Raw genomic sequence first — 57,671 nt, 5'->3', positions numbered from 1 at the left:
CCAACGAGCGTGAGATGGGAGCCGCTGTCAGTTGCGACGGTTTCGTCAGTTCGGTATCGGGACTGTTTGGCTGTACCCCTATCACCTCTTTCTCACAGAATGTAGGATTGGTTGCCATGTCGGGCATTGTCAACCGTTTTACCATCGCCACGGGTGCCCTCATCATGATTCTGGGTGGAATATTCCCCATGATAGGTTATGCACTAACCACGATTCCACAATGTGTTTTGGGCGGTTGCACGCTGATGATGTTTGGCAGCATCCTCTATGCTGGCTTCGGCATGATGGGCCGTTGCGGTTCATCTCATCGCAACATGGTCATTGTCAGTCTGTCGCTAAGCGTCGGACTTGGCTTCACCCAAGCCACAGAGATGTTCAACATCTTCCCTGAGATTGTCCGCACCGTATTCGCCAACAACTGTGTGGCAGTGGTGTTCCTATTGGCAGTCATCCTCAATCTCGTATTGCCTAAAGACAAAGCCGAGGCTTAAACACCCTATATTCTATGCGATTTTCCCCATCCACATGACCGCTTATTGATCATGATGGATGGGGATTTTTTCTCGAATCGGGTGTTAGGATTTAGGAGGAACCTGAGTGTTCTGTTCAGGAAGATGAGCTGTTTGATGTCAAGCGCGCACCACATCTACCACATGACTGCCTGCACCGATGAGATCTGCACGCTCGGAAATACTCTTCTGATAGGCTATGAAATGGGCAAAGGTCTCATCACTCATACGATTGAGTCGTGTACGCATATAATCAGAGGCACCATCAGGCGAGAATATCGTCACTCGTTCCAATCCTGCATTTTCGTCCAATCGATTAATATCCTCCAAACGCACATAGTCATACAGTTCGTCTGCCTGTGCTTGAATGTGGAAATTCTGATCCACTACTCCTCTATCCAATAACCCTCCTATTCTGTCTTCGTCAAAACAATACGACAGAATGCTATATTCGTTCATCAGATAGGCAACAAAGATCAGACCTCCTGGCTTGGTCACGCGCTTGGCTTCATTTAATGCTTTCAATTTCTCATCATCACCAATAAGATGATAGAGCGGACCAAGCAGAAGCGTGACATCTGCCGATGCTGTAGGCACAAACGGCATGTGGCGTGCATCGCCCTGCACAACATCGGCTGTTGGTTCCCGTTTCAAAAACACATCAATATTGCGACGCACCAATTCCACAGCTTTCACCTCATAGCCTTCTGCCATGAGTGCCGAGGTGTAGCGCCCTGTACCTGCACCAATATCAAGCAAACGATAACCGGGTTTAAGAAATCTGCGCAGATGGTACATGGTGGTTTCAAACTCAACAATACCGTGTCTGCGCAGTAAGCGCAAGTCTTCGGGATGTTTGTTATAATGTTTCTCTATATTGGATAATGCCATAATGCTGTTCTATTACGCTTGTCGAATGAAAGCGCAAAATTATGGGATTATTTTGAGACAGCCAACTATTTACGTGTATTTCTTTCCCTGTACTTGCAATTTCTATAACATGACGAGAAAGATCAAGCCAAGACGTCCCATCTGTAATATTCCATTTATAGAATCGACAGATGGGACTATCTTGAACCAGAATCGGTCAGAAAGCTATGGTAAGTAGCGCATGTCAGCTCACCCGTTTCTTGCGTTCGCAATAGCGTTCACACTGTGCACAGATGTCGTAGCCTAACATGGCTCCTAAGAAAAATCCTCTTCTGGAGAAAGATGACACAACGGTTTTGTGACCATCATACGGATAGCATCCAGACATTCACGTTTGCCAAAGAAGAGATTGAGGCGGTCGTTGCCGATGGGCTGGATGATATAATCAATATCCTCGCGCTTCAGCTTCGACACGGCAAAAGTTTCATACTTTTTGTTGAAGGTGAACAACACCATACGGCGCACACCTTTTTTATACTCATAAATATGGTTCATCAGAACCTTCAGATCTATTGGCATGGTGACTGACTGCATTGTGACTGGAGTTTTGGCCAAATCGCTTATAGGATTTGGAGATTGTTATTGACTATAAAAATGGTTTAATGGCTTCGAGCCATGTATCGATGCGAGTTTCTGTTTTGTCGCTTTCGTTAATATCGTCAAGGGCAAGTCCTAAGAACTTTCCATTCTCTACCGCTTCGCTATTGGAGAAAGAATAATCATCGGTTGGAACTCCTTCGAGCAACGTTGCACCTGCAGCTTTCACTACGTCGGCAATTTCTTTCATACCGCTACAGAACGTATCTGAATAAGAATCGCTGTCTCCACAACCAAACAGGGCAACGGTTTTTCCGGTTAAGTCGGCGCTCTTGAGCGTTTCTACACCAGAATACCAGTCATCCCGCATTTCGCCCACTCCCCATGTGGAAGTACCGAGAATGAGGTTATCGTTGGCTACTACGATATCTGAACTGATATTGGCAACATCTAATGCACCCACGCCGAGCTTGGCGGCTATGGTTTCGGCAATTCCCTGGCATGTACCTGTGGAAGAACCATAAATAACAATTGTCGGTTTCATCTTTTCTGATTTACTATTGCTTGTTGTTGAATCTTGATTGATGCTGCGGGGATCAATCTTCATGAGACAGACACACCCGCAAGAAACGTTTCTTGTTTGCGGTTGCAAAGTTAGAGGTTTTGCGCTTATAGTGCAATACCTAAAAATTGTGATTCTATTTATTTGGCTTAACGAAAGCGTGAGATTTCTGCTATCAATCATCATAATACACGCCACAACGAACTTATACAACAGACAATATCACTTCATTTCCTGGATGAGCAAAAAATCTCCTTTTCTTCGTATTTCGCTCGTTTAATCGTACCTCTGCATCACGGATGCGAAGGTACTCACGCTCGGAAAAACTCAAATATAATTTGGTTTTTCGCCTGCTTAATCGTATCTCTGCATCACGGATGCAAAGGTACTCACGCTCGGAAAAACTCAAATATAATTTGGTTTTTCGCTCGCTTAATCGTACCTCTGCATCACGGATGCGAAGGTACTCACGCTCGGAAAAACTCAAATATAATTTGGTTTTTCGCTCGCTTAATCGTACCTTTGTATTTTGACAAAGACAAAAACGACAAAATGCCAGAAAATACCCGACATAAGATATGAACGTATTTACAAAAATCATAGCCAACGCCCTTGCTTTGCCTGAGCAAGGCGTGGACAATACTATACAACTGCTTGAAGAAAACTGTACCGTTCCTTTCATCAGCCGATACAGAAAGGAACGTACTGGCAACATGGATGAAGTGCAGGTGGCAGATATTGCACTCATGCGCGAAAAACTACAAGATGTGGCAAAACGCAAAGAAACTATCGTGACGACAATAGAGGAGCAAGGAAAAATGACTGATGCGCTACGAAAACGTATTGAGGATTGTTGGAACATATCGGAACTGGAGGACATTTATCTGCCCTACAAGCCTAAACGTCGCACAAAAGCTGACATCGCACGTGCACAAGGATTAGAACCGCTCGCCAATACCATCATGCTACAACGGGATCCTAACCCGCAGATGACAGCACAGAAATACGTCAAGGGTGATGTGCAGTCTGCCGACGAGGCATTAGAAGGCGCCAAATTTATTATTGCCGAAACGATAAACGAAAACGAGAAGGTGCGCAAAGAGATACGCAACGTATTTCGCCATAACGCAGTCATCACATCGAAGGTTGTGAAGACCAAAGCAGAAGACGAAGGTGCACAGAAATACAGCGACTACTTCGATTTCTCTGAACCTCTGAAGCGTTGTTCCTCACACCGACTTCTCGCCATGCGTCGCGGAGAGAAGGAGGGATTTCTGCGTATCAGTATTTCCGCTGATGACGATGAATGTAAGAACAGAATCCGCAGAATATATGTACAAGGACGAGGCTATTGCAGTCATTTGGTCGGCGAAGCGGCTGACGATGCCTTCAAACGCCTGCTAAAACCATCAATAGAGACAGAATATGCCCTATCAAGCAAACAAGCTGCCGACAACGAAGCTATCAAAGTTTTTGCCGAAAATCTGCGTCAACTTCTCTTGGCTGCACCATTAGGACAAAAACGCGTGATGGGCGTAGATCCCGGATTCCGTACCGGATGCAAAGTTGTCTGCCTCGATGCCCAAGGCACATTACTCCACTTTGAAGCCATCTATCCCCATGCTCCTAAAAACGACCGTCAAGGGGCTGCTCGTCAAGTACTTGACATGGTGAAGAAATACAAGATAGAGGCTATTGCCGTGGGCAACGGTACTGCAAGTCGTGAGACTTCCACATTCTTGAAAGAGATTGGACTTGATACAGATACCAATATCTTTGTAGTGAGTGAAGATGGAGCATCGGTCTATTCGGCATCAGAAGCGGCACGCGAGGAATTCCCCAACGAGGACGTTACCGTGCGCGGAGCCGTATCGATAGGCCGACGACTGATGGATCCGCTTGCCGAACTTGTGAAGATTGACCCCAAAAGTATTGGCGTGGGACAATATCAGCACGATGTGGATCAAGGAGAACTGAAAAAGAGTCTTGATATGGTGGTGGAATCATGCGTTAATACCGTTGGAGTAAACCTCAACACGGCAAGTCGTCACCTCTTAATGTATGTCAGCGGTCTCAATGCCACAACCGCCAAAAATATCGTGGAATATCGTGAAAAGAACGGGGCCTTCAAATCGCGTGCAGAACTCAAGAAAGTTCCACGCCTCGGTCCTGTAGCCTTCGTGCAATGTGCTGGTTTCCTACGCATCCCTGGAGCTAAAAACCCACTCGACAATAGCGCCGTTCATCCCGAAAGCTACGATATTGTGAAAGCAATGGCAAAGGACAAGGGATGTACTGTGGAACAACTTATTGACAACAAAGAACTACAAAAATCAGTTGACCTCAAGAACTACGTTTCCGACACGACCGGTATGCCCACCCTTACCGACATCATGGCAGAACTTCAACGGCCTGGTCGCGACCCACGTGCAGCCGTAGAAGTATTCGAATTTGACTCACGCGTACATGAGATTAATGACCTGCAAGTGGGAATGCTCTTGCCAGGAATAGTGACCAATATCACCAATTTCGGAGCATTTGTAGATATTGGTGTTCATCATGACGGACTGGTACACATCTCACAACTGGCAGACAGATTTGTGAAAGACCCGAATGATGTGGTGAAACTACACCAACATGTAACAGTAAGAGTGACTGAGGTTGATATAAAACGCCAACGCATATCGTTGTCGATGAGAGGTTTATAAACATTTAAAATAACTATGAAAATTACAGTATTCTGCTCTGCCAACGAGCATATAGACCCCGATTTCTTCAGCATGACAGAAGAGTTGGGAAAATGGATGGTAGCCAACCATCACGACCTCATCTTTGGAGGCACCAACCAAGGACTGATGAACTGCATCGCTAAAGCCGTACACGATGGAGGTGGACGGGTCATCGGCGTTGTACCATCACTTGTAGAAAAAGGTGGACGAACATCCGACTATATCGATGTACATATCCCCACAGATAACCTTGCCGACCGCAAGAGTCTGATGATTGACCAATGTGACGTGGTGGTTGCTCTTCCTGGAGGTGTTGGCTCGCTTGACGAAATCTTCTGTGTAGCAGCTTCAAAATGTATCGGATACCATGCTAAGAAAGTCATCCTTTATAATATGAAAGGATTTTGGAACGCACTCATCGCACTCATGGATGACCTCGACCAAAAAGGAATGATTCGCGGAAACTGGCACAATATGATTGAAGTGGCAGACAATTTCGAACAACTCAAACAATTGCTGAACGCAATAAACGACTGATAACACATGAAATCAATAGGTAGCATCATCAAAGGAAAACCTACCATGACGGAAAGAACAGTCTATTCCATGCTGATGATATGTGGCATTTCCCACTTTCTCAACGATATGATCCAGTCAATCATCCCGTCCATCTATCCTATCATCAAAGACAAATTTGACTTCTCCTTCGCACAGATAGGCATCATCACCTTGGTCTTCCAAATGACTTCGTCCATCCTACAACCTTTTACTGGCTATTATGCCGACAAGCACCCACGCCCCTACGCCCTGTCGATTGGCATGTGCTTCACATTAACAGGGTTGCTGTTGCTGGCATTTGCAGAAAACTATCTTTTAATCCTTCTGGCAGTAAGCGTGGTAGGCTTTGGCTCATCCATATTCCACCCTACTGCATCACGCGTGGCACAGATGGCTTCAGGCGGCAAGAAAAGTTTGGCACAAGCCATCTTTCAGGTAGGAGGAAACGGCGGTTCTGCCATGGGGCCACTCTTAGCCGCCATCATCATCCTGCCTTTTGGTCAACATGCGATTGCCTATTTTGCTATTGCAGCACTAATTGCCGCTATCATCATGATAAGGCTTGGAGCATGGTTTAAAGCGCGACTCGTCTATGCTGTGAAGCATCCGCAAAAGGATACGGGACTGAATACCGACATCTCCAAAAGGGCGAAATACGGAGCACTAACCATCTTGATTCTGCTCGTATTCTCAAAATATTTCTATACTTCCTGTATCACAAGTTACTTCACGTTTTTCCTGATCCACAAGTTCGGCGTCAGCGTACAAACATCACAAATCTGCCTATTCGTTTTCCTGACCGCTTTTGCCATTGGCACATTGGCAGGAGGAATGTTTGGAGACAGATTCGGAAGGAAATACGTGATATGGTTCTCCATCCTCGGTGCAGCACCATTCGCATTAGCCATGCCATTCGCCAATTTCACTTGGACGATAATCTGCGCTTTCCTTTCTGGATTAGTTATTGCATCGGCATTCTCCTCGATTGTGGTTTACGCCACAGATCTGATGCCCGACAAGGTGGGATTGATTGCCGGTATCTTCTTCGGACTGATGTTTGGATTGGGTGGTCTCGGATCTGCCTTCTTTGGATGGTTGGCAGACAAAACAAGCATCGAATTCATTTTCCAGGCAAGTGCCTTCCTACCATTATTGGGCATTATCGCAGGTTTTCTGCCAAACACCCAAAAGATGGGAGGGCATTAGGCCGAAACACGAGAACCACGACTCACCACATGACGACTATCAACAAACTGTCGATTGGTAGTTTATCTGTTCCCGAAGCCATCCCGAACTCATCCCGAACCTTTTTCGATTGGATCCCAGTTGAAAAAGGTTCGTTCTCGATTATTCTTCAAAAGACAAAGCGAAGGATGAACGAGTTTCTTGAATTCATCAGAGTCATCTCGGACTAAGACGACAAAGAAACAAACATCAAGAATGGGTACATATAAGGGGAAAGGCGATAGTACCCGATGCTCTCCAAATACCGAACCGCTTTGGCTTCATCGGAAATGACAAGTCCACGACTTTCCAACAGAGCCACCAAGTCTGCCTCTGCCATATAATATTTCGTGAAGTGCAGTAATCTTTCCATTAGCGTATTTTGAGAGTGAACGTATATAAACAAAGGCAATGAATTGTGCCTGAGCCACTTGCGTTCTACATGATGGATAAGGCATACGTCGATTTCCTTGCCTTGTATCGCTTTCATAAAGCTGGCGCTTATTGGATTAGCCGCCCCAAAGACAATATGAGGTACGAGGTCACAGACCATCGCCATGACTTTGAGGCAAGCACAGGAATCTGCGGTGACTTTACCATAAAGCTGACTACCCACAAGTCGAAGAAACTCTACCCAGAGCCTATCCGAATGGTTACTTGCCATGACTCGGAAACCGACAATGACGTGGAGTTTATCACCAACAACTTTGAGATAAGTGCCCTTGAGGTTGCCAATCTCTACCGCTACAGGTGGGATATCGAGGTTTTCTTCAAGTGGATAAAACAGAACAGCGTAGTGAAGACCTTGTGGGGATACTCAGAGAATGCAGTACGTACTCACCTATGGGTGGCCATCATTGCATATCTGATAGTCGCCAAAATCAAAGCCGACTGTAAAAGTCCATATTCAATCACTGAAGTAGCTACGTTGATAAGAATCTCAGCTCTCGAAAAAATTGATTTGAGAGACCTCATCACTAAGCCAAAGGACTCAATCATTCAAAACCAAAATGTCAAAGAACTCACTTTATTTGATGAATTTTAATAGCAGTGCGAATTAATCGCATCAGTACTAATTAAGAATTAAGAATGATAAAAGTGACTTTTCACGGCTGAAAAGTCACTTTTTTCCATTTTGAACGGTGTTTTTCCGTTTTGTCTTTTCTGTTTCCCTTTTTTTCATTAATTTTGCAGCAGAATTTTGTAAATAACTAAAAAAATAAATTAGGAATGAAGAAAATGGTTCTTTCTGTGATATGGCTTGCGATAGCGGGAGTATTCACAACCATGACAATGTCGGCTTGCTCCGACGACGACGAGAACAACAGCACTAATGGTGGTGGCATTACCATCGAAGGTGTTGACCAGGCGGAGTATTTCCGCAAGAACCTTGGAATCTTTGCCGAAAACGACAGCATCCTCCTTCCAACGCGAATGACTGTCTTGGACGCGCTCACTCCTACCGTCTATAGCTTCTTTGTAGAAGATATGGAGGAGGCAGAGAGGTTGTTCCTTGCTTGGATTCCCGACAAGGCTCTCGATGGCGTGAGCCGCAACGGCAGCACCATAGTCTATGCTCCCCGCGACGCACAGGGAGCGTCACAGGGTACCATCACTTTCCGCGCTGCCCTGCCAACGGAAACGGCTACGCTTGCCGTGGTTGAGTTCAACGGAGTGAACAAGATGAAAGGCATCGACAAGATAAAGTTCCAGCCTGAGTCGGCGATGCCAGACAATTCTTACGCTTATCCCTTGCCTCTGGGTTTAGGTGCTATAGAAAATGGCAATTGGTTTTATCAATATGTGCCAAAAGAAGAGATTTTTACATGGCATGATGATAAGGAAAAAGTGACTTATTACTATACTTACCCCTTAAAAGTACGCTTAAATAAAGTATATAATTATAAAGAAGTTTGGTATTCTCCGTTTTGTTATGTTTGTTTTAGAATTGCAATGGATAATGACCCAAAGTTTAAAGCAGAAGTAATAAAAAGGCTTAGTAAACCTCGAATTGAAGTATTCGTGGGAGGGGGGCCTATATCGTACCCCGGAGGCATACGTACCACTTTCTACTCTTATCTCTGCGGGAGAGATGAATTGGTTTGGGGCAGATTGATTAATAATTTACCTCCATCTGGTGACTATTGGCTTATACGTTGCTATGCTGTTAAGGATGGTGAAACAGTTAGTATTCCACTGATGAATTAACGTGAACTTGATGAAATATATCTTACCAGGGTCATAGGGACAGTACGTAGGTTCGTTATTTGTCGCGAATCAGTGGTACCTGTCCCTATGACCCTAGGCACTATTTTATAGACAACTTGAAATAATGACATTTTAGTATAATCACAAATGAATGGTATCATAACGAGGAATGTTATCCGTGTAGTTTTTATAGTAGCCATCCTTTTTTCTATTGTAGGGTGTTCGGATAACGATGAAAACAACACTACACCCTCATTGACTTCCACTAATGTGGTGGAGGTCGTTTTCTCGCCATCCGGCTTCGGTGACTTGGGCTATAACGACATCATACTCACGGGACTTGAGGAGTCGCGCAAGCGGCTGGGCTTCGACGTCATGATGCATGTGCCCGCATCGGTGGAGGACGGTATCGCCATCTACAACAAATGGGCGCAGAAGACCGCCAAGGACGAGAGACGGCTGTTCATCTTCGCCAGCAACCAGTATGAGAGTGCCTTGCGTAACTCCTCGGTGCGCCCTTCGGACGCCAACAGCTCAGTGCTGCTCTACGAGACCCACGAACCCATCGACGGTGTATATACCTTCCGCATAGGCATGTATGGCGCGGCATATCTCATCGGTGCATACACAGCCCTAACCAATAAGGATGAATCTGACTACAAGGCAGCCGTGCTTGCCGCCAATCCCTTCGACCGTAATGTTGACGGAGCCGCACAGGGATTCCGCGACGGGTTCATTGAGGCAGGAGGTGCGGATGCCACCATATCTTATATCTCCGACAGGGACGGCGACGGCTACAACATGCCCAATGAAGCATACGCCCTCTGCAACCGCCTATACGAATCAGGCCACACCTTCTTCTTCCCCGTGGCAGGCGGCAGCAACAAGGCTGTATATCAGTTCTCGCGCAACCAAGGTGTCTATACTGCGGGTATCGACGGTGACATGTCTGCCTATTCGGGCCTGATGAACTGTTCGCTCGTCAAGAACATCGGCAGTGCCACCAACGACTTCATCGCCCTGTGGCTTGATAAGAAGGAAATACCCCAACACCAGGATTTCCTCTGGGATTCGGGTTATGTCAACGTCATCTATTGTCACGACTGGAAGGAAACTGACGCACAAGGCATAGAAACATTCAAGAACAATATCTTAGGAAAGGAGACAAAGTATGAAAAGAGCAAGTAACTTCTTTAACTCCCAATTAATAATAATCTTCCTCCTCCTCTCCTCCTGCTCCGACGACAACAACATCGCCACCGACAGTCCTGAGGTCATCTCTAACCGCGAGGTGAAAATAGCCGTGGTGCTCAAGAAGGGCGACCGCCAGGAGCGCGTGCAGCGCATACTCGACATGGCACGCGAGAACATCACAATGGCAAGGGGTGGGGTAGTGCCATCCTACGAATACTACGACGAGGACACCACTGCCCTCGCTTCCTTGGCCGTGGAACTCGCTTCGCGCCAGGATATAGCAGCCGTGGTGGGTTGCTATGACGACCAGCACACCAAGACGCTCGCCTACGAGTGCGCCAAGACCGACAAGACCATGTTCACCTTCAACACCTCGCAGGAGTTAGCGCGCATCTTCGGTCAACACGGCAACTACTGGGGACTCTCCGAGAGTGACATCACGCAGTGCGAGATACTGCTCTCGCTCATGGCTGATGGAGGGGTTCAATTTGATGTAGCCCTGCTTGCCTGCGACAACGACTACGGACAGACCTTCGTGGATTGGTTTGCCTTCCAGGCAGCCGAGATGGGACTTAATCCCGTGGGCCTTGCCACATATAAGGACAAGTCGGAAATCCCCGATGCCTATCTCAAGGCGTGCGCCAATAATCCTACCTTGACATTATGCGTGCCAAACAATGCCGAGGAGGCTTCCATCATGTACGAATGTACCAAGATGGACAACTTCTCCCATTTCTCTGTACCTTTCTTCACCGACCGTGCCTACGAACCCGCCATGCTGAAGAACGAGGGACTTGTGGGACTCAACCTTGTGGCTGACCCCGCTTCGGGCTTTGGCGTGGTGTATAAATCTCGCTTCGGCGAGGCTCCCATCCATGGCGATGCCGAGCTGTATGATGCCATCATGCTCACCTGTCTTGCAAGCCGTTATGACGAAGTGCATAATCTCGACAACCTCAACTATGCCGTCGGCACCCTGCTCTACTACCACTCCGACAGTCAGGGCGGATGGATGTCGGGCAACATGAAGCAGGCTTTCGAGACGATTGCCGAGGGCGGTGTACCCGAGGTGAGCGGTGCCGTGGGCAAGCTCGATTTCGATCCCAAGAACTACACGCTCATCACCCATTCCACCTACGACTTCTGGATGGTGTATGAGGGACAGTTCCTCTCGCTCAACTATATGAAGCGTTCCGAGGGCGAGCACTCCTCGTCTCCCATAGTCAGCTGGGAATGGAACAAGACCTACCAGCAGCAGTTCGACGAGCACATGTCCGACATTGGCTATCCTGCCCTCACGGGCAACAAGGCGGTCATCATTGCCGGTTCGGGCGGTTGGGAGAACTACCGTTTCCAGGCCGATGCGCTCGAATACTACCAGATGCTCCGCAATTCGGGCTATAGCGACGACGACATCATACTCATCATGGCTGACGACCTCGCGCAGAACGCCAACAATCCCGAGAAGGGAGTGGTGCGCCGCTCGGTGGATGGAGACAACCTGTATAAGAACGTTGTCGTTGACTACCGCCTTGAGGACATCACCTACAACGACCTTGCCGTCATCTTCTCGGGCAAGCCCGACGTTGCCCATCCCGAAGTGCTCGACAGTGGCGCAGGCGACAACGTGCTCTTCTTCTGGAGTAGTCACGGCATGCCGGCAGGACTTGCCCTTGGCGACATCGACCTAGTGTCGGGTAAGCAGATGGCGCGCATACTACAGAAGATGAGCGACGAGCAGCGGTTCCGCAAGATGATGTGGATAGTTGAGGCATGCTTTTCAGGCGGAGTGGCAAAGGAGTGCGAGGGCATTCCCGGACTGCTCGTGATGACGGCAGCCAATGCCAACGAGTCGTCGAAGGCCGACCTGTGGTATGCCCCCTATAATGTCTATCTTACCAACCGCTTCACATCGTCCATCATCTCCCGTCTGTATTCCGACCCTGCGACATCTCTCCGCGACCTCTACAACGTGGCGTTCACAGGAACTCTCGGTTCGCACGTCACGATATACAATGCCGACAACTACGGAAACCTCTATCAGAACACAATGAGGGAATTCTTGGGGAAGTAGGAATTAGGGATTAGGTCACTTTTAACTTTATTGACCAACGACTTTCAATGGTATTTCGGCGGCAAAGTTACGAAAAAACATTGAAAGTCGTTGGTCAATAAAGCATCACTTCCGATAGTACTAATAACTCATTCCACTTTTATAATCTACTATATAGCCTTGGCACACCCAATACTGTTCTGACTCATCAAGAGATTCAAAAGCTTCATCTACAGGAGGATCACATTCAGAAATCATTATATCTTTATAAGTTTTATTAATGTAGATTTCGGCTGTTTGAATCATGATTTCGTCTCCCCCAAAGTACTTGCCAGCTTCGATAATAATCTTATGGTCACCCGGGTTGAAATTATCACATACATGATCATTAAATTTTGTACTGAGACTCGTCATGATACAGAAACTCTCGAAAGCATAGTTCGTATAGAAGGTTTTATCACCCATTTTCTCAATAAGTTCCTTTCCTGTAATTAACTTTGGAAGGGCAGCGCTATAATATAGTCTTGTTCCATAAGGATAATCAAAAAAGTCACCTTTCTGTACTTTACCCCAAAACCAATTACCAGATTTAACTTCTTCAAGGGTTAAGTGGTGCGGCACGCCATCGAACACCCCAATATTGTCTGGGTTTGCCGACTCGGGCTGGAACTTTATTTTGTCTATGCCCTTAATCTTGCTTACGTCCTTGAACTCCACTACGGCAAACGTAGCAGTCTCAGATGGCAAGGCTGCACGGAATGTGATAGTGCCTTGCTTTGCACCTTGGGCATCGCGCGGAGTATAGACAATGGTGTTACCGTTGCGGACAACAGCCTTGCGAGCCTCTTGTGGAATCCAAGTGAGGAACAATGTCTCAGCTTCCTTCTCGTCTTCCACAAAATAGCTATACACCGTGGGGGTAAGCTTGTCAATGGCTTTCATTCTGAATGGGCTGCCAAGGATGTCATTCTTGGTAAACGCACCAAGAAACTGACGGAAATACTCAACCTGGTCAACACCGTTAATTGTAATACCGTCACCATTATCTTTCTTGTTGTCATCATCGTCAGAACATGCCGACAATGTCGTAATGGTGCATACGCCTACTATCGCAAGCATAATAACTGAAAAAATAGTCTTCTTCATACTCAAAATTATTAATTAATTCAATATTTCGGCTGTAAAGTTACGAAAAAACATTGGAAGTCGTAGGTCAATAAAGCAAAAATTTTGGTCAATAAAGATAAAAGTGACTTTTTCGCAGCACTTTTAACTTTATTGACCGATGGTTTTCTTTATTGATTAGGTGGTTTGCCCGATGTTTTGTAACTTTGCAGCGATATTTTGAATAATTCACTGAACTTTCGCTTTAATTATTAATTATTTTAATTCCATTCTTAATGACAAGCCCTTTCTCTCTATTCTGCTCTACACCTCTAAGGTCATAGATGCGCTCACTGTCTTTTGTATCTACTATAGCAGATTTCAGAGATGTCGGGGTGGCGATGTTCTTGAATTCCTTCCACAGAGAAAAATAACCTTATACATGCGGCTGAATTAGCAATTAATCTTTGTCATCCGTGTGATCCAAACAATCAGGGAAATACTAACGCTATCATCAAGAAATGGAAATCAGTGGAATCAGTAATTCCTATGACTACTTGTCATAATGTAAAGTTGTAGGACGCGTAATACGATGTCGATGTAAACATATTATTCTTATATTTGCTAAAATGATGGGGATGGGGGCTTTTGGGTGGTTTTGGGTGATGGTTTCATTTTATGGCGCCTTTTCTTGCCAAATCAGAGCTCAAGTGCACTTAACTCTGCTCTCTGGCTTTACCAAAACGTGGTGTTAGGCCTACTATTGAGGCCGTGAAGGGTTGTGTTTAGGTGCTTGTAAGTGGATGTTTAGGACGAGTAGAGTGTGTCTTTGGCGGTTGTTGGGCAGTATGGTAGTGAGGTGTTTTTAGAGCCTGTGAGGGACTTTTGATGTGGGAGGGTGGAATGTGCAGAATGGGTGGAAAAGGCTTGATTCGCCGTGAGAATGCCTGGGTGGGGCCGAAAGTGCTGCTATCTGCCTCGGCAGGAGCATGGTGAATGGCAGTATGCTAGTTTGTGGTTGCAGAAGGGTATTCTGCCAGCCATGACGGAGGCAAATCGTCGAGTTGCCGATAGTTTCTCGTCGGCATCTCGATCGACGTTCGTTGCTCTTTCGTTCGTTTTTTGCTTGTTCCTCGTTCGGTCCTCGATAGGTCTTCGATAGACTAACGAATAACCAACGAGAGACGAACGAGAGACGAACGAGGACCTAACGAGAAGTTAACGGGAACCGAACGAGAAGCGATCGGGAAACCGTGGTCTCTCTGTCGGGACCGGATGGTGTGTTGAATTACTTGTTTTGTAAACATAAGTGGCTTTTTAGTTGTAAATTATTTGTTTAACTTTTGATTTGAAGGTTTCTTTCTTGTTTAGGAAATCATCCTCGGCTTGAAATACAAATATACAACATGGCACCCACGGAATGCAAGAGTTTTGGCACGTCACGTATAGGAATTTAATTATATTTAACTATAGTATATATAAATTTACTTAAAATTGTTAAACGCGCACACGGATAGCACGGATGACACGGATTTTTTTGGCATTGGTGCTTCCTAGGCAGTGGTGAAATGTCACACAGAAATCAATCATCGGATTGTTTTCGTTAAGCCATGAGCAGAATAAAGCTCGCTTTAATTATGCCATGGCGAGAAAACAAAGGCGTATGCCAATTTAGACGGAATTTAGACGGATGTTTTGGGGTTGCCTATGGCAAGATGTTTTGGAGTAGCGAAGACAGAGTGAGAGCGCGCTTTCACTATGCTGAGTCACGACAAAACAAACCACAGGTAAATCTTTGGAGGAAATCTTTTTGAAGAAGTTGCTTCGCAAGAAATATTTTTTTGCAATGATATATATGTTGGCACAAATAATCACGAAAAAAAACGAACAACTATTGTAGGTTGCTCATTTTGCGATACTTATTGCAGATGGAGGTATATTCCCCATTGTATATACTGCATCTTCACTTCTTGGGTCAAATGAAAATTTTGCATTATCTATTAGTTTGGTTGTATAATCTTTAGTAGGGATTTTCCCCGATGGTTTAGGGAAAAACCTTTGCGAAACATCGGGAAAATGTTTTCCTTTGCATCGAGAACAAGATAAAACCCTTGCAAAAGGTCTGGTGAAAACCAAAGAGTAATAACAATTAAAATATAGGAGATAAAGGTATGAAGAAGATGATGATAGCCCTGATGAGTCTGCTGACATTCGCAGCTACAGGCAACGCTATGAGTTATGAGCAAGCCCGTAACGAGGCTTTGTTCCTGACCGACAAAATGGCTTACGAACTCAATCTCACAGAAGACCAGTATGAGGCCGTCTATGAAATCAACCTTGACTATCTGATGGGCGTTACAAGTTACGATGATGTTTATGCGCTGGGATGGGAGCGCCGCAATAGCGACTTGGCTTTCGTTCTGTTCGACTGGCAACTGACCGCCTACCGAACTGCTTCATATTTCTATCGTCCACTCTACTGGCATGGAGGATATTGGCACTTCGGCATTTATGCCCGCTATCCACGTCGCGACTTCTTCTATTTCGGGCGTCCAGTATTCTACGCTTCCTATCGAGGCGGGCACTCTTGGCGAATGAACGGAAACCGCAGTTGGTATCAGCCACGCCGCCATGTCTATGCACCCAAACATCATCGCAACCACTTCGGTATGAAGGATGGTTGGGATCGAGGTGACTTCCGTAATAATCACCATAGCATGCGCAATAGTTCTACACGTACCACAGTAAACCGCGACTGGCGACAGAATAACTCACACCATCGCTATATTGACAGGAGAAACGACAACGACCGTAATTGGAACAGCAATCGCGACAACAACAGAAACAACGACCGTGGTTGGAACAGCAATCGCGACAACAACAGAAACAACGACCGTGGTTGGAACAGCAATCGCGACAACAACAGAAACGGACAATCGTTGGGAGGATACCGCAGTCGTGAAAATGACAGAAAAAGCACATTAGGCGGTAGCAACAACAGCCGTCCTACCACCAGTAGCAACCATTCTTTTGGTAGCGGAAACCGTTCATTCGGCAGCGGCGCCACCCGCTCTGTCGGCAACAGCAGTAGCAATAACGGCGGAGGCCGCAGCACGGGCGGAGGCCACAGTTACGGCGGACGTCGATAACATACGCACTTCAGCATTCATCACCCGTTGCACTTCGCGCATCGGACAATGGGCATAGACAGCAAGGATAGCTTTATTGATAATGCCATGACCCACAGCCACCACCCGTTGATCGGGATAGGTGGCTGTTATATATTCTAAGAAATCGACAGCACGCATCATCATCGTTTCCTCACTTTCCACATCATCAGGCCATACCAATCCTTTTAGATCAGGTATGAAACGTCCAGTAAAAGCTCCCCAGTCGCGCTCACGAAGCAGAGGTGTAGTAACAACTGGCAAGTGATGCGGCCGTGCTATGATTTCAGCAGTTTCCACCGCCCGATGTAAATCGCTTGCCACAACAGCATCGATGGGTTCCTCTGCCAACCGCTTGCTGACGGTTTCTGCCTGTTGGATGCCATGATCATTAAGTTTACCTTGGGTCTGCCCTTGCATGATCTGCCGGGCATTATCAACGGTCTCGCCGTGACGGATGAGATAGATGGTAGTCATTCTGCTAATATTCCTACATGAAGAGGTACTACATCTGTACCCATATCAGCCAATGCCTGCGACATGTGGCGCAGTTTCTGAGATATTTTTCCGTATTCCATGGCGTTTTGCTCGAAGGCAGATACTCATAGTCATTATGTCCGACATCATGGCAGGTGTCGAAAAGATTTTCAAGATTGTAAAAACCAATGGCATGTACTGCCGTCTTCTTATTTTGTGCACCAACAATATTAATTCCTGCCAACAGCAGGAACACCAAGGCCACCCATGACTTTCTCATTGTGATTGCAAGTTTTAAATTATGGTGCGAAGTTATATAAAAAGAACGAGATTAGCGAGAGATTTTTTCTCTTTCGGTATATTTTAACACAAATAATGGATAAAATTTGGTTGATTGGCAAAAAGTTTGTACCTTTGCAACCTCAAAGCGAGAATTTGTATTTACAACATTAAATAAGTAACAATTAAAATGAAAAAAGGTCTTCATCCAGAAAACTATCGCCCCGTCGTGTTCAAGGACATGTCCAACGGCGATATGTTCCTTTCGCGTTCTACCGCAAAGACTAACGACACAGTAGAATTCGAAGGCGAAACTTACCCAGTGGTTAAAATCGAAATCTCGAGCACCTCTCACCCCTTCTATACCGGTAAGAGCAAGCTTGTGGATACTGCAGGACGCGTAGATAAGTTCATGAGCCGCTACGGTAAGGCTGCAAAGAAATAATTTCCACAGAAAAAACGAATTAAAGGCGCGCCCACAGTAGTTGCATATGCTGATGGTCACGCCTTTTTTGTTTCTAACAAATTTCATCCTTCATTTTCTCGCCATGGCATAACTCGAACGAGTTCGGTTCTGCTCATCTGGCTTAACGAAAACGATCGTTTTTTAAATACTGGCAGGATTCCAATTATGGTTTCCTGCCGTTTTTATATCCATTCACCTACTCTATTAAGCCCCATTTCAGTCATTATAAATATAAAAACATTTTCGACTGGTCTAACGAATACCGAAAACATTATTGACTGATCCAACAACCGATTTAAGTTAAGACGACATAAAACGCCATACTCATATAAAGCAATAGTACCATACACACTTTATTCCATTACACAAGTAAACAAATTTCATTATCAGACACAAAAAAAAAAAAAACGCTAATACCACCGTTTTCGTTAAGCCAGATAAGCAGAGTTATGTTTACATGAACTCTGCCATGGCGAGAAAACGTGCCATATAATGGAACATAATGATTAACCCATGATTTCACCATCAGCAAACAGACAAAAAGCATTCTGCATTTCTCCACAATAACACCCATTCCACTAAAAAACGCTAAATAGTTTGGTTGTCACGCAGAACATTCGTAACTTTGCGATTAGTAAACCAAACACTTTTCAAACAAGATTAAACAATTAATAAAATAAAGATGAAAACGATTTATGATTTCTCTGTAAAAGACAGAAAAGGAAAAGAAGTATCACTAAAAGAGTATGCCAACGAAGTATTACTCATCGTCAATACCGCTACCAAATGTGGATTTACACCACAGTATGAAGAATTGGAAAAACTCTACGAGAAATACCATAGCCAGGGATTTGAAATCCTCGACTTCCCCTGCAACCAGTTCGGGCAACAGGCCCCTGGTACCGATGAATCCATTCATGAGTTCTGCAAACTCACCTATGGAACAGAATTTCCGCGCTTTAAGAAAATCAAGGTCAACGGAAACGATGCAGAACCACTCTACCAGTTTCTAAAAGAACAGAAGGGATTTGCCGGTTGGGATATGTCACACCCTATAGCACATGTGCTCGACGATATGCTGAGCAAAGAAGACCCAGACTATCGCGAAAAAGCAGATATCAAATGGAACTTCACCAAATTTCTGATTAACAAGAAGGGACAGGTAATAGCCCGTTTCGAACCAACAGAAAAGATAGAACATATCGCCCAACAGATTGAAACATTGCTGTAAGCGACACCTATTATTAAATATAGCATTCCAACAATAACTAACGAATTGCAAGTAATGGAACATACCAAATGTCTGATCATCGGTAGCGGACCTGCCGGATATACTGCTGCTATCTATGCCTCGCGTGCAAATCTTGCGCCCATAGAATACTGCGGATTGCAACCCGGCGGACAACTCACTCAAACTACTGAGGTAGAAAACTTCCCAGGATACCCACAAGGTGTGGATGGCAACCAGATGATGATGGATCTAAGAGAACAGGCAGAACGCTTCGGTACAGAACTTCGCGACGGGTCCATCACCAAGGTTGATTTCTCTAAAACTCCCTATCGCTTATGGGATGAAGAAGGACGCGAGATAGAAGCCGACACCGTGATTATTGCCACTGGTGCCTCAGCCAAATATTTAGGTCTTGACGACGAACGTAAATACAATGGACAAGGAGTTTCTGCGTGTGCCACCTGCGATGGATTCTTCTATCGAAAGAAGACCGTTGCCGTGGTAGGAGGCGGTGATACAGCATGCGAAGATGCACTCTATCTGAGCCAGTTGGCAAAAAAAGTATATCTCATCGTACGCAAACCATATCTCCGTGCTTCAAAAGTGATGCAAGAACGAGTGATGAATACCGACAATATCGAAATCCTGTTTGAGCACAACACCCTTGGACTTTTCGGAGAAAACGGTGTAGAAGGCGCACACCTCGTCAAGCGCAAGGGAGAAAATGATGAACAAACAGTTGATATTGCCATAGACGGTTTCTTCCTCGCCATTGGCCACAAGCCTAACACAGAACTCTTCGCCCCATGGCTTGATACAGACGAAGTGGGCTATCTGAAGAAAACCGATGGTACTCCACGTACCAAGCTCCCAGGAATCTTCGTTGCCGGTGACTGTGCAGACCCCACCTACCGACAGGCTATAACAGCCGCAGGAACCGGTTGTCAAGCAGCCATAGAGGCCGAACGCTACCTGTTAGCCAAAGAAGGTTAAGCCCATAGCCAGCATTTAACAAATAAATAGTATGAATAAGAAAAGGCTCGCTTCACAGCGAGCCTTTTCACGTTTAAAACTAAATTAATCAACCATAAACCTTAACCATTAAAAATCATATTGGGTTTTGCATTAGAAACCTCTTGTTCCTATATAATGCAAAATTAACTCACAACTAGTTTTGTTTTCTGATGCAAATGTATTACAATTATTTCATACTCGCGTTCATATTTTATTATTTATAGTTTAAAATGCGTGATTTTAACGTTTAATACACCAAATTTATCGCAAATCAAACTAAAATACGCATTTTTGACGATTTTTATGGTAAAATATGAATGTATTTCAAACTTATTTTCGTATCTTCGCAACCGAAAATACAGTTATAGATATGACAAACTTGACCATCATTCTGTTGATTATAGCCACAGGATTGTTGATAGGAGGCCATTTTTGGTTATCAAGAAGGCTTTCTATCCATCTAAGAAGCAAAAACAAGATGCTGTTGGAGTGTACCATCTCCAACCTAACTAATAATCTGTCAACCCCAATGACCATTATCAGTAGCACTATCGAACAGCTACGAGGCAATCATCCTGAACTGCAAGACGAGTTAAACATGATCGACCTTAACATCCAACGATCATTGCGTCTTCTGCAACAAATGGACGAGGCCACACTAATCTATACGGGTAAGATGAATCTACATGTACATCAATGCGATGTAATGCAATCCATCAGAGATACCGCACTATGCATAGCGCCGTTAATGAACAAGAAAGGCCTCAACCTTGACATCAGTTGTAAACCAGACACGATGGTTGGTTGGGCAGATACTGACAAAATAGATAAAATCATCTTTAATCTGTTGCAGAACACCACAAAATATACAGGTACCGACGGTACCGTAACTTTAGATGTGAGTACAAATTCTGACTACGACCACCTATATATACGTATTAGCGACAATGGCGTAAGCATCATCCCCGAAGAAGTAGAGAAAATATTCAATGCTCCATCTATATCCAGTTTTCAGGAGTCCATGATTACCGGAACCTACCCCAACCTATCACTCGTCAACGATATGGTGAGACTACATGGTGGCAACATCCACTACAAAACTCTTCAAGGTCAGGGAACTACCGTCACCATCGAGTTGCCCATAGGAAAAGAGGCCTTCACCGACGCACAAACCAATCATCAACAAAAGTCATCAGAGAGTTTTATCCGTACCTATGCCAACAATCTGCTGCCTTTGCTGACCCCGATAAAAAAATCCGAGAAATCAGCAGATGGCAGCAAAAGCATCAACATCATCCTTGCAGACGATAATCCTGAGATGCTTAATCTGATGGCACATGCCTTAAGTCCATACTACAACATACTCACAGCGAGCAATGGTGCCGATGCGCTCCGACTGGTAAAAGAAGGAAATATCCAACTTGTAGTGGCAGAAACCAATCTACCTAAAATTGATGGTATTAGTCTGACAACTGTTATTCGCCAAAATTATTCCAAGAATCAATTGCCAATTATTACGCTGACGGGCAATGCCGACACCAATGACAGCGAACTATCCCTGCAAGAAGGCGCAGACATCTGTTTGCAGAAACCATTCCGCATGACCGATCTGCTGCTTCATATCAATAACACGCTATTAAGCCGTCAATACCAGCAAAAGATAAATATTGATGCCACCCATCAAGACGAACATATTGAGGAAATCACTTCATCAGACAGCCCAATAGACAATGAGTTTGTAAACCGTGTCACCGAACTTGTCAAAGCCAACTTATCCGATTCTGACTACGATCGCGACAGGCTTGCTTCTGACATTGGAGCCAGCAGTTCCACCTTATATAATAAGTTGCGAGCAGCCACAGGAAAGAATGTTTCGACCTTTATCCGTGACATGCGCATCAAGACAGCCTGCAAGATAGCGCAGTCAGACCCAGACTTGCGTGTCAGCGATATTGCCTATCAAGTGGGATTCAAAGATCCGAAATACTTCGCCACCACCTTTAAGCGGGTAATGGGCATGCAACCATCGGAGTATTTTGAGAAACTAAGAAATCAATAATGCAAACTCTCATGTGAGAACCGGTCATCATATTTAATTTCGGTTTATTCAGACCGAAGGATGATTCAATATTTGTATTGCATCATCGATTCACTTACTCGTCGGCCGAAGAGCCAGCAGACCGACAAAGGTGAATAAACCATTAAGCATCAGCAGTTCATAACCGAATCGATAGCCCGTATAATATCCCACAATAGCGTCAAGTCCCCAACAGAACAAAGGAGAAGCCAAGCATACATAGGGTACCCATCGGTCATTGGTCTGCCTATGGGTCAACAGCCCGAACGCAAAGAGTCCAAGCAACGGCCCGTAGGTATAACCACAGAGCACATAGATGGCATCAATGACGCTGGTGGAATTCACCAAACGAAAAAGCAAAACAAAGACCACAAAAATCACAGCAATAATCAAATGTGATCTTTTGCGTAGGTTTTCATCGTATGGTTTCCCACAGATATCAACACAGAAACTTGTTGTCATAGCTGTCAAAGCCGAATCGGCACTTGAAAATGAGGCAGCCAAGATACCTAAAATAAAGAGCACAACCACCGCAGGTCCCAACAGCCCAGATGCAGCAAAAGTTGGTAACAGTTGGTCACCCATCTCTGGAATTGCAATACCACGTTGATGAGCAAGCATAACGAGCAAAGCACCAAGCGAAAGGAACAACAGGTTGGCAGGTAGAAAAGCCACACCATACGTCGTCATATCTTTCTGTGCATCACGCAATGAACTACAAGTAAGATTTTTCTGCATCATATCCTGATCAAGTCCCGTCATGACAATGACGATGAACACACCACTGAAGAATTGTTTCCAGAAATTCTGCTTCGACATCCAGTCATCAAACACAAAGATGCGCGACATTTCGCTATCTGCTATGGCCGATACAGCATCACCAACCCCCATTTCCAATTGTTTGGTAACCATAATAAGCATCAGTATCAACGCTCCAAAGAGACAGGCAGTCTGCAGCGAATCAGTCCATACCAGTGTGCGTATGCCACCTTTTCTGGTGTAGAGCCATATCAGAGCCACCATTACTAACGCCGTAAATGTAAAAAGCCATCCCTCACCTATCTGTCGCATTCCATCAGGCATCTGCATCATGATACATTGCTGCAAAATCCAGCACACCACATAAAAACGCACCGCTGCCCCTGTCATTTTCGACAAGAGGAAAAACGATGCCCCTGTGCGATAAGCCCTTCGTCCAATACGTTGCCCTAAAAACGAATAAATGGTGGTCAGGTTCAACCTATAATATAAAGGTAGGAGAACAAAAGCTACGATAACATAGCCCAAGATAAACCCCATACATGTTTGCAAATAGGTCATATCAATACGTGTCACCATACCCGGCACACTTACAAAGGTCACACCAGATATCGATGCACCTATCATGCCAAAAGCCACCATATACCATGGCGACTGTCTGTTGCCACGGTAGAACGTATCATTGTCTGCATGTCTTCCCGTCCATCTGCTGATGGCAAACAGCAAGCAAAAATAGCCCAAAACTATCGCTAATATCATCATATCGCACACAAAGGTAGCAATTTTTTAGTTTTTATCCTCTTTTTCTCATTATTTTTCATTACTTTTGTCGTACAAAACACTAAACCATAAGACAATGACAAAACAAAAGAAGTATCTCCTACCGGAGAATGAGATTCCAACACAGTGGTATAACATCATGGCAGACATGCCCAACAAGCCACTGCCTCCCATCCATCCCCAGACCCACAAGCCCTTAACATGGCAGGATTTGGCACATATCTTCCCCGAAGAGTGTAGTAAACAGGAACTGGACATGGAGCATGAGTGGATAGACATTCCCGAGGAAGTGCTCGACAAATACCGTTTTTACCGTTCTACCCCATTGGTACGCGCCTATGAGTTGGAAAAAGCCCTCGGCACTCCTGCCCATATCTATTTCAAGAACGAGAGTGTCAACCCCTTGGGTTCTCATAAAATCAATTCCGCCCTTCCCCAATGCTATTATGCCAAACAAGAAGGCACAACCAATGTGACCACCGAGACTGGTGCCGGCCAGTGGGGTATGGCTCTGAGCTATGCTGCCAAGATATTCGGTCTCGAATGTGCGGTTTATCAGGTAAAGATTACCATGCAGCAGAAGCCCTATCGTTCATCTGTTATGCGTACTTTCGGTGCTGCCGTTACCGGTTCTCCATCCATGTCAACACGTGCGGGTAAGGATATCATCACCAAAGATCCGTTGCATCCCGGTTCACTTGGTACAGCCATTTCAGAAGCAGTAGAGTTGGCTACCACCACTCCCCATTGTAAATATGTATTAGGTTCTGTACTCAACCACGTTGGTCTGCACCAGACTATCATCGGTCTGGAGGCTGAAAAGCAGATGCAGATGGCTGGTGAATATCCCGATACTGTTATTGCTTGCTTTGGCGGCGGTAGCAACTTCGGAGGTATAGCATTCCCCTTCATGCGCCATAACATCAGCGGAGAGCGTCATACCGAGTTTATCGCAGCCGAACCCAATAGTTGTCCTAAGCTGACTCGCGGTAAGTTCCAGTATGACTTCGGCGACGAAGCTGGTTACACACCATTATTACCCATGTTTACGCTCGGCCATCAGTTCAAGCCCAGCAATATCCATGCAGGCGGTCTCCGCTACCATGGTGCCGGCATGATTGTGTCACAGCTCATCAAGGACAAGATGATGCATGGTGTGGATATTCCCCAATTGGAATCGTTCGAATCCGGAATGCTCTTCGCCCGCACCGAGGGCATCATCCCTGCCCCTGAGAGTTGCCATGCCATCGCAGCCACTATTCGCGAAGCCAAGAAGTGCAAGGAAACCGGTGAGCAGAAAGTCATCCTGTTCTGCCTCTCTGGCCACGGTCTCATCGACATGCCAAGCTATGAGCAGTTTATCAGCGGCGATCTGCAGAACTACACCGTTTCTGACGAAGAAATCGAAAGAAACGTCAGCGAGCTGGAGCCCATCATCAAGGAATAACAATCAGTCCATCCATTCCTCCATGCCAAGTATGGAGGAATGGAGATACATTTCGGAGAGTATCGCCCAAGAAAATCCATGCCGACTCTCCAACATAGCTAATAACAAAGAAGCCGGTTCGATGAGGAACCGGCTTCTTTGTATATATAATATAGGTATTATCCTATACCAATCAGTTTTTTCAGTTCACCCTCTTTATAGAGGATATAGGCTGTTGTTCCGATAAACACGAGGAAGAGGAACATCAGTACCATTTTGGAACGAACAGGACCAGCCTTCTTCACAGGAACCGTAGCACTCTGCAGGGTTGTAAAGGCAGGAGTATCCTCTTGCACTTTGGCCTCAGCCATCTGCATCTGTTGAGCCAGTGTGTTATAGGCATTAAACTGCAGTTGCATCTCGTTTTCAAGATCAGTCTGTTTGCTACGTACACTCTCAAGAATCAAATCCTGGTTGGCATCCGAGAACGAAGCATAGTTCTGTCGTGCGCGAGTATAGCGTTCCTTAGCCTCTTTATAGAGTTTTTGTGTATAAGCCAAATCATGACGCGCTTTCTTGGTACGATACTCTGTGATAAAGTCTTGCAGACGCACTTTCACCGAATCAGCCATGGTGGCAGCAATAAGCGGATCCTGGTCAGTTACATTGATAGTGATGACCATTGTTTTCTTATCCACATCACACACAACCTTCTTATCTATCACCTGCGCAATTGCAGTCTGTGTCTTGGTCAGGCGGAACGGATCCACCTTAAGATTCTTCTCTTTCTCTTTACTGCCGAAGATACTCATCAGCCCCTTGACAGCTCCCGACCACCATGGTGTTTTCTGTTCGTTGAGCAGATAGTCGTAGTAGGTCATCACCTTCTTATCTTCTTCACGCTTCACCTTTACAGGAAAGAGGCTGGTTTTGAAATCAACCGAGTTCATCAAGTCAGGATAGAGCGTAGGAAAGAGTGCCTCTGTAGCTGCACGACCTCCGAGATTGACGCCAAACTGACTTGCCAGAGCGCTAAGCGAACTGGTACTACTCTTCGACGACAGTTCTGGTGACAGTTTCACCTGTACATTATAATAGTTGGGCAGTCCCAAGGCATAGATACAAGCCAGAACGAAAGCCACAGGCAGCACAATGACATAGAGATGTTTGCGACGCTTGACAGCAGCCCACAAGGCAGCATAGTCGATGGAGCTTGCTTCCTCCACCTGATTCATCTTGTTATTCTCATCCATAGTCATACCTTTCATTATTTAGTGATAGAAACAAGAGAGGCAACCACAGCTGCCAAACTTGCTAAGCTGGTTCCTGCAGAAAGCATTTGTGCGAAGTTCAATCCTTCACGCTTACGTTTGCTTGGCACTACGATTTCACAGCCTGGCTCTATTTTTGCACCATGTCCAACCTGTGCCACAGTTCCGTTGGTATAAACGACAAAGGTCTTATGCTTCTTGGCACGCAGTCCGAAGCCACCTGCCTTGTTAACATACCACTTATAACCTTTGTCACCCACAAATGAAACAGTATTGGGGAACATCACGTCACCCGACACTTTGACCGTAGCATTATACTCTGGTACTGTGATCACGTCGCCTTCACGCAAAATGATGTCGTATTGACCACCTTTATCAGCCATGGCCTTATCGAGTTCAATACCCACTACGTAGGTATTCTCCAAATCCAAGTTTTCCATAGCAACTGAGTCGCGCTCACTCATATTTCTTTTGAGTGCAGTCAACACATCTTTAGTGCGCTCCTTTTCCTCTTGCGTTTTCACACGTACCAGTCGTGCACCACGCATATAGGCATTCTCGGTCACACCTCCAGCCATTGCCAGGACATCACTCAGTCGCATGTTTTTCATGTTCATCGTCTGTACGCCAGGGAAGTTTACCTCGCCCTTGATAGTAACGTTCTGTGGTGTCACATAACCAGGACTACGGCGCACGTGTACCACATCATAGGGTTGCAATACAAATCCCTTATTACCATCGACCACGAATCCGTCTTTCAGGGCAAACGAGAATGTCTGTGCAATCTCTCGTGTGGTTGTGGTGGCCTTGGGGTCACGAATACGACGCGACACATCAACCTTTGCAGTACTTGCAGCGTCTGTCAGACCACCTGCTTGCATGATGAGGTCCTCTACCGAGGTATTGTCGGCATATTCGTAAGTTCCTGGTGACATCACCTCACCAGTAATCGTATAAGTACGCTCTGAACGCAGTTCTGCCTGTGTTGGAATAAAGAGCACGTCTTCATTCTTCAATGGAATATCGGGCACAGTACCTGCCAAAATACCTTGTACATCAACCGAGACCACTTCAAGACTGCGGTCAGCCTTCATGCGATGCAATACAGCGTGAGCAGTAAAAGCATCTTCGGTAACGCCTTCTGCACGCTCTATCAGTCCTCTCACAGAAGTAACCTCACCACCCAACCGATACTGTCCGGGGCGGAATATGGCACCTTTCACCTCAACCATATTCTCATAGCGGTTGAGCATACCATCTACGGTTACTGCATCGCCGTCATCAACTTTGAATGATGACATATCAAACTCATCGACATTAAATACCGAATAGCGTTCACCGGTCTGACGCACCAGTCTGACAGCCTTCTTATAGGCATCTCCGGTAAATCCTCCAGCATATTTCAACAAAGTTGCCACGCTCTCGTTCTTACGCATTTCGTAGAACATCGGGCGCTTCACATTACCCGTGACACCAACCAAACAATCGTAAGGTCCTACCTGTACCACATCACCGTCCTGCAGACGAACATTACCCGCCAATCTGCCGTTGAGAATATATTCATAGATATCCACCACGGTAATCAGTTTTCCATTACGATAGACCTTCACATTACGTAGTGTACCGATATCGTTGATACCGCCAGCTCTGTAGAGGGCATGGAAAACAGTAGAGAAAGCGCTGAGGGTATAGGTACCCGGTGTCCTCACCTCACCCATCACATTGATCATGATGGTGCGTGTTTGTCCCACAGAGAGCTTCACCTTACTGCTGGCATAGCGTGATCCGAGTGTAGAACGAATTTTTCCGTTGGCAGCAGCCACCGTCATTCCGCTCACATAAATCGGTCCGTATCCAGGAACCGTCACCGTTCCCTCTGGCGATATGGTCAGTTGGTGTGTATTCTGCGAAGCGCCATAAACATCGATGACCACTTGGTCACCAGGACCGAGCACATAGGTCTGCGGTGTGGCGATATTCATATTGGGTTCGAATGAAAGGGCGCGTTGGTTGAAGATGTCACGTCCAAACACTTTCTTGCCATTAGTCTCGGCAGAATGTCCTTGGGTAGCCATTACTTCCTGCTCTGCCAACTGATGGTCTTCACTGGCATCGTTAGCATTCTCAGAAGCTGTATTAACCTTGCCGTTCTCCAGTTCCTGCTGTTGCGATGCACTATGCCGCATGCGGTTGCTTGCATCACCGACGGCAGCATCAGCCGCAGCACTCATATTGTGGCTTCTGATCTGTTTATCATACTGGTTGCGCACACGTCTGATCTGATCGATCTTCACTCCACGTTGCATCAACTTGGTGACAATCTGCGACTGTGACGTTCCGGCTTTCGCCTCCCTTGCCACAAACTGCATCACTTGCGTGTCGGTCATTCCGCTCTGTGCGGCAACCGTCAACGAAGACAGCATCATGAGCGCAACCACCATATTGCGCTTCAAGCCTGCCATTGTTTTCATGCTCGTTACTTGAAAATTCATATTTATCTGATTACTTTTTATTCCTCTTGTTTGAGTCAGCGCAACTATGCTTTTTCCTAAAGGAAAAGCAAAATGCGATGCAAAATTAGCAAAAAAGACTTAAACTACAAAGCGAAACGCACTTTATTTTCATTTACATTGCAGGTTACTTCTCCAGTTGCCTTTTTTTTATTACTTTTGCATTGTTTTCGGCTTCACGAAGCCTACAATCCCTGAAAGTAATGACAACACTGAAGATAGAAGACCTCATCGAACTCCTTTCCGTTGCTCCACAAGTGGGGGCTACGGCAAAAAGTCTGTCTGGCAAGAAAATCAAAACCTTGTTTTTAGAAGGACTGACTGGCTCTGCCGCATCAGTACTGTTTGCCACTATGGCGCAGAAGAATCTGTTGCCCAATGCACTATTTATACTCAACGACGAGGAAGAGGCAGGCTATTTCTATCATGACTTGACACAGATGTTGGGCAACGAACAGGTATTGTTTTTCCCTTCCTCATATCGCCGTGCCATCAAATACGCACAGCGAGACGCTGCCAACGAGATTCTCCGCACCGAGGTATTGAGCCGTTGCATGATGAAAGACGGGCGTTACCTCATCGTCAGCTATCCTGAGGCATTGGCAGAACTGGTCATTTCACGTCGTCAGATGGACGAGCGAACCTTATCCTTAGAGCAGGGACAGAATATTGACACTTCGATCATCGTAACACAACTGCGTGAGTTTGGGTTTCATGAGGTAGATTATGTCTATGAGCCAGGCCAGTTTGCCCTACGCGGTTCTATCCTCGATGTCTATAGCTTCAGTTGCGAATATCCATTCCGCATCGACTTTTTCGGTGACGACATCGACTCTATCCGCACTTTCGATGTGACCGATCAGTTGTCGCGCGACCGTCGTGACCGCATACAGATTGTTCCCGAACTATCTGTTACATCAGAGGAACGCGTACCTTTCTTTTCGTTTCTGTCAAAGGAGACTTTGCTCGTGACAAAAGACTTACTCTTTGTTCACGATTCCATCGACCGCACATACCGTGAAGGATTCTCGTCGCAAGCTCTTACCGAGCGCATGGAAGGACAGACCGAAATGGAGCAACAAGAGACGATGCAGCAGATGAGAAAGGAGACTCAGCTCATCAGCGGCTCTCAATTCACCGAAGCCATCAGCGGTTTGCGTCGCATAGAAATCGGTGCACATGCCACAGGTGTGCCTCAGGCGACCCTGCGTTTCAACACCCTCCAGCAACCGCTGTTTCATAAGAATTTCGATCTGCTGCGTCAAAGTTTCACCGATTATCTGTCAAAAGGTTATCGCATCTATGTTCTGGCAGACAGCGTGAAGCAGTTGCAACGCCTGAAAGACATTTTTTCTGCCGATGAGGAAAAACAGGCCCTACACTTCACCCCTGTAGAAAAAACCATCCACGAGGGATTTATCGACCACGACCTGCGACTCTGCATCTTCACCGACCACCAGATATTCGACCGTTTCCATAAATACAGTCTGCGTTCCGACAAGGCCCGCAGCGGCAAAGTCTCGCTCACGTTGAAAGAGATTCAACAGTTTGAAGTAGGCGATTTCGTGGTCCATGTAGATCATGGCATCGGCAAATTCGGTGGTTTGGTACGCATGCCACAAGGCAACGGCTACCAAGAGATGATTAAGATAATCTACAACGGCGGCGGGGCTATCTATGTTTCCATCCATTCACTCTATAAGGTCAGCAAATACAAAGCACAGGACAACGGTGAACCGCCACGCCTCTCGCAATTAGGCACAGGACAGTGGGAACGACTGAAAGAGCGCACCAAAAATAAGTTGAAGGATATTGCCCGCGACCTCATCCGTCTCTATGCCCGCCGACGACGCGAGCAGGGATTTGCCTTCAGCGCCGACTGTTTCATGCAACACGAACTCGAAGCGTCGTTTCTCTACGAAGATACGCCCGACCAGTTGAAAGCCACCAACGACATCAAGGCCGATATGGAAAAAGCACGTCCTATGGACCGTTTAGTATGTGGCGACGTGGGATTCGGTAAGACCGAGGTGGCGGTGCGTGCTGCATTCAAGGCAGCCTGCGACTCCAAGCAGGTGGCTGTACTCGTGCCTACCACTGTACTGGCTTACCAACATTTCCAGACCTTCCAAGGCCGTCTGAAGGATCTGCCAGTCCGTGTGGATTATCTGTCGCGTGCCCGTTCCGCCAAACAGACCAAGGCAATACTGAAAGATTTGGAGGAAGGCAAGATAGACATTATCATCGGCACCCACAAACTCATCGGCAAGACGGTGAAGTTTCATGATCTTGGACTCCTTATTATTGATGAAGAACAGAAATTCGGAGTATCCACCAAGGAGAAATTGCGCCAGTTGAAAACCAATATCGACACGTTGACCATGACAGCAACACCCATTCCGCGCACACTGCAGTTCTCCCTTTTGGGTGCCCGCGACCTGAGCATCATCCAAACCCCGCCGCCCAATCGCTATCCCATCCATACCGAGATACATACCTTCGGACCGGAAATCATTGCCGATGCCATCAATTTCGAGATGTCGCGCAACGGTCAGGTGTATTTTGTCAATCCGCGCATCAACGACCTACAGCGCATTGCCGACCTCATCCACACCTATATTCCTGATGCACGTGTGGTGATTGGTCACGGCAGGATGAAGCCCGACGAACTGGAACAAGCCATCTTCGATTTTGCCAACTACGACTACGATGTGCTCCTCTCAACCACCATTGTTGAAAACGGCATCGATATTCCCAATGCCAATACCATCATCGTCAATGGTGCCAACCACTTCGGCTTGTCAGACCTCCATCAGATGCGAGGCCGTGTAGGACGCGGCAATCGCAAGGCGTTCTGCTATCTGCTTGCACCTCCCCTTGCCGACCTTCCTCAGGAGAGTCGCCGCCGATTAGAGGCATTGGAGAATTTCAGCGACCTTGGCAGCGGCATACAGATTGCCATGCAAGACCTTGACATCCGAGGTGCCGGCAACCTGCTGGGCGCCGAACAAAGCGGATTCATTGCCGATCTGGGTTATGAGACCTATCAGAAGATTCTGACCCAAGCCATGACAGAACTGAAAAACGAGGAGCCCACCTTTGCCGAAGTCGCAGACGCAGAAGCCTCTACACCCATCAATACCGACGGACCGTACGTTTCCGACTGCACCCTGGAGAGCGACCTCGAACTCTATTTCCCCGACCAGTATGTGCCATCCGACAGCGAGCGCATGCTGCTCTATCGCGAACTGGACAATCTCCAGACCGACGAGCAACTCGAAGCCTACCGTCGTCGAATGGAAGATCGCTTTGGTCCTGTACCGCCTGCTGCTCAGGAACTGATGCATGTGGTGACTTTGCGTCGTTACGCCTGCCTGTTGGGTTGCGAGAAAATCATTCTCAAACAAGGACGTATGTCTATGTATCTCGTCTCCAAAGCCGACAGTCCCTACTATCAAAGCGAAGCGTTCGGGCGTGTTATAGACTTTGCGGTGGGCAATCCACGTCGCTGCCAACTGCGCGATGTCAACGGCAAACGTTCATTGCTGATATCCAATGTTCCCTCTGTAGCAGAAGCGATTCAGCTACTTAGACCTCTGACTCAACAGTAGCCGCCTGTTTTACTCCAATCGGGCATTGGCATTTACTCCCTCCTTCGTAAGACATAGCGCGCCGTCGTACGCAACGTTGCAAGTTTCGAATCATACTATTGCTTCCCTGTGTGTTCGGGTTGTCAACGGGATTTGTTCGGGTTTTGCTGTTTCATGATGTGATATTTTTTCGGTTACATTTCATGGCACCTTTTCTCGCCATGGCAGAGTTTAAGTGAACTTAACTTCGTTGACTTTCCTCACGTTCGGAAAACTTCAAGCGAGCTTGATTTTTCGCTCACTTAAACGGAAAGTTAACTCTGCTCATCTGGCTTATCGAAAACGTTCTCGACATTCCCACATCGTGGCATTCTTCTGTTCTGTTCCTTGTTTCTCCCAACTTTGTCCCATCATTGTCCGCTCAATATTGGGACTTAGTGTGGAGTCACTTGTGACTAACTGAGGAGTTGACCATGTCTGTGTGCGGACGGAATGTTTTGTGCGAAAGTGATTCTCTCTTGAACCACGGGGCAAAGATACAACATCCCCCCAAACCAATCATACGTTTCTATACGTTTCTTGCGATTCGAGGACATTTCTATCAAGGGTTTGCGGCTTTGGAATGTTTGTTTTCCTGATGTTACATGAATCGCATTTGCTGGACAGAAGTGTGCAAGTTGTTGAGAATAAGCCTTTTAGACGAATGTCCTTTATGAACAAGCGTTTCAGTTTCAGTTGTTTCAGTTGTTTTTTGAGGGGTACCTATTTCACTCCCTATATATATATTATTGATTATTAGTTAGTTATAAGTCTTAAAAAGGGGGTTTGAAATTTAACTGACCCTCTGAAACACAACTGAAACTGAAACAACTGAAACGCTTGGCTAAAATTCACGCTTCTTTTCCGAGGCTTTTGAATGCTTTTCGTTCCCACCAATAAAAGGTCACACGGATCCACGGAACACACCGAGTTTACAGTACAAAGTTACGTAGTATAACTCCCTCATACAAGCAGAGACGGGCTGAAAGCCCAATGGTTTCCTTAGCCCAGGGTAACACCCTGCGGACACGGTTACAAACAAAACAGTACGTCCTGAAAGGACAAAAGTAAAACCATCATACAAAGATTCCATAAGAAAGTTGGTCGTTAACTTCCACTCTACATGCCATTAGTCTGATGTTCATCCCCAGTTTTATGTGAAAAACACCCTTCAATTTACTTGTTTACCTTCCAAACGCACTCGCGATATCACTATTTCGCATCATTTCCTCGTTCGCCAAGGAAAGGGAAATTCATCGAAACAAGGGAGTCGAGCTCGATTTCTGAGGATTTCATGAATAAAATAGCCCAAAAATGGTGGTTTTTAACAGGATTTTGCAGCTTTGAATACTCTATTGACTTGATGTTATGTACATTAATATTCAACAACTCTTCATGATCTGTTTCGCGAAAATCGTCCACATAACATTCCACATGAGGCAGATACTCTTTTCCATCTTCATCTCTTGCTACAAATATGCCCAACTGCGCCACCAAGGTTTTAACCAATGTGACCCATTCCAAGCGAGGATCACCTTCTGCTATTCCGCGCGGAGCTTCTTTCCGCATAAAATTATGTGTTTCTTTTTGTATTCTGCTCGCTTAATCGTACCTTTGACCTGTCGGCCCAAGATACTTTCACTCGGAAGTGCAAAGAAAAACGAGTTTTTCTTTTGCATTTCGCTCGCTTAATCGTACCTTTGACCTGTCGGCCCAAGGTACTTTCACTCGGAAGTGCTAAGAAAAACGAGTTTTTCTTTTGCATTTCGCTCGCTTAATCGTACCTTTGACCTGTCGCTCCAAGGTACTTTCACTCGGGAGTGCAAAAGAAAAAACGATTTTTCTTTTGTACTTCGCTCGCTTAATCGTACCTTTGTAGCATAAAACATAAAAGTATGAATCAAAGCGACAGTATAGTAATTATTCCTACTTACAACGAGAAGGAGAATATCGAGAAGATTATCCGTGCGGTCTTTGCACTGGAGAAGTGTTTCCATATCCTAATCATCGATGACGGTTCGCCTGATGGTACTGCTGCCATCGTCCACCATCTGATGGATACAGAGTTTGCCGACAGACTATTTATTGTTGAGCGCAGTGGCAAACTGGGATTGGGAACTGCCTATATCACCGGATTCAAATGGGCATTGGAACGCCCCTATGAATATGTGTTTGAAATGGATGCTGACTTCAGTCACGATCCTAACGACCTGCCTCGCCTCTATGCAGCATGTGCCGATGAAGGATACGATGTGGCTATCGGCAGTCGTTACGTCAGCGGTGTCAACGTGGTCAACTGGCCCATCGGCCGTGTGCTGATGAGTTATTTCGCATCGAAATATGTAAGAATAGTAACAGGATTCAGCGTTCACGACACCACAGCAGGTTTCAAATGCTACAAGCGCCGTGTGCTACAGACTATCGAACTGGACAAAATCCGCTTCAAGGGTTACGGTTTCCAGATAGAAATGAAGTTTACCGCCTATAAGATAGGATTCAAAATCAAAGAAGTTCCCGTTATCTTTGTCAACCGTCGTGAAGGTACTTCAAAGATGTCGGGTGGCATCTTCGGCGAGGCTTTCTTCGGTGTGATGCGCCTTCGTTGGGATGGTTGGACACGCAAATATCCTAAGATGCCTCAATAATTCGGAGTAATTCCCAATAATCAATCCTCTATCTGTGGATAACTGCAATAGAGAGGATAGTAAAGGAAATGGTCGGAAACCGCTATTCAAAGGTTTCCGACCATTTCTTGAATTTCTCTACACCTTTCGAACCAAACTTCATGAGCGATGCGATGACGTCATCTACGGTCGATACCCGGTCGGGGTGCGACTTGGAGTAGAACTTGTCTGCATAGCAGATAATCTGTTCTTCGATGGTCTCTGGCACATAATCGGCAGGAGGCAACGGCAGGTGCTGCTCGTTGATTTCCTCAATAGTGAGTCCCGTGCCGGTATGTCGCTCGCAAACTCGCGCATGGTCTGGGTATCCTTCTTCGCGCAACAATTGTCCGCCGATAAGTCCGTGGCGCAGATAAGGTTCGGTACCTTCACAATAGATGGATGGTGCATGACAGCGGAACACCCCTATATCGTGAAGCATAGCTCCCTCCTCCAAAAAGCGCCGGTCAGCACCCAGTTCAGGATGCCGCTGCGCTATCTGCAAAGCGCGTTGCGCCACCTGCCTGCTATGCTTAAGCAACAGACGGCGCAACGCATTGTCTTGCGGATAATACTTATCTATTATCGTCTGATAGTCTATCATTGGTCTCGTTCTATCCAACCGAGGTTGTCGCCACGGCGCACCTTGGCACCCTGTTTGGCTGCCACCTCTACCAGTTTACCGCCAAGGGCAGCAGGAATAGGAACGATTTCGCCCCATGGCGCTTGTATATAACAATAGGTATCACCCTCCTTGTAGCGCTGTCCGACAAACGGTTCGAGACAAGGTTCGCAAGCTCCTTCGCCTGAGAATTCGTAATATACCTGACCTGCCACAGGAGCTGTCAGCGCATCCGCCTTGGCATGTTTGAAAGCAGCCAGTTCTTCTACAGAGAGCTTCGTGCCGAGTTTGGCATCCTTTGCTTTCTGCAAATCAGCAAGGAAATTCTTCTTTGCCATACCGCTCTTATAGATACGATACTGTTCGGGATGCATAGCCAATTCAAAGAGTTCCTCATCGTCCTGACCGCACTCCCAACCATTGTCTTTCATCTCCTTGCGGAATCCATCAAGTGCATTGTCAAGCAATGTATGTGGATCGACATCGGTAAATTCGCGTTTCTGCTTGACAGCGAGTTCTTTCAGTTCGGGTGCGATCTCTCCAGGAATCTTTCCGCTCTTGCCGAGTATCATGCCCCACATGGCATCGTCCATCATCACATAGCGTCCCTTGCCCTGCTCTATCGTCAACAGGTTCATCAAGGCAATATTCTTGGTGTATTGTGAGAATGGTGTCACCAATGGAGGATAACCTACACGTGGCCATACATACTCCACTTCGTTGAAGAGTTTCACCAACATATCGTCCATCGACAGTTCTGCCTCGCCCTTCTTGACACGCAGCTTGTTGATGGCATTGTAGATGCCGCCCAGATCTGCCATCATAGAACCCATCATACCGCCAGGAAGTCCGCAACCGAGCAATAATGACGACATGAGTTTGTTGGCAGGATTGATGAAATATCCCAACCAGTCGTCGATAAACTCCTGAGTGAGCGCACGTGCCTGCATGTAGGCATTCATATTGATTTCGGGCACATCGAAGCCTTCATTCTTCAGCATCGACTGTACCGAGATGATATCGGGATGCACTTTACCCCACGATAGCGGTTCGATGGCCGTATCAATAATATCGGCACCGTTGTTGCACACTTCCAATACAGAAGCCATTGACAGTCCGGGACCGGAATGACCATGATACTGGATGATAATATCGGGGTGGTTGGTCTTGATGAGCTTGGTCAGTTTACCCAACAGGGCAGGCTGTCCTATACCAGCCATATCCTTCAGACAGATTTCCTCGGCACCGGCAGCTATCAGCTCATCGGCAATGGCAGAGTAGTATTCTGCAGTATGAATAGGCGATGTGGTGATGCAGAGTGTTGCCTGCGGTATCATCCCTGCTTCTTTTGCCCACTTAATAGAAGGTATGATGTTTCGGGTATCGTTGAGTCCACAGAAGATGCGGGTAATATCTGTACCTTGTGCCTTCTTCACTTTATACATCAGTTGGCGCACATCATCAGGTACAGGATACATGCGCAACGCATTAAGACCACGGTCGAGCATGTGAGTCTGTATGCCCACTTCGTTGAAAGGCTTACAGAAAGCACGTACGGCCTCGTTAGGGTTTTCGCCAGCCAACAGGTTCACCTGCTCGAAAGCACCGCCGTTGGTTTCCACACGAGCAAAACATCCCATGTCGATGATTACCGGAGCAATACGTGCCAACTGATCTTTGCGGGGTTGAAACTTGCCAGACGACTGCCACATGTCGCGATAGACAAGACTGAATCTGATTTTCTTCTTCATAAGGCTAATAATCTCGTTAGTTATAGTTATTTCGTTGCAAATGTACAAATAAAAACCAATACTTACACCAAAAATCGGAGATATTTTGTACTTTTGCATCGAAAACTAAAAAATACCGATTATGACGAAGACAATACTGACTATTGCCTCGGCCTTACTTCTATTGGCTGCGTGTGGCAAAAAGGAGGCTCCGCAAGCCGAAAAAGCCACTGACAACTATCTGAAACGGCAACCGGGCGACTCAACCCTATATGGTCTGGCATGCGACGGTACTACCGATTCGCTCTTGGTGCTTCTCCCCTACACCGGTGCCGATCCTGACACCTTCGACATCATCAATGCCAGTCAGCAGAAACAGATATTCGGCAAACCGTTTATCGGTGACGAACTGGCTGTGATTCTCAATCCTGAAGACAAGGCAGAGGCGCTGACAGTCATCAACCTCGACGACCTCAAAGGACAATGGGCTTTCATGGTCAAGCCCAAACTGCGCGACTATGACAAGATGTCGCGTCGTCTTCGTCGGCGCATGATGGCAGAGATGCCCGATTCTGTCAAAGAATCATTGCTCGTACCGCGTGAGTATGTGTTGCAGTTTAAGCGTGGATACAGTATGACTACCAGAGGCATGAAACGCCAACAGACAACCGATGAGATGAGTGCTGTTGTGTATCCAGAAATCAAGCGATACACGGAGTGGAGACTTTTCAACGGTAAGTTGATTATGGCTTCTGGGACGATGGAAATGCCATCAGGCACTAAAGGTACAAAGCTGAAGATTGACCGTGACACCTGTCGCATCGTAGAACTCACCAAAGACACACTTGTGTTGCGCTTCAGCGATGGCGACTGGAGTTTCTATCGCAAGAAAAACGACTAAGTGTTAGCCGTACTATAACATATAAGGTGGAAGAGTACTCTTCCACCTTATTTGTTCTACTGGACCTTTATCCGGTCTTGTCTGCATCACAGTCCGTGCTGCATCATACGGTGCTCTGCCATTTGCTCATATTTTGTGCCAGGCAGTCCGTAATTGGCATAAGGATAGATGCTGATACCTCCACGCGGAGTGAAAATGCCAGTCACCTCGATATACTTCGGCTCCATCAGTTTGATGAGATCCTTCATGATGATATTCACACAGTCTTCATGAAAATCGCCGTGGTTGCGAAAAGAAAAGAGATAGAGTTTCAGACTCTTGCTCTCCACCATCTTTTCTGCTGGAATATACATGATTTTAATCTCTGCGAAGTCAGGCTGTCCTGTGATAGGACAGAGTGAAGTGAACTCAGGACAGTTGAACTGCACCCAATAGTCATTACCCGGATGCTTGTTGACAAAGGTCTCCAGCACCTCTGGCGCATAATCCATGCGATAGTCGGTTTTGCGACCCAAGGCCTGCAAATGGTCTTCTTGTCTTGTTTCCATCAGAATGAAAAGATTTTAAAGATGTTGTAATTGATGTCTTCGTCATAGACATCCTCCTGGTCGTGACGCTTGGTAAATGCCACTACGCGGATGGTTACAGGCAGAACGATAATCTCGTAGAGTGTCTTGATGCACACCTGTGAAATGATGAGCGACGGCATCTCCTCCCAGGGAATCACACCACCAAGAGCGAGCGGGAAGAAGATAATCGAGTCGGCAGACTCGCCAAACACAGTACTGGCAATGGCGCGAAACGAGAATCCCTTACCTTCAGTCATCATTTTCATGCGGCTCATCACATAGGCATTGATAAACGAACCGGCGAGAAATGCCACAAATGATGCGGCAACGATACGCGGGGCCAGTCCGAAGATCTGATGGAATCCCTCGTCGCCATTCCAATAATCGGCACCGGGAATCCAGTCGGCTATTGCTCCAAACATCACAAAGAGGAAGTTCATGGCAAAGCCCAGCCAGATGAGCATACGTGTGCGACGGTATCCCCACACCTCGCATACTACATCGTTGATGATGTAGCTCACGGGGAATACGATAAGACCTGCCGTCACATTGACGAAACCAAATGAGATTTGCTTTGTTTCCAATACGTTTGCCGTAATGAGGCAGACGCAGAACAGTATGCCGAAAAGCATAAACAGCACACTGACTTTTTGATTGTCGTGTTTCATATTCTTGTTTTGTTAAAGGGGGTTGAGCAAGTACCCCTAGGTTTTGCGCCTGCAAAGGTACGAATAAGTGAGCAGAATACAAAAGAAATTCGTTTCCTTTTGTATTTTCGAACGCAAGTACCTTGGACCGTTAAGGTCAAAGGTACGAATAAGTGAGTGAAAAGCAAAAGAAATCCAAAAATTTCTTTTGGTTTTCTGAACGCAAGTAGATTCATCAATCTGCCCGATTCTACAAAAATCATCAGAATATGTTTGGATGTTTTTATATGTATTTGTATCTTTGCAGAAAACTATAAAATATTATGGCAAGAAACAGAGAAGAATCATGGGATGCCATGTATCAATTGGCAGTAGCTTATGTCATGGAGCATCATCAGATGCCCGCCAAAAGCAACAAGGAGTATGCCAACATCTTGAACTGGTGGAAATACAATCGAAAGAAATATAACCAAGGAACGCTCAATAATAGTCATGCAGAAAAGCTGATAGAACTCAGTAAAATGCGGACGATACACGAACTACATTAATATATTGACGATGATGAAAACAAACAGAAGCCATCACTTACCTATGATTATCGCCATAGGCATGGCATTAAGCATCATTATTTCACTACAGGCCCTTGCTCAAAAGAAGAATCCGCCTCTGGTCTTTGCCCACGAAAACCAGCATCTGTCACTTATGCAGAAAGCATACTATAAAGAGCGTACATTGACAGCACAACCCTTGTTACCCAATCCTTTTCTGATGGACAACGGAAAGAAAGAGGTGAAACGCTACGGACAATGGGCACAGAGACGTGCCGAACTGTTGGCAAGTATTCAGAAATATGAAATCGGCATGAAGCCTGCGGTAAGCATGGACGATATTGATGCCCGCATGAACGGCGACACCCTTATCGTCGATGTACACGTGGACGGACAGACCCTGACTCTCTCGTCCGTCATTACTTATCCCAAAGGTGGTAAAGCACCCTATCCGCTCATCATCGGAGCCAGTCGCAACTCTATTCCTGCACAACTCTTCACAGCGCGCAATATCGCCTTGATGACCTTTAGAGAGAGTCAGGTGAACAACTACACCCAATGGGGGAAGCACGACAGTCGCGGTCTGTATCAATTCGACCGACTCTATCCTTCGCTAACAGCCAATGGGGCCTATAGTGAATGGGCATGGGGATTCAGCCGACTGCTTGACGGACTACAGAAACTCGGTCCAGAACAAACACACATCGACATGAAGCATATCGGAGTGACAGGATGCTCGTATGCTGGAAAAATGGCGCTGTTCTGTGGAGCCATGGACGAACGCGTGGCATTGATCATCGCACAAGAACCCGGAGGCGGAGGTGCTGCGTCATGGCGTGTATCGCGCACCATAGGTAAGGTGGAAACACTCGACCGTACAGACTACAACTGGTTTTTGGAATCAATGAAGACAACATTCGCTGAAGAACGTGTAGATCTGTTGCCTCACGACCACCACGAACTCATTGCCCTGTGCTGCCCACGTGCCGTATTACTTTTAGGCAATCCTGACTACGAATGGCTGGCTGATCCTTCCATGTATGTTTCTGCAGAAGCTGCCATCATGGTTTGGCAGCGTTTCGGTATTGCCGACCGCATCGGTTATTCCATCGTACCGGGACATGACCATTGCCAATTGCCCGAATCACAATATCCGGAAGTCGTTGCCTTCATAGAACGTTTCCTCTTGGGCAAGAGCGACACACCTACCACAATACGTATTGCGCCGGCAGACTATCAACAGAAATACGATGTGAAACGATGGGTCAACTGGTAGAGCGTATGAATAAAAAAGCTATTGTGATAGGAGCCACCTCCGGTATCGGACGCGAAGTGGCTTTACAACTGGCAGAAAAAGGATGGCTGGTAGGCATTGCCGGTCGGCGCACAGACCTTTTAAGAGAGGTGCAACGTCAGGCGCCAGAAGGTCGCATCGCTTGTCTCCGACAGATAGATATTACCAAGGATGATGCCTCTGACCTTCTGCAGGAGATGATCAGCGAGATGGGAGGCATGGATCTCTATTTCCACAGTTCGGGTATCGGTTGGCAGAACACCACGCTCGATATTGACAAGGAGCTGCAAACCGTAGCCACCAATGGTATGGGCTTTGTGCGGATGGTAGCTACTGCCTACCGGTGGATGGTAGGAAACCATAAGAAAGGACACATCGCCTGTATCACCTCGATAGCAGGAACCAAAGGACTGGGAGCCGCCCCTGCCTATTCTTCTACCAAGCGTTTCCAAAACCATTATATAGAATGTCTCTCCCAACAGGCGCGAATGCGTCATCTGCCTATCCTGTTCACAGACATCCGACCGGGTTTTGTAAAGACCGACCTCATTGCTGGCAATCATTATCCCCTACAGCTTGATGCCCATCGGGTGGCAAAAGCCATTGTCGATGCGATAGAAAGGGAAAAGGCTATCAAAGTTATCGACTGGCGTTATGCCATCCTTGTATTCTTTTGGCGCCTCATTCCCCATTGGCTTTGGACTCGCATGAAGATTGGGTAAGTGCCAAAACAACCATTTTTCTCTATATAAAAAAAACAACGTTTTCGTTAAGCCAAATGAGCAGAATAAAGCTCGCTTTAATTCTGCCATGGCGAGAAAACGAAGGAAAAATCCAACGTTTTCGTTAAGCCAAATGAGCAAAATAAAGCTCGCTTTAATTCTGCCATGGCGAGAAAACGAAGGAGAAATCCAACGTTTTCGTTAAGCCAAATGAGCAAAATAAAGCTCGCTTTAATTCTGCCATGGCGAGAAAACGAAGGAGAAATCCAACGTTTTCGTTAATCCAAGTGAGCAGAGATAAGCTTGCTGAAGATAGGCGGCACCTCGGAAATAAAAGAAAAACAAGGTTTTTCTTTGTATTTCACTCGGTTTGCACTATCTTTGTAGCGGTAAAACAAAAACAATATGAAGAAAATTTTAACTTTGGCCCTAATGGCCATATCACTGGGCGCATACGCACAGGAAGATGTGTATAAAGTGCAGATGGATGCCATCGATGCACAGGGTGAACAAGTAATGAAAGAGTATCGTGCACTACGCGAGAAAGACCCTAAAGGGGAACTGCCGGAGACTAAAGCACGCATCGTACAGTTGTCAAACCAGATGGACTCACTCAGCGGAGTACAACTCAAACTGGTACGTACCATCATCCGCGACAATAAAAACAATACGATTCCTGCCAAATACATCCTCAGCGCCATGTACGACTTCGACTATAATGAGTTGAAGAGTATTCTCGATCCTACTGCTGCCTACTACAACTGCCCGGAACTCGACCGTCCCAAGAAACTCTTGGCGGGTATGGAGAAAAGAGCACCTGGCAAGAAATTTACTGATCTGCAGATGAACGACACAGACGACCGCTATGCTCCATTGAGCCAATGGGTAGGAAAAGGTCAGTATGTATTAGTGGATTTCTGGGCTTCATGGTGCGGTCCCTGCCGACAGGAAATGCCTAATCTGGTTGCCAACTATGAGAAATACCACGACAAAGGATTTGAGATTGTGGGTGTTTCCTTCGACCAAAAGAAAGAGGCTTGGGTGGAAGGCATTCAGAAACTCGGTATGAAATGGCCACAGATCAGCGACCTCAAAGGTTGGAAGTGTGCTGCAAGTGAGGTTTATGGTGTAGCAAGCATCCCTTCCAACATACTGGTTGACCCCAACGGCATCATCGTTGCCATGGATCTTCGCGGTGAGAAGGTTGGCGAGAAACTCAAGGAAATCTACGGAGAATAAACTACCGCTTATAAATATAATATGGGCTTTACAGCAAACAAACCTGCTGCAAAGCCCATATTTATTTCTTTATATCGCAATGCTGTCTATGCCTGACTCAACAACCAAGCCATATAACCGAGGAAGCCTGCGGTAAGCACACCACCTTCCCAGCGTGCCACCGTATATCGAGTACGCGCAAAAAACCATACCAGAGCGACCGATACCAAGGTCATCAGCAGATCTATCATCGTGATACCGTTAATCTGCATCGGACAGATAAGAGCTGTCACACCAAGTATCATCAGTACATTGAACACATTACTGCCAATAACATTTCCGATCGCCATGGCAGAACGGCCTTTACGGGCTGCCACTACACTCGTTGCCAGTTCGGGCAACGAAGTACCGCCAGCCACAATCGTCAGTCCGATGACACTCTCACCTACTCCCAACGAAGTGGCAATACGCGATGCGGCACCGACAAACCAATCACTACCGAATACCAAGGCTGCCAAACCGACCACCACATAGATGATGCTCAACCATACCGATTGCGCCTTCACCTGTGCTGTTTCCGAATCATCGGCTTTGGCATGCTTCAACGTATAATACATGAATAGGACATAGCCCACCAGCAACATCACACCATCCAAGCGACCGATAGTGTGTCCGGTGATGGTCCACGACAGTTGCCCGTCAATACATGCCAACACCAATAGTACCGATGCAATTACGGCAAACGGGATGTCTTTATGTACCGTAGAACGGCTGATGACCATCGGGGCTACCATGGCGGCACAGCCCACAATAAGCATCGCATTCATAATATTCGAACCGACCACATTACCCACCGCCAAATCGGGGGTGCCCTTCAATGCCGATACCAGACTGACAAAGAGTTCGGGTGCCGACGTACCAGCAGCCACAATGGTCAGACCAATGACAATTTCTGAAACATGCAGCCGACGGGCTAATGCCGAAGCACCTTCTGTCAGTCGGTCTGCTCCTGCCAATACAACAGAAATGCCGATAATCACGATAATGATGTCGAGTATCATAAAAACTATTTCTTGATCTCTAAAAGACTATTCTTCGTCATCCCAATCGAAATCATCGAAGCCCTCAAGCGACGGTCCGATAAAATCATCGAGCGCACGACGTTCCTTCTTCGTAGGACGACCTGTGCCACGGGCACGATCCACAAAACCGCTGATGCGGTTCATCTCCAGCAGTTCATACTGATCGGGAGTTGTCACATTCTCATAAATCTCAGGCAAGAGTTTGGCACCGACACGCTGCTCAATGGTTTTGAGAACCTTGAAAGAATAGGTGACGGGAGGCTTACGCACACTTACCGTCTCACCAACCTTCACCATACGTGAAGGCTTCACGTTGACACCACCGATAGTGACACGACCATTCTTGATGGCGTCAGCGGCAATGCTGCGTGTCTTGAAGATTCGTGCAGCCCACAGCCATTTGTCTATACGTGCCAGTTCAGCCATTCTGCTTCACTCCTTTCCCCAGCTTGTTATACTGGTTCATAGTGATGTCAATACCCGCCAACACAAAGCTGCGGATAATCTCCACACCAAGGTCGATAGCCGGCTGAAGCGTCTTCATATCGTCGTCACTATAGCGTCCTAACACATAATCCACCTGCATGCCTTGCGGATAATCGTTGCCGATTCCCATGCGCAAACGGGCATACTGCTGTCCGATGAGTTGCTGGATATGTCCCAATCCGTTATGTCCGCCATTAGAACCATTGGCTTTCAGTCGGAAATGTCCAAGTGGCAGAGCAACATCGTCGCTGATGACGAGCAAACGGCTCTGGTCGATATTCTCTTTGTTGAGCCAATAGCGCACGGCATTACCGCTAAGATTCATATAAGTGGTAGGTTTCAGCAGAAATACCTTACGGCCTTTGATAGAAACCTCTGCCACATACCCATAACGCTTGTCCTCAAAAACAATATTGGACGCTTTAGCAAAAGCGTCCAATACCATAAATCCAGTATTGTGGCGGGTCATATCGTATTCACTACCGACATTGCCCAAACCGACAATCAAGTATTTGTCCATGCTCTATGCAGTCAGATTATTCTGCAGTGGCAGCAGCCGAGCGAGATGCACGGGTAGCCTTAACAGAGCAAACGATAACCTCTTTTGGAGTGGCGATCTCAAGACCTTCGAAGCTGAGGGCAGCCACCTTGATGCTCTTACCGAGCTCGAGGTTTGTAACATCGATGTTCAGAATTTCAGGAATCTGCTGATAAGGAGCGGTAACGTTGATCTTGCGGATCTGGAGCTGAAGCTTACCACCATCGCGCACACCCTGGGCCAGACCGTTGAGCTTAACGGGAATACCTACAGTGATGTTCTTGGTGTCGTTCACCTCGTAGAAGTCTGCGTGAAGCAGAGCATCGGTTGTTGGGTGGAACTGAAGCTCCTTGATGATAGCCTTGTGCTCTTCACCGTCGATGTTCAGCACTACTACATATACATGAGGAGTATAAACTACCTTGCGGAGTTCTGCCATAGAAGCTACAAATGAGAATGCTACGGGAAGTCCGTTCTCATCTTTCTTCTCACCATACAAATTACAGGGTACGAGTCCTTCTTTGCGAAGCTGTTTAGAGGCTTTTTTGCCCAAATCGGTGCGCTTCTGACCGTTTACGTTGATTTCTTTCATAATAATAAATGTGTTACTCTAAATTAAGTTGTTTTTGCTTAATTCACCATCACACGAAGCGAAAAAGCGGTGCAAAGGTACGAAAAATTTGTGAAATGCCCATAACATCCACTACTTTTTTACATTATTTCATCGCTTTTCTTGCACGAGAATGGATTTCTTTGTATTTTTGCACTTGATAAGAGTATCAAAATAATTATTTTCAACAGATTTATGATTAATCGGGAATTAATAAGAATCAAGACCGTTCAGTTAACCTATGCCTATTATCAAAACGGCAGCAAGAACATTGAATCGGCAGAGAAGGAACTTCTTTTCAGCCTCTCCAAGGCCTACGATATGTATGCCTATCTGCTGGCGCTCATTGTTGGCATTACAAAAGAGTCGCGCAGACATTTGGAGGTTGCCCAGGCGAGGGCACAGCGCGAAGGCACAGAAATGCCATCACAGAAGTTCGCTTACAACCGTTTTGCACTGCAGCTTGAAGAGAACAAGATGCTCAACGAGCTGATGGAAACACAGAAGAAATCGTGGAACGACAATCCCGAATTTCTTAAAAAGTTGTATCTTCAGATTACGGAAAGTCAGATTTACCACGATTATATGACTGACGAGCAAGACGATTACGCTGCTGACCGCGAGGTGTGGCGTAAGATTTATCGTACGTTCATTCAGAATAATGACGACCTTGATGCCCTGCTTGAAGAAGAGAGTCTTTACTGGAACGACGACAAGGACATCGTTGACACCTTCGTACTGAAGACCATCAAGCGTTTCGACGAAAAGAAGAAAGCCAGTCAGGAGTTGCTGCCAGAATACGACAGCGAGGAAGACAAGGACTATGCACGCAAGCTGTTCCGCTATGCCATCCTCAATGCCGATGAATATCAGCATCTCATGAGCGAAGCTTCCATCAACTGGGACTTCTCCCGTCTGGCCTATATGGACATCATCATCATGCAGGTGGCCATTGCAGAGATGCTATCCTTCCCCAGCATTCCCATCAACGTTACCATCAACGAGTTTGTAGAGATTGCCAAGGCCTACTCTACCCCACGCAGTGGCAGTTACATCAATGGTATGCTCGACAACATTGCCCATCATCTCATTGAAACAGGACGTTTGCTCAAGCGCATTGACTACAGAAACGATAAGATTACACAATAAAAACAATATTAACGACTATGACACAGATTATCCTCGCCGCACAAGCCGGTGGTGCCCAGGGTGGCAGCATGAGTTTTATCATTATGATGGTGGCTATCTTTGCCATCATGTATTTCTTCATGATTCGCCCTCAGCAGAAGCAACGCAAGAAGATTCAGCAGTTTCAGAACTCTCTGGCCGAAGGTCAAGAAGTTGTAACCGGCGGTGGCATATATGGCAAAGTGAAGCGCGTTGACCTGGCAACAGGCATCATCGAAGTGGAGATTGCCCATGGTGTAGTTATCAAAGTTGATAAAAACTTTGTATATGACAATGTGGCTGCTACCATGCAGACCGCTCAAAAATAACATCCGGCATTCATGCCGCGACTATTAAGTCAGCATTTTGAATCCACAACACCTGACACGGATCACCAGACGTTTCTTGTTCAGCACCATGAGCAAGCAACTTCTGGTGTTTCTGTTTTTTCTTTTTCTATCGGGAGCTTTCTGGCTTATTCTCACTCTCAATGAGACCTACGAACAGGAAGTGAAGGTTCTCATACGCATCAAGGGAGTCCCTCGCAATGCCGTACTCACCTCGTCTGAGACAGATACCATCCGCGTCACCTTACGCGACAAGGGTTGGGTCATCATGGGCTATCTTTACAACCACACCACAATGGTCAATATTCCCTTCAAGACCTATGACCGAGGGCAAGGAAAAGGAGCGGTTAGCAGCAGTGAACTCAAACGCCTCATCGAACTACAACTGGAATCGTCCACCTCTATTATCAGCATGAAGCCCGACAGGGTGGATTTCAGTTATAACAACGGTGAGCGCAAGCGTGTACCGGTAAGATGGGCTGGCCGTGTCATTCCCGAACAGCTTTATTTCATCTCACATGTGCAATATTGGCCCGACAGTGTTGACGTTTATGCCTCAAGCGAGAAACTCGACAGCATTCGTGCCATGTTCACCGAGCCGCTCAACTATGCAGGATTCCGCGACACTTTGATGGTTGACTGCCGGTTGGCACATATTAAAGATGTGAAGGTTGTACCTGAATATGTGCGCATCGGATTCTTTACCGATGTCCTCACCGAAGAGAGTATCGATGGTGTAACCATTCAAGCCATCAACATGCCGAAGGGTAAAGTGTTGCGCACCTTCCCGCAAAAGGTCAAGGTGAACTTCATCACGGGTGTCAACCAGTTCAGGTCGTTGCGCCCAGAGGACTTCACCGTTGTGGCAGACTACCAGGAAATCATGCAGCATCCGTCTGACAAGTGTAACATCTACCTGCGCAATGTGCCTCATGGCATCAGTCGCGCCACTCTCGAAATGAAACAGGTGGATTATCTCATCGAAGAAGAATGAAGATAGGTATCACAGGAGGAATCGGAACAGGTAAGAGTTACGTGTGTCGCCTGCTCAAACAGCGTGGCATCGAGGTTTACGACTGCGACGAGGCTGCCAAACGCCTCATTCGCACCTCACCTATTATATATAAAGGACTCTGCCAACTCATCGGCCCCGATGCTTTTCTCTGTCAGACCGACAAAGACGAACACACGCTCAACAAGGCTGCCGTGACGCGTTTCCTCTTGCAGAGCGATACCCATGCGCAAGCCATCAACGACATCGTCCATCCTGCCGTATTCCGCGATTTCGAGGAGAGCGGCATCCAGTGGATGGAGAGTGCCATCCTCTTCGAATCAGGCATCAACCGCTTGGTCGATAAGGTTGTCATGGTGAGTGCTCCCGATGAGGTGCGCATCAACCGAGTCATGTCACGCGACCACATCAGCAGGGAGAAGGTGATGCAGTGGATGCAACGCCAATGGTCTCAGGAAAAAGTGCGGCAGCTGTCTGACTTCGAGATTGTCAACGACGGCATACAGCCCCTCGAACCACAAATAGAAACAATTATCAAACAATTAGCATACAAATCATGAAACAGACTATTTTAGCCATCTCGGGCAAACCGGGACTTTACAAACTCGTGTCACGCGGCAACAACAGCCTCATCGTTGAGGCACTCGATGCGACACATAAGCGCATGCCTGCTTTCGGCAACGACCGTATCACATCACTGGCCGACATCGCCATGTTTACCGAAACAGACGATGTGCCCTTGATGACCATCCTCGCCTCACTGCGTGATTTGGAAGGTGGCAAGGAGTCAAGCCTCAACTACAAGAAGGCAAGTCCTGCCGAACTCCATGAGTATTTCACCAAGGTGTTGCCTGAATGGGATCGCGACCGCGTTCACAACAGCGACATCAAAAAGCTCATTCAGTGGTACAACATCCTTGTAAAAGCTGGTGTTACCGACTTTGAAGAGGAGATGGTTCCCACAGAGGGTGACAATATCGACGACCGCAAAGCAGAATAATCCTGTCGTCAATATCCCCCATAAGAAAGGTGCAGACCAATAATAATGGCCTGCACCTTTTCTTGTATTGTTGAAAACAGTTGATGTTAGAATCTGCGTGGACCGCCGAAACCTCCACCAGGACCATGTCCGGGACCACCAAAGCCAGGACCGCGCATGCCTCGACGGTTATCATGTGGACCGCGCATGCTCGACTTGCCTCCGAAGATATTCAGCCTGTATGATGCGGTCAGCATGGCATAGTTGGTAATGGCGTTGTATTCCGTATCAGCACGCTGCATGGCATTGACCGTGCGGCTGAAGGTAGATTGCTGATGAAGGATGTCGTAGAGCTGGAGTGACACGGTGAGTGCGTTGCCACGGAGGAACGACTGCGAGAGTTGTGCATTCCATATCAGTTCGTTGGTATTCATCGACGAGTCGCTGAAACCACGACGACTGTTCATATTGAGTCCTGACGACAGTTGCGTACCCCATGGTGCGGTCAGCATCAAACTGGCACCATAGGAGAAGGTCCATGTGTCGAGGTTGTTGTTGGCCTGCAGTTTACTGCGAGCGTGCATATAACTGAGTGAACCGTTGAGTTCAAATTCCAACCAATCGTTGCGGTAGCTGGCAGCAATGCGTTCGCTGAGATTCGTAGTGCGAGTGGTTGACTTCTGTGAGTCTGCCTTATCCACACTGACATATCCTACACTGTTGCTGTAGTTCACCGTCGTGAAGGTGTTCACATTGAAATAGGCAGCAGTATCGATTGCGGTATTGAACATAAACATACCGAAGGCATTCCAGTTGCCGTTGATATTCTCAGGCCGTGTGGTTCGTCCACCGGTTGTCTTATCGTAGGTCACCATATTGGAGATGGAGTTGTCGGTAGTTGAAAACATCAGATGCGCCATAATGCTACGCTGATGATTCTGGATATAGTTGTTGTAGAAGAGACGGAAATTTTGGGTAAACGATGGTTTCAGTCCTGGGTTACCCTTCTTGACGTTGAGTGGATTGCTGTCATCGGTAATATCGAGCAGATCGGTCATTGAAGGCTGACTGGTATTTCCGCGGTAGGTGAAGCGCAACTGACTCAACTTCGAAATCTTCCAACGGAAATCGGCTGTCGGGGTGACATTGGTCACCGTACGGGTGGTATCAGTATGTACGCTCTGATAGTCCTGCACGAAGTGTGACTTCTGTGGCACTACCTGCACACCCACATTGAAATTATAGTCTTTTTTTATCACGCGCAACATGACATCGGCTGTGTGGATGTAGTTTTTATATTCCGAATAACGGCTGAGCTTATTGTCGCGATAGTTGTCGAGCGAGGCATTGCCCAGGAGCGAGAGGTAACTGTCCCACTGGCGGTAGTCTGCATCGACATCAAAGAAGTTGGCATTGATATTGCTGAGGTCGTAAGTACCACGGTCGCTCTTCGAGTATTTATACTGATACTGGTAACTGAACTGCAAATAAGTTTTGGGCAGGATAGGTTCGCTGTAGAGAGCCTTGATACTGTAGTTCCAGTTGGTAGTGGGAGTCACGGCGTATCTGTTGGCTTGATAGGTTGAGTCGCTACCCGCACTATTAAGCAGTTGGAAATACTCCACCATACTGTTGGTAAACGATTTGCTCATGCCGTCACCATAGTTACCGCCCAGGGTCAAGGTCACGTTGCGGCCGTTGGCACTCAGCTTGCGGTTCATCTGCAATTTTGCACCAGCATTTTTCGAGTCGCTATAACTGAGCGAGTTGTCGTTGTTACGGTTTTTGACGAGTCCGTCGTTGCGCATGGCTTCCACCAGTTCATCATTGTTGAGGGGGTCGTTGCCATAGGTATAGGGGTCTTCATCAAAGGTCAGCGAATAACCTTTGCTGAGTCCGTCGTTGGAACCATAGGTGAAGTGCGGACGAAACATGATATTGGTCATGCTGTCGGGAGTCCATTCCAAACGCATGCGTACATCCCAGTTGTTGGATCGTGTATAGTTCTGGTTACGGCTGTTGCCAAAGGTAGAGGCTGTTCCGCTTAGGAAGTTTTCGGTTGATTTCAACACATAGGTATCACCGTCGCTGTGGTTCCAGCGCACACTACCGTCGAGAATCAGCTTATCGGGAATCTCATAGTTGAGGTTGAAGCCCACCATCTTGGTAGCTGTCAGTCCCTGTCGTCCACCGCCGAAGCGTCCACCGCCACCGCCGGGGAATCCCATATCGTTTACATTGTTAGCACTCATCATACCGAAGGCCTTAAGGTCTTTGCTCTGCGTACCGCCAAAGGCACGGTTGCTGTAACGGTCTTTCGTACCAGCCCCGAGATTCACGTTGAGCATCTGTCCGTGGTTCATGCCCTTCTTCACACCGAAGTCGAGCACGGTTTCCTCTTCGCCATCATCAATACCTGTCACACGCGCCTGGTCACTCTTCTGATCGTATGCCCGCACACGTTCTACAATAGAGGTGGGCAGATTCTTCATGGCTGTCTTGGTGTCACCTGTCATAAACTCCTTACCGTCGATCAGTATTTTTTTCACCTCCTTACCGTTGATGGTAATCTTACCAGAGTCGTCAACCTGTGCACCAGGGAGGCGACGCACGAGTTCTTCCACTACCGATCCTTCTGGAGTGCGGTATGCTGATGCATTATATACAAAGGTGTCGGCCTTGACAGTCACCTTGGCTGCATGTCCGGTAACGGTGGCTCCTTTCAGCATAATAGCATCGGGCGAAAGGGCAATAGTGCCCAAAGCCACATTCTTGTCGGCTGTCACATTGATGCGCTTGGTATAGGTTTTAAATCCCACACAGGTCACCTGAATAATATATCGGCCTGTGGCTGGTGCTTTCAGCGAGAACTGTCCATTCAAATCAGTCAACACACCTTTCACCATCGTACTGTCTGTCTTCAACAGGCGTACGGTGGTCTGTGCCACTGGATCCTGCGAGTCGTTTTCAATCACTTTACCCGTAATGGAGCGCTGCGCCATGGCTATTATGGCAATGGTCAACGTCATCAGGGTCATTAGGAATCTCTTTTTCATTTTCTATAGGTAACGTTTTAAGTTCAATCTGGGGTTTTTGACGCTTAAATCGCCAAAGAGTTTAACCCAAAAAACAGGAAAAATGCCCATTTCGTCAATTATCTATAATTTTTATAGACGAAATTGCAAATTTTATACTAATTTTGCAGACAGAAATGAAACAACAGAAGGTTATCATATCACAAAACATTCGGAAAGCACTCGACGAAGCTGTAGCGGCATGTAGCCACGACCGTCTTTTGGTGCTTGTTGATGAAACAACGCTCAAAGCATGTTGGCCTCTGGTCTGCCAATGTCCGTCGATGCACGATGCACAGTTGATCACCATCGGCTGTACCGACACTCACAAGACGCTCGATACCCTATCCTTTGTTTGGAGCGAAATGCAACGCCTTGGTGCCACACGCCATTCGCTGATGGTCAATCTGGGTGGTGGCATGGTCACCGATTTAGGTGGGTTTGCTGCTTCCACATTCAAGCGCGGCATTGCTTATATCAACATCCCCACTACCCTGCTCTCTATGGTCGATGCCAGTGTTGGCGGCAAGACGGGCATCAATTTCGGAGGATTGAAAAATGAAATCGGTGTATTCAACAATGCCTGTTGTGTCATCCTCGATACTGAATTTCTGCACACCATGGATCGGGAGAATATTCTCTCTGGCTATGCGGAGATGTTGAAACACGGACTGATTTCCACCAAAGAACGCTGGAGTCAGTTGGTTTGCTTCGCCCCTGTCACCTCGCACATCACCAGTGAAATGGTGGCTGATAATGTGAGTGTGAAGCAACACATCGTGACGGAAGATCCCACAGAGCACGGCATCCGCAAAGCACTCAACCTCGGACATACGGCAGGACATGCTTTCGAATCGTTGGCATTGGAGCGCCAGCCTATTCTTCACGGCTATGCGGTAGCATACGGACTGATTGTGGAGTTGTATCTCTGTTGTGTCAAGACTGGATTTCCCACCGACATCATGCGTCAGACCGTGGCATTCATCAAGGAGAACTACGGACGGATGGCAATCACCTGCGACGACTATCCTCGACTGATAGAATTGATGCACCACGACAAGAAGAATGTGGGCAACACCATCAACTTCACGCTTTTGGGCCATGTGGGCGACATCCGCATCGACCAAACAGCTACTGAAGACGAAATCAAAGAGGCACTCGATTTCTATCGTGAGTGCTGAACCGATATACCCATCATGATGCTTTGGCATCATTTCGTTCTACTACCTATTTATAATACTAACAACCGAAAAGAGGGACGAATCCGTGAGGACACGTCCCCCTTATGTTTTCAGTCCTTTTATATTCTGATTGATGATCTGTGATTATTGAGTGTCATCCATGCATTCCGTGTGCAACCGCCATTTGTTCAGCTTCGGCACGTGCAGGTTTGCCGGTCGCAGTCTGAGGCAGATGTGCTACGGTGAAGATGCTTCGTGGTTGCCAATAGCGAGGCAGATGATTACGACAAATGTTGCGAAGGCCTTCCCTGTCATCACTCTCCGTCAGCATGACCACCTGTTGCCCCAATACCGGATGGGGTGCACGGGTTATCATCAACGGCACATCGGTATAAGCATGCAACAACCGCTCCACCTCTTCCATCTGAATCTTGATGCCACCCGAACATATCACATTATCGCGCCTGCCAAGAATACGGAAACATCCGTCAGCACGCAGTTCCACGATATCGTTGGTCACGAGCACTCCCTCATGTACGGCAGGAGCATCTATCGTCAAACAACCTTCGGCGGTAACCGACAGACCGACACCTTCAAAGGGTTTGTACCATTCCGACCGTTGCGGCCCGTTGAGCCGGCGGAGGGCGATATGCGACAACGTCTCGGTCATTCCGTAGGTGCTCCATACGGCATGTGGGAAATCTCGGAGCTGTGCAGCCAATTGATCATCGATAGATCCACCGCCGATAATCAGTTGCCGAATATCCATGATCCGTTGCCGTTGTTCATCATTCTTCAGCGATTGGCACACCTGCAGGGGCACCATGGCAGCAAAGTCAATCTGCTGTAGTGATGGAGGCAAGAGGGCAAGAGGATGGCTGCTGGGTTCTACCGTTGTCAGCCGCAGTTGACTCACCAGCGACCTGACCACCATCATCTTGCCGGCTATATAGTCGAGTGGCAGACAGAGCAATGCGGTGTCTCCTGCTTTCAGTCCGAGGAAACGGCAGGTAATACGTGCCGACGCTTCCATGCGTCGTTTCTCCACCCATAGGGGTTTGGGGTTCCCTGTCGATCCACTGGTGTGTACGAGCAGGGTGTCACAGTCGTTGTGCCATTCCTCCAAAAACTCTTCTATCTGCATCGCCATAGTTTGTCATCCTTGATGGTCAGCGGCATGGGTATATTATCCGTAAAGAGTTGGCCGGTGCCCAGTCCTTGGGGCATGCGGATGGCAGAACCATAGATATCGGCTGTGAGTTGGGCAATGGCGTCAAGACCGACATTACTCTCCAATGCTGAGGTTATCCAACTGCCTATTCCCATATCGCGAGCTGTCTCTACCCACTCTCTTACTCCCATCATACCGCCATGCAATGAGGGTTTCAATACGATATAAGCGGGACGGATGATGTTGAGCATCTGTCGTTTTTGGTCTCTGTCGTTCACACCGATGAGTTCTTCATCGAGTGCGATGGGCAATGGTGAGTTGCGACAGAGTTCTGCCATGAAGCTCCACTGCCCGGCACGAATGGGCTGTTCGATGGAGTGGATTGCATATTGCGCTAAGAGTTCCATGCGGTAGAGTGCATCTTCAAAGTCAAATGCTCCGTTGGCATCGACACGCAGCTCCACCTCCCGATGGCTGTATCTGTTGCGTATGCGCTTCACGAGTTCGAGTTCATCCTCAAAGCGGATGGCACCAATCTTGAGTTTCACGCAGTGGAATCCCTGGTCGAGTTTCTGGTCGAGCCGTTGGGTCATCTCTTCGAAATTGCCCATCCATACCAGTCCGTTGATGGTGATTCCCTCTTCTCCCCTGCTGAATGGGGTGTCGAAGATGATGTCACCCGCTTGCAGATGGAGCATGGCGGTTTCCAGTCCGAAGAGCATCGAGGGATAGTCGCGCAGGAGTTCTGGGTCGAAACATCCCGTCTGTTCTATCTGGTCGCAGAAGCGGCGCAACAGTTGGGCGTAGTCTGAACGGTCGTCACAACTGAGTTGGGGTAGCGGAGCACATTCTCCCACGCCCTGACGATTGCCATCGGTGACGGTCACAAACCACGACCGACGGTCGGTATAGATGCCTCGTGATGTTCCGGCAGGCTGTCGGAAATGGAGCACCCGCTCTTCCAAGTCTATCTTATACATTGCTGATCAGGGGATTTGAGGGTATTTGTCAAAATCGGGTTTGCGCTTCTCCAAGAATGCCTTGCCACCCTCTTGTGCTTCATCGAGGAAGTAGTAGAGCATGGTAGCATCGCCTGCCAACTGCTGAATACCGGCTTGTCCGTCGAGTTCGGCATTGAGTCCGGCTTTGATCATGCGCAAAGCAATGGGTGAACGTTCCATCATCTCTTCTGCCCATGCCACACACTCGTCTTCCAGTTGGTCGAATGGCACGACCTTGTTGACCATGCCCATACGTTCTGCCTCCTGGGCTGAATACTGGCGACAGAGAAACCATATCTCGCGGGCCTTCTTCTGTCCCACCATTCGTGCGAGGTAGGATGCACCGAAGCCGGCGTCAAAGGATCCGACCTTAGGACCAGTCTGTCCGAAGATGGCATTCTCCGATGCGATGGTCAGGTCGCACACCAGATGGAGCACATGACCGCCGCCGATAGCATAGCCGTTGACCATGGCAATAACGGGTTTGGGCAGTCGGCGTATCTGCATCTGCACATCGAGGACACTCAGTCTGGGCACGCCTTCTTCGTCAATATATCCTCCACGGCCTTTCACATGCATATCGCCTCCCGAACAGAATGCTTTGTCGCCGGCACCGGTGAGCAGTACGACGCGGATGCGCTGCAGTTCACGACAGATGGCGAAGGCCTGACTCAGTTCGAGGGTAGTCTTTGGTGTGAAGGCGTTGCGGTACCGTGGTCTGTTGATGGTAATCTTGGCAATGCCGTTGTATTCTTCGAAGAGGATCTCTTCAAACGCTCTGATGGGTTTCCATTGTCTTGTTGTCATAGTCTGTTTCTTTACTCGTTTATTATCATTTTGGAGTTCCATTTTCATCCTTCGTTTTCATCCTTCGTTTTTCGCTTCATTCCCACATCGTTGGTTTCTCCTTTTCAGTTCCCATGTTCCTCCCATTTTGTCCCATCTTGCCCGCCTGATTCTGGGATTTAATGCGGATTCACTGGTGACTTACTGAGGAGTTGCCCACGTCTGTGTGCGGACGGAATGTTCAGTGCGATGAGTGATTCTCTCTTGGACTCCGGTGCAAAGGTACGAAAAAAAACAATAGGTTGTTCCACTTGTCGCCAACTTGTGATGGAAATGTCCGTCACCTTGTTACATTTCTCTGTGTATCAATGCGTTACAAAGCCTAATTTTGGAGTGTAAATCTTAGTGGTTATTGTATATTGCTGAATATTAGGCAGTTAGGTGGAGCACTATACGTATATTGGCTTGAACCTGTGGTAAAATCATGGGTATGCTGTTAGACGCTGTAATAGAAATGAACCATAGTGTTAGAGCGCCAACTGCGTTTTACAGTTTTACAGTTTTACAGTTTTACAGTTTTTATAAACGGTTTCTGACTTTCGAGCCGATTTTTTATATATATTATATAT

Annotated in this window: 48 protein-coding genes and 2 pseudogenes (1 of these 50 running past the window's edge); 27 read left to right on the top strand and 23 right to left on the bottom strand. The window is 46.9% G+C overall.

Annotated elements, in window-relative coordinates; translation table 11 throughout:
* A protein-coding gene (locus CIK88_RS01565) for a nucleobase:cation symporter-2 family protein (RefSeq protein ID WP_094434070.1) crosses the window boundary here: on the top strand, window positions 1-491 show its end. It extends 817 nt beyond the left edge of the window; 491 of the gene's 1,308 nt are visible here — the last part of the coding sequence; its start codon lies beyond the left edge, outside the window; it ends in the stop codon at window positions 489-491.
* A gap of 138 nt (window positions 492-629) precedes the next feature.
* On the opposite strand, the gene CIK88_RS01560 is transcribed toward CIK88_RS01565, so the two are convergent.
* From CIK88_RS01560 to fldA, 3 genes and pseudogenes are all read right to left on the bottom strand, one after another.
* Window positions 630-1,400: a bifunctional 2-polyprenyl-6-hydroxyphenol methylase/3-demethylubiquinol 3-O-methyltransferase UbiG gene (locus tag CIK88_RS01560; protein ID WP_094434069.1), complete on the bottom strand. Its 771-nt coding sequence runs from the start codon at window positions 1,398-1,400 to the stop codon at window positions 630-632.
* Between the two features lie 223 nt (window positions 1,401-1,623).
* Window positions 1,624-1,895: pseudogene (locus CIK88_RS01555) on the bottom strand (DUF2023 family protein).
* A 130-nt stretch (window positions 1,896-2,025) separates the two neighbouring features.
* Window positions 2,026-2,520, bottom strand: a complete 495-nt coding sequence (gene fldA, locus CIK88_RS01550; protein ID WP_094434120.1) for a flavodoxin FldA — start codon at window positions 2,518-2,520, stop codon at window positions 2,026-2,028.
* A 596-nt stretch (window positions 2,521-3,116) separates the two neighbouring features.
* On the opposite strand from fldA, the gene CIK88_RS01545 reads away from it, so the two are divergent.
* Genes CIK88_RS01545 through CIK88_RS01535 form a run of 3 tightly spaced genes read left to right on the top strand, consistent with a single transcriptional unit; the run spans window position 3,117 to window position 7,031 of the window.
* Entirely contained in the window at window positions 3,117-5,246 is a 2,130-nt protein-coding gene (locus tag CIK88_RS01545; protein WP_094434068.1) for a Tex family protein, read from the top strand.
* A gap of 15 nt (window positions 5,247-5,261) precedes the next feature.
* Complete coding sequence (locus CIK88_RS01540) at window positions 5,262-5,804, top strand: TIGR00730 family Rossman fold protein (protein ID WP_094434067.1); 543 nt, start codon at window positions 5,262-5,264, stop codon at window positions 5,802-5,804.
* 6 nt (window positions 5,805-5,810) lie between these two features.
* Window positions 5,811-7,031, top strand: a complete 1,221-nt coding sequence (locus CIK88_RS01535) for an MFS transporter (RefSeq protein WP_094434066.1) — start codon at window positions 5,811-5,813, stop codon at window positions 7,029-7,031.
* 205 nt (window positions 7,032-7,236) lie between these two features.
* On the opposite strand, the gene CIK88_RS01530 is transcribed toward CIK88_RS01535, so the two are convergent.
* A complete protein-coding gene (locus CIK88_RS01530; protein WP_094434065.1) occupies window positions 7,237-7,422 on the bottom strand; it encodes a hypothetical protein in 186 nt (61 codons plus the stop codon).
* A 69-nt stretch (window positions 7,423-7,491) separates the two neighbouring features.
* Between CIK88_RS01530 and CIK88_RS01525 the strand changes: the two genes are divergently transcribed.
* The 4 genes from CIK88_RS01525 (at window position 7,492) to CIK88_RS01510 (ending at window position 12,525) form a co-directional block, all read left to right on the top strand.
* Entirely contained in the window at window positions 7,492-8,094 is a 603-nt protein-coding gene (locus tag CIK88_RS01525; protein ID WP_254046823.1) for an IS4 family transposase, read from the top strand.
* Between the two features lie 185 nt (window positions 8,095-8,279).
* Complete coding sequence (locus CIK88_RS01520; RefSeq protein WP_094434064.1) at window positions 8,280-9,257, top strand: hypothetical protein; 978 nt, start codon at window positions 8,280-8,282, stop codon at window positions 9,255-9,257.
* A gap of 147 nt (window positions 9,258-9,404) precedes the next feature.
* Window positions 9,405-10,445: a BMP family ABC transporter substrate-binding protein gene (locus CIK88_RS01515; protein WP_094390382.1), complete on the top strand. Its 1,041-nt coding sequence runs from the start codon at window positions 9,405-9,407 to the stop codon at window positions 10,443-10,445.
* Window positions 10,429-12,525, top strand: a complete 2,097-nt coding sequence (locus CIK88_RS01510) for a C13 family peptidase (protein ID WP_094390383.1) — start codon at window positions 10,429-10,431, stop codon at window positions 12,523-12,525. The genes CIK88_RS01515 and CIK88_RS01510 overlap by 17 nt, the downstream gene beginning before the upstream one ends.
* A gap of 120 nt (window positions 12,526-12,645) precedes the next feature.
* Here the strand turns inward: CIK88_RS01510 and CIK88_RS01505 are convergent, their stop codons facing one another.
* Window positions 12,646-13,650 (bottom strand): hypothetical protein, encoded by a 1,005-nt coding sequence (locus CIK88_RS01505; protein WP_094434063.1) that lies wholly within the window; start codon window positions 13,648-13,650, stop codon window positions 12,646-12,648.
* A gap of 2,129 nt (window positions 13,651-15,779) precedes the next feature.
* On the opposite strand from CIK88_RS01505, the gene CIK88_RS01500 reads away from it, so the two are divergent.
* Window positions 15,780-16,757, top strand: coding sequence for a hypothetical protein (locus CIK88_RS01500; protein ID WP_094434062.1), 978 nt, complete (start codon window positions 15,780-15,782; stop codon window positions 16,755-16,757).
* Here the strand turns inward: CIK88_RS01500 and CIK88_RS01495 are convergent.
* Together CIK88_RS01495 and CIK88_RS01490 are read right to left on the bottom strand one after the other, a co-directional pair.
* Window positions 16,755-17,252 (bottom strand): annotated as a pseudogene (locus CIK88_RS01495) (histidine phosphatase family protein); the annotation flags it as partial. The gene CIK88_RS01500 and the pseudogene CIK88_RS01495 overlap by 3 nt on opposite strands.
* Before the next feature lie 28 nt (window positions 17,253-17,280).
* Window positions 17,281-17,532 carry a hypothetical protein gene (locus CIK88_RS01490; protein WP_094390738.1) on the bottom strand — a complete coding sequence of 84 codons (252 nt, stop codon included), beginning with the start codon at window positions 17,530-17,532 and terminating at the stop codon, window positions 17,281-17,283.
* Window positions 17,533-17,721: 189 nt separating this feature from the next.
* Between CIK88_RS01490 and CIK88_RS01485 the strand changes: the two genes are divergently transcribed.
* From CIK88_RS01485 to CIK88_RS01470, 4 genes are all read left to right on the top strand, one after another.
* Window positions 17,722-17,976, top strand: a complete 255-nt coding sequence (locus tag CIK88_RS01485; protein WP_094390737.1) for a type B 50S ribosomal protein L31 — start codon at window positions 17,722-17,724, stop codon at window positions 17,974-17,976.
* A 703-nt stretch (window positions 17,977-18,679) separates the two neighbouring features.
* On the top strand, window positions 18,680-19,228 hold the full coding sequence (locus CIK88_RS01480) for a glutathione peroxidase (protein ID WP_094390736.1): 549 nt from the start codon (window positions 18,680-18,682) through the stop codon (window positions 19,226-19,228).
* A 54-nt stretch (window positions 19,229-19,282) separates the two neighbouring features.
* Window positions 19,283-20,221, top strand: coding sequence for a thioredoxin-disulfide reductase (gene trxB, locus CIK88_RS01475; protein ID WP_371327174.1), 939 nt, complete (start codon window positions 19,283-19,285; stop codon window positions 20,219-20,221).
* A gap of 391 nt (window positions 20,222-20,612) precedes the next feature.
* Window positions 20,613-22,301 (top strand): response regulator, encoded by a 1,689-nt coding sequence (locus tag CIK88_RS01470; protein WP_158214621.1) that lies wholly within the window; start codon window positions 20,613-20,615, stop codon window positions 22,299-22,301.
* Between the two features lie 90 nt (window positions 22,302-22,391).
* Here CIK88_RS01470 and CIK88_RS01465 read toward each other — a convergent pair whose 3' ends face one another.
* Window positions 22,392-23,840 carry a sodium:solute symporter gene (locus CIK88_RS01465; RefSeq protein ID WP_094434060.1) on the bottom strand — a complete coding sequence of 483 codons (1,449 nt, stop codon included), beginning with the start codon at window positions 23,838-23,840 and terminating at the stop codon, window positions 22,392-22,394.
* Window positions 23,841-23,934: 94 nt separating this feature from the next.
* Here CIK88_RS01465 and CIK88_RS01460 point away from each other — a divergent pair, with 94 nt between their 5' ends.
* Complete coding sequence (locus tag CIK88_RS01460; RefSeq protein ID WP_094390895.1) at window positions 23,935-25,305, top strand: TrpB-like pyridoxal phosphate-dependent enzyme; 1,371 nt, start codon at window positions 23,935-23,937, stop codon at window positions 25,303-25,305.
* A gap of 158 nt (window positions 25,306-25,463) precedes the next feature.
* On the opposite strand, the gene CIK88_RS01455 is transcribed toward CIK88_RS01460, so the two are convergent.
* Window positions 25,464-26,537, bottom strand: coding sequence for a chain-length determining protein (locus CIK88_RS01455; protein ID WP_094434118.1), 1,074 nt, complete (start codon window positions 26,535-26,537; stop codon window positions 25,464-25,466).
* Window positions 26,538-26,551: 14 nt separating this feature from the next.
* The gene (locus CIK88_RS01450; RefSeq protein WP_371591469.1) at window positions 26,552-28,996 is read right to left on the bottom strand and encodes an SLBB domain-containing protein; all 2,445 of its coding nucleotides are present in this window, start codon (window positions 28,994-28,996) and stop codon (window positions 26,552-26,554) included.
* A 281-nt stretch (window positions 28,997-29,277) separates the two neighbouring features.
* Here CIK88_RS01450 and mfd point away from each other — a divergent pair, with 281 nt between their 5' ends.
* Complete coding sequence (mfd, locus tag CIK88_RS01445) at window positions 29,278-32,676, top strand: transcription-repair coupling factor (RefSeq protein WP_371591468.1); 3,399 nt, start codon at window positions 29,278-29,280, stop codon at window positions 32,674-32,676.
* A 1,230-nt stretch (window positions 32,677-33,906) separates the two neighbouring features.
* Here the strand turns inward: mfd and CIK88_RS01440 are convergent.
* Complete coding sequence (locus tag CIK88_RS01440; protein ID WP_094434058.1) at window positions 33,907-34,263, bottom strand: hypothetical protein; 357 nt, start codon at window positions 34,261-34,263, stop codon at window positions 33,907-33,909.
* Between the two features lie 326 nt (window positions 34,264-34,589).
* On the opposite strand from CIK88_RS01440, the gene CIK88_RS01435 reads away from it, so the two are divergent.
* Window positions 34,590-35,339, top strand: a complete 750-nt coding sequence (locus CIK88_RS01435; protein WP_094434057.1) for a polyprenol monophosphomannose synthase — start codon at window positions 34,590-34,592, stop codon at window positions 35,337-35,339.
* Between the two features lie 82 nt (window positions 35,340-35,421).
* On the opposite strand, the gene CIK88_RS01430 is transcribed toward CIK88_RS01435, so the two are convergent.
* Together CIK88_RS01430 and CIK88_RS01425 are read right to left on the bottom strand one after the other, a co-directional pair.
* Complete coding sequence (locus CIK88_RS01430; protein ID WP_094390902.1) at window positions 35,422-35,958, bottom strand: HD domain-containing protein; 537 nt, start codon at window positions 35,956-35,958, stop codon at window positions 35,422-35,424.
* Window positions 35,958-37,730, bottom strand: a complete 1,773-nt coding sequence (locus CIK88_RS01425; protein ID WP_094390891.1) for an oxaloacetate decarboxylase — start codon at window positions 37,728-37,730, stop codon at window positions 35,958-35,960. Before CIK88_RS01425 ends, CIK88_RS01430 begins: the two co-directional genes overlap by 1 nt.
* Window positions 37,731-37,851: 121 nt before the next feature.
* Here CIK88_RS01425 and CIK88_RS01420 point away from each other — a divergent pair, with 121 nt between their 5' ends.
* Window positions 37,852-38,610, top strand: coding sequence for a hypothetical protein (locus CIK88_RS01420; RefSeq protein WP_094434056.1), 759 nt, complete (start codon window positions 37,852-37,854; stop codon window positions 38,608-38,610).
* An 86-nt stretch (window positions 38,611-38,696) separates the two neighbouring features.
* Here the strand turns inward: CIK88_RS01420 and queF are convergent, their stop codons facing one another.
* On the bottom strand, window positions 38,697-39,158 hold the full coding sequence (gene queF / locus CIK88_RS01415) for a preQ(1) synthase (protein ID WP_094390889.1): 462 nt from the start codon (window positions 39,156-39,158) through the stop codon (window positions 38,697-38,699).
* Window positions 39,158-39,847, bottom strand: a complete 690-nt coding sequence (locus CIK88_RS01410; protein ID WP_094390888.1) for a queuosine precursor transporter — start codon at window positions 39,845-39,847, stop codon at window positions 39,158-39,160. The genes queF and CIK88_RS01410 overlap by 1 nt, the downstream gene beginning before the upstream one ends.
* A 302-nt stretch (window positions 39,848-40,149) precedes the next feature.
* Between CIK88_RS01410 and CIK88_RS01405 the strand changes: the two genes are divergently transcribed.
* The 4 genes from CIK88_RS01405 (at window position 40,150) to CIK88_RS01390 (ending at window position 43,629) form a co-directional block, all read left to right on the top strand.
* A complete protein-coding gene (locus tag CIK88_RS01405) occupies window positions 40,150-40,374 on the top strand; it encodes a helicase associated domain-containing protein (protein WP_094390887.1) in 225 nt (74 codons plus the stop codon).
* A 10-nt stretch (window positions 40,375-40,384) separates the two neighbouring features.
* Entirely contained in the window at window positions 40,385-41,650 is a 1,266-nt protein-coding gene (locus tag CIK88_RS01400) for a S9 family peptidase (RefSeq protein WP_254046822.1), read from the top strand.
* Window positions 41,635-42,390: an SDR family oxidoreductase gene (locus CIK88_RS01395; protein WP_254046279.1), complete on the top strand. Its 756-nt coding sequence runs from the start codon at window positions 41,635-41,637 to the stop codon at window positions 42,388-42,390. Before CIK88_RS01400 ends, CIK88_RS01395 begins: the two co-directional genes overlap by 16 nt.
* Window positions 42,391-42,795: 405 nt before the next feature.
* Window positions 42,796-43,629, top strand: coding sequence for a TlpA disulfide reductase family protein (locus tag CIK88_RS01390; RefSeq protein ID WP_094390886.1), 834 nt, complete (start codon window positions 42,796-42,798; stop codon window positions 43,627-43,629).
* Window positions 43,630-43,715: 86 nt separating this feature from the next.
* Here CIK88_RS01390 and CIK88_RS01385 read toward each other — a convergent pair whose 3' ends face one another.
* The 4 genes from CIK88_RS01385 to CIK88_RS01370 are packed head-to-tail and all read right to left on the bottom strand — an operon-like array spanning window position 43,716 to window position 46,306.
* On the bottom strand, window positions 43,716-44,669 hold the full coding sequence (locus CIK88_RS01385) for a calcium/sodium antiporter (protein ID WP_094390885.1): 954 nt from the start codon (window positions 44,667-44,669) through the stop codon (window positions 43,716-43,718).
* Between the two features lie 27 nt (window positions 44,670-44,696).
* Window positions 44,697-45,116 (bottom strand): RNA-binding S4 domain-containing protein, encoded by a 420-nt coding sequence (locus CIK88_RS01380; protein WP_058322667.1) that lies wholly within the window; start codon window positions 45,114-45,116, stop codon window positions 44,697-44,699.
* Complete coding sequence (pth, locus tag CIK88_RS01375; protein WP_094434055.1) at window positions 45,109-45,696, bottom strand: aminoacyl-tRNA hydrolase; 588 nt, start codon at window positions 45,694-45,696, stop codon at window positions 45,109-45,111. The genes CIK88_RS01380 and pth overlap by 8 nt, the downstream gene beginning before the upstream one ends.
* Window positions 45,697-45,712: 16 nt before the next feature.
* Window positions 45,713-46,306 (bottom strand): 50S ribosomal protein L25/general stress protein Ctc, encoded by a 594-nt coding sequence (locus CIK88_RS01370; RefSeq protein ID WP_094390883.1) that lies wholly within the window; start codon window positions 46,304-46,306, stop codon window positions 45,713-45,715.
* A 213-nt stretch (window positions 46,307-46,519) separates the two neighbouring features.
* Between CIK88_RS01370 and nusB the strand changes: the two genes are divergently transcribed.
* The 5 genes from nusB (at window position 46,520) to CIK88_RS01345 (ending at window position 49,850) form a co-directional block, all read left to right on the top strand.
* Window positions 46,520-47,473: a transcription antitermination factor NusB gene (gene nusB, locus CIK88_RS01365; RefSeq protein ID WP_094434054.1), complete on the top strand. Its 954-nt coding sequence runs from the start codon at window positions 46,520-46,522 to the stop codon at window positions 47,471-47,473.
* Between the two features lie 17 nt (window positions 47,474-47,490).
* On the top strand, window positions 47,491-47,820 hold the full coding sequence (yajC, locus tag CIK88_RS01360) for a preprotein translocase subunit YajC (protein ID WP_094390881.1): 330 nt from the start codon (window positions 47,491-47,493) through the stop codon (window positions 47,818-47,820).
* Between the two features lie 88 nt (window positions 47,821-47,908).
* On the top strand, window positions 47,909-48,832 hold the full coding sequence (locus CIK88_RS01355; protein ID WP_094434110.1) for a hypothetical protein: 924 nt from the start codon (window positions 47,909-47,911) through the stop codon (window positions 48,830-48,832).
* The gene (coaE, locus tag CIK88_RS01350) at window positions 48,829-49,410 is read left to right on the top strand and encodes a dephospho-CoA kinase (protein WP_094390880.1); all 582 of its coding nucleotides are present in this window, start codon (window positions 48,829-48,831) and stop codon (window positions 49,408-49,410) included. Before CIK88_RS01355 ends, coaE begins: the two co-directional genes overlap by 4 nt.
* Window positions 49,407-49,850 (top strand): DUF5606 domain-containing protein, encoded by a 444-nt coding sequence (locus CIK88_RS01345; protein WP_094434053.1) that lies wholly within the window; start codon window positions 49,407-49,409, stop codon window positions 49,848-49,850. The genes coaE and CIK88_RS01345 overlap by 4 nt, the downstream gene beginning before the upstream one ends.
* An 86-nt stretch (window positions 49,851-49,936) precedes the next feature.
* On the opposite strand, the gene CIK88_RS01340 is transcribed toward CIK88_RS01345, so the two are convergent.
* Window positions 49,937-52,885 carry a TonB-dependent receptor gene (locus CIK88_RS01340; protein WP_173815639.1) on the bottom strand — a complete coding sequence of 983 codons (2,949 nt, stop codon included), beginning with the start codon at window positions 52,883-52,885 and terminating at the stop codon, window positions 49,937-49,939.
* 155 nt (window positions 52,886-53,040) lie between these two features.
* Between CIK88_RS01340 and CIK88_RS01335 the strand changes: the two genes are divergently transcribed.
* A complete protein-coding gene (locus CIK88_RS01335; RefSeq protein ID WP_094390877.1) occupies window positions 53,041-54,084 on the top strand; it encodes a 3-dehydroquinate synthase family protein in 1,044 nt (347 codons plus the stop codon).
* 154 nt (window positions 54,085-54,238) lie between these two features.
* On the opposite strand, the gene CIK88_RS01330 is transcribed toward CIK88_RS01335, so the two are convergent.
* Genes CIK88_RS01330 through menB form a run of 3 tightly spaced genes read right to left on the bottom strand, consistent with a single transcriptional unit; the run spans window position 54,239 to window position 57,063 of the window.
* Entirely contained in the window at window positions 54,239-55,228 is a 990-nt protein-coding gene (locus CIK88_RS01330) for an AMP-binding protein (protein ID WP_094434052.1), read from the bottom strand.
* Entirely contained in the window at window positions 55,219-56,235 is a 1,017-nt protein-coding gene (gene menC, locus CIK88_RS01325) for an o-succinylbenzoate synthase (protein ID WP_094434051.1), read from the bottom strand. Before menC ends, CIK88_RS01330 begins: the two co-directional genes overlap by 10 nt.
* A gap of 6 nt (window positions 56,236-56,241) precedes the next feature.
* Window positions 56,242-57,063, bottom strand: coding sequence for a 1,4-dihydroxy-2-naphthoyl-CoA synthase (menB, locus tag CIK88_RS01320; protein ID WP_094390898.1), 822 nt, complete (start codon window positions 57,061-57,063; stop codon window positions 56,242-56,244).
* Between the last annotated feature and the right edge of the window lie 608 nt (window positions 57,064-57,671).

Source organism: Prevotella sp. P5-50 (genome assembly GCF_002251295.1).
Lineage (GTDB): Bacteria > Bacteroidota > Bacteroidia > Bacteroidales > Bacteroidaceae > Prevotella.
This window is presented reverse-complemented; position numbering and strand designations above follow the sequence as displayed.

Coding starts and splice junctions, on each gene's coding strand:
- CIK88_RS01560 (WP_094434069.1), bottom strand. CDS start 1,400: ATGGCATTATCCAATATAGAGAAACATTATAACAAACATCCCGAAGAC.
- fldA (WP_094434120.1), bottom strand. CDS start 2,520: ATGAAACCGACAATTGTTATTTATGGTTCTTCCACAGGTACATGCCAG.
- CIK88_RS01545 (WP_094434068.1), top strand. CDS start 3,117: ATGAACGTATTTACAAAAATCATAGCCAACGCCCTTGCTTTGCCTGAG.
- CIK88_RS01540 (WP_094434067.1), top strand. CDS start 5,262: ATGAAAATTACAGTATTCTGCTCTGCCAACGAGCATATAGACCCCGAT.
- CIK88_RS01535 (WP_094434066.1), top strand. CDS start 5,811: ATGAAATCAATAGGTAGCATCATCAAAGGAAAACCTACCATGACGGAA.
- CIK88_RS01530 (WP_094434065.1), bottom strand. CDS start 7,422: ATGGAAAGATTACTGCACTTCACGAAATATTATATGGCAGAGGCAGAC.
- CIK88_RS01525 (WP_254046823.1), top strand. CDS start 7,492: ATGATGGATAAGGCATACGTCGATTTCCTTGCCTTGTATCGCTTTCAT.
- CIK88_RS01520 (WP_094434064.1), top strand. CDS start 8,280: ATGAAGAAAATGGTTCTTTCTGTGATATGGCTTGCGATAGCGGGAGTA.
- CIK88_RS01515 (WP_094390382.1), top strand. CDS start 9,405: ATGAATGGTATCATAACGAGGAATGTTATCCGTGTAGTTTTTATAGTA.
- CIK88_RS01510 (WP_094390383.1), top strand. CDS start 10,429: ATGAAAAGAGCAAGTAACTTCTTTAACTCCCAATTAATAATAATCTTC.
- CIK88_RS01505 (WP_094434063.1), bottom strand. CDS start 13,650: ATGAAGAAGACTATTTTTTCAGTTATTATGCTTGCGATAGTAGGCGTA.
- CIK88_RS01500 (WP_094434062.1), top strand. CDS start 15,780: ATGAAGAAGATGATGATAGCCCTGATGAGTCTGCTGACATTCGCAGCT.
- CIK88_RS01490 (WP_094390738.1), bottom strand. CDS start 17,532: ATGAGAAAGTCATGGGTGGCCTTGGTGTTCCTGCTGTTGGCAGGAATT.
- CIK88_RS01485 (WP_094390737.1), top strand. CDS start 17,722: ATGAAAAAAGGTCTTCATCCAGAAAACTATCGCCCCGTCGTGTTCAAG.
- CIK88_RS01480 (WP_094390736.1), top strand. CDS start 18,680: ATGAAAACGATTTATGATTTCTCTGTAAAAGACAGAAAAGGAAAAGAA.
- trxB (WP_371327174.1), top strand. CDS start 19,283: ATGGAACATACCAAATGTCTGATCATCGGTAGCGGACCTGCCGGATAT.
- CIK88_RS01470 (WP_158214621.1), top strand. CDS start 20,613: ATGACAAACTTGACCATCATTCTGTTGATTATAGCCACAGGATTGTTG.
- CIK88_RS01465 (WP_094434060.1), bottom strand. CDS start 23,840: ATGATGATATTAGCGATAGTTTTGGGCTATTTTTGCTTGCTGTTTGCC.
- CIK88_RS01460 (WP_094390895.1), top strand. CDS start 23,935: ATGACAAAACAAAAGAAGTATCTCCTACCGGAGAATGAGATTCCAACA.
- CIK88_RS01455 (WP_094434118.1), bottom strand. CDS start 26,537: ATGGATGAGAATAACAAGATGAATCAGGTGGAGGAAGCAAGCTCCATC.
- CIK88_RS01450 (WP_371591469.1), bottom strand. CDS start 28,996: ATGGTGGTTGCGCTCATGATGCTGTCTTCGTTGACGGTTGCCGCACAG.
- CIK88_RS01440 (WP_094434058.1), bottom strand. CDS start 34,263: ATGCGGAAAGAAGCTCCGCGCGGAATAGCAGAAGGTGATCCTCGCTTG.
- CIK88_RS01435 (WP_094434057.1), top strand. CDS start 34,590: ATGAATCAAAGCGACAGTATAGTAATTATTCCTACTTACAACGAGAAG.
- CIK88_RS01425 (WP_094390891.1), bottom strand. CDS start 37,730: ATGAAGAAGAAAATCAGATTCAGTCTTGTCTATCGCGACATGTGGCAG.
- CIK88_RS01420 (WP_094434056.1), top strand. CDS start 37,852: ATGACGAAGACAATACTGACTATTGCCTCGGCCTTACTTCTATTGGCT.
- queF (WP_094390889.1), bottom strand. CDS start 39,158: ATGGAAACAAGACAAGAAGACCATTTGCAGGCCTTGGGTCGCAAAACC.
- CIK88_RS01410 (WP_094390888.1), bottom strand. CDS start 39,847: ATGAAACACGACAATCAAAAAGTCAGTGTGCTGTTTATGCTTTTCGGC.
- CIK88_RS01405 (WP_094390887.1), top strand. CDS start 40,150: ATGGCAAGAAACAGAGAAGAATCATGGGATGCCATGTATCAATTGGCA.
- CIK88_RS01400 (WP_254046822.1), top strand. CDS start 40,385: ATGATGAAAACAAACAGAAGCCATCACTTACCTATGATTATCGCCATA.
- CIK88_RS01395 (WP_254046279.1), top strand. CDS start 41,635: ATGGGTCAACTGGTAGAGCGTATGAATAAAAAAGCTATTGTGATAGGA.
- CIK88_RS01390 (WP_094390886.1), top strand. CDS start 42,796: ATGAAGAAAATTTTAACTTTGGCCCTAATGGCCATATCACTGGGCGCA.
- CIK88_RS01385 (WP_094390885.1), bottom strand. CDS start 44,669: ATGATACTCGACATCATTATCGTGATTATCGGCATTTCTGTTGTATTG.
- CIK88_RS01380 (WP_058322667.1), bottom strand. CDS start 45,116: ATGGCTGAACTGGCACGTATAGACAAATGGCTGTGGGCTGCACGAATC.
- pth (WP_094434055.1), bottom strand. CDS start 45,696: ATGGACAAATACTTGATTGTCGGTTTGGGCAATGTCGGTAGTGAATAC.
- CIK88_RS01370 (WP_094390883.1), bottom strand. CDS start 46,306: ATGAAAGAAATCAACGTAAACGGTCAGAAGCGCACCGATTTGGGCAAA.
- nusB (WP_094434054.1), top strand. CDS start 46,520: ATGATTAATCGGGAATTAATAAGAATCAAGACCGTTCAGTTAACCTAT.
- yajC (WP_094390881.1), top strand. CDS start 47,491: ATGACACAGATTATCCTCGCCGCACAAGCCGGTGGTGCCCAGGGTGGC.
- CIK88_RS01355 (WP_094434110.1), top strand. CDS start 47,909: ATGAGCAAGCAACTTCTGGTGTTTCTGTTTTTTCTTTTTCTATCGGGA.
- coaE (WP_094390880.1), top strand. CDS start 48,829: ATGAAGATAGGTATCACAGGAGGAATCGGAACAGGTAAGAGTTACGTG.
- CIK88_RS01345 (WP_094434053.1), top strand. CDS start 49,407: ATGAAACAGACTATTTTAGCCATCTCGGGCAAACCGGGACTTTACAAA.
- CIK88_RS01340 (WP_173815639.1), bottom strand. CDS start 52,885: ATGAAAAAGAGATTCCTAATGACCCTGATGACGTTGACCATTGCCATA.
- CIK88_RS01335 (WP_094390877.1), top strand. CDS start 53,041: ATGAAACAACAGAAGGTTATCATATCACAAAACATTCGGAAAGCACTC.
- CIK88_RS01330 (WP_094434052.1), bottom strand. CDS start 55,228: ATGCAGATAGAAGAGTTTTTGGAGGAATGGCACAACGACTGTGACACC.
- menC (WP_094434051.1), bottom strand. CDS start 56,235: ATGTATAAGATAGACTTGGAAGAGCGGGTGCTCCATTTCCGACAGCCT.
- menB (WP_094390898.1), bottom strand. CDS start 57,063: ATGACAACAAGACAATGGAAACCCATCAGAGCGTTTGAAGAGATCCTC.